Consider the following 46,446-nt stretch of genomic DNA (forward strand, 5'->3'; position numbering starts at 1 on the left):
CATCCAGAAGGCGAACCTGGTACCCCACTTTTAAAGTTAGGATGAGGCAACTAGGATGAATAAAGAAATTCTGGCTGTTGTTGAAGCAGTTTCGAATGAAAAGTCCCTCCCGCGCGAGAAAATTTTTGAAGCGCTGGAAACTGCATTGTCGACAGCAACCAAAAAGAAATACGAGCAGGAAATCGAAGTTCGCGTCACCATCGACCGTAAAACCGGCGACTTTGACACCTTCCGCCGCTGGGTAGCTGTAGATGAAGTGACCCAACCGACCCGTGAAATCACGCTCGAAGCTGCTCAATACGAAGATCCATCCATTGAATTGGGTGGCTACATCGAAGATCAAATCGAATCTGTCACCTTTGACCGTATCACCACGCAAACTGCCAAACAGGTTATCGTACAAAAAGTACGTGAAGCCGAGCGTGCTATGGTGGTCGATGCATTCCGCGAACAGGAAGGCGAGATAGTCACCGGCGTAGTCAAAAAAGTTAACCGTGACAGCATCGCCCTGGATCTAGGTAGTAATGCTGAAGCCGTTATCCTGCGCGAAGACATGCTGCCTCGTGAGAATTTCCGCTCGGGTGACCGTATTCGCGGCGTACTTTACGCTGTGCGTCCTGAGGCTCGCGGTGCTCAACTGTTTGTTAGCCGTTCACGTAACGAGATGCTGGTTGAACTGTTCCGCATCGAAGTACCAGAAATCGGCGAAGAATTAATTGAAATCAAAGCCGCTGCCCGCGATCCGGGTTCACGCGCCAAGATTGCAGTTAAAACCAACGATAAGCGTATCGACCCTGTCGGTGCTTGTGTCGGTATGCGCGGTGCGCGCGTTCAGGCCGTTTCCAGTGAACTGGGCGGTGAACGTATCGATATCATCCTTTGGGATGACAATCCTGCGCAATTCGTTATCAACGCCATGGCGCCGGCAGATGTCGCGTCAATCGTTGTTGATGAAGACAAGTGCACCATGGATATCGCCGTTGAAGCCAGCAACCTGGCACAGGCGATTGGCCGCAACGGCCAAAACGTGCGTTTAGCCTCCCAGCTTTTGAAGCAGCATCGTGGCGATGACAAATGGGAACTGAACGTGATGACGGCAGACGATCTGCAGGCCAAACATCAGGCCGAGGCGCATGCTGCAATCGAAACCTTCACCAAGTATTTGGCAATCGACGAAGATTTCGCGACTGTTCTGGTTGAAGAAGGTTTCTCAACCCTCGAAGAGCTGGCCTATGTGCCGGTGAACGAGTTGCTAGAAATCGATGGTCTGGACGAAGACACGGTAGATGCGCTGCGCGAACGTGCGAAAGAAGCGCTGACCACCCTGGCCCTTGCACAGGAAGAAAGTCTCGGTGACAACAAGCCTGCTGAAGACCTGCTGAATCTTGCAGGACTGGAACGCAGCATGGCGTTTAAACTGGCAGCAATCGGTGTTTGCACGCTGGAAGATCTTGCCGAGCAGGGTGTTGACGATCTGACAGATATTGAAGGTCTTAATGACGAAAAGGCTGGTGAGTTAATCATGGCCGCACGCAATATCTGTTGGTTTGGCGACAATGCGTAATAAACTGTAGCAGGAAGGAACAGCATGACAGATGTAACCGTAAAATCGCTGGCAGCGGAGATTCAAACTCCGGTCGATCGCCTGGTACAGCAATTTGCTGACGCAGGGATAGACAAGTCGGAAGCTGACTCTGTCACCCAGCATGAAAAAGAAACTTTGCTGGCGCATTTGAATGGTGGAAATTCGAATGCGACAAACAAACTGACGTTACAACGCAAAACGCGTAGTACACTTAATGTTCCGAGCACCGGCGGGAAGAGTAAATCGGTGCAAATCGAGGTCCGCAAGAAACGCACTTATGTTAAACGTGATATGACCGAGGCAGAACTTGCCCAGGCCGAAGCGGAAGAGCAGGCAAAGCGTGAAGCGGAAGAACAGGCTCAGCGTGTAGCACAAGAGCAGGCGCAGCAAGCGGCCGCTCAGGAAAAAGCTAAACGTGAAGCCGCTGAGCAAGCCAAACGTGAGGCCGCTGATAAAGCTAAGCGTGACGCAGCGGAAAAAGATAAAGTGACGAATCAACATACCGACGAAGTAACCAAGCCAGCTCAGGCAGAAAAAGCACGCCGTGAAGCTGAAGCCGCAGAGCTTAAGCGCAAAGCGGAACAAGAAGCCCAGCGTAAAATTGAAGAGAACGCTAAACGCGTTGCTGAAGAAGCACGTAAAATGGCTGACTCAGGCGTTTGGACTGAAGCTCCTGCACCAAGCGAAGCCGAAACTGCGGACTATCATGTGACCACTTCACAGCACGCTCGTGCTGCAGAAGATGAGAACGATGCCAAAGTTGAAGGCGAGCGCCGCACCCGTACTCGTGGTGGCAAAGCGACTAAGCAGAAGAAAGGCAATAAACTGTCTGAATCCAAAGCCGATCGCGAAGAAGCCCGTGCAGTTGGTCGTGGTGGTAAAGGTAAGCGTAAGCCAAGCACCCTGCAACAGAGCTTCAACAAGCCTGTAGTAGCTGTTAACCGCGACGTTGTCGTTGGCGAAACCATTACCGTTGCCGAACTGGCAAATAAAATGGCAGTTAAAGGCTCTCAGGTCATCAAAACCATGATGAAACTGGGCGCTATGGCCACCATCAACCAGGTTATCGATCAGGAAACTGCTCAGCTGGTTGCTGAAGAAATGGGCCATAAAGTTATCCTGCGTCGTGAAAACGAGCTGGAAGAAGCGCTGATGAGCGACCGTGATACCGGTGCTTCGGCTGCTGCCGAGCCTCGTGCGCCGGTCGTGACCATCATGGGCCACGTTGACCACGGTAAAACCTCTTTGCTCGACTACATTCGTTCAACGAAAGTAGCGGCTGGCGAAGCAGGTGGTATTACTCAGCACATCGGTGCTTATCATGTTGAAACCGAAAACGGCATGATCACCTTCCTCGATACCCCGGGACACGCCGCGTTTACTTCAATGCGTGCTCGTGGTGCCAAAGCGACTGACATCGTTGTTTTGGTTGTTTCTGCGGACGATGGCGTGATGCCACAGACCGTAGAAGCCGTTCAGCATGCGAAAGCTGCCGGCGTGCCAATCGTGGTTGCAGTGAACAAAATCGACAAGCCAGATGCTGACCCGGATCGCGTTAAAACCGAGCTGTCTCAGTACAACGTTATGCCAGAAGAGTGGGGCGGTGAATCTCCGTTCATCCACGTTTCTGCCAAAGCGGGTACCGGTATCGACGATCTGCTTGAGTCCATCCTGCTGCAGGCTGAAGTTCTCGAACTGAAAGCTGTGCGCACTGGTATGGCAAGCGGTGTAGTTATCGAATCCTTCCTTGATAAAGGTCGTGGCCCAGTGGCTACCGTACTGGTTCAGGAAGGTACGCTGAACAAAGGTGACATTATCCTTTGTGGCTTCGAATACGGCCGTGTTCGTGCGATGCGTGACGAAATGGGTCTCGACATTACCTCTGCGGGTCCTTCTATCCCTGTCGAAGTTCTGGGTCTGTCCAGCGTTCCGGCTGCGGGTGACGAAGTTACCGTTGTACGTGACGAGAAGAAAGCCCGTGAAGTTGCGCTGTATCGTCAAGGCAAATTCCGCGAAGTTAAACTGGCTCGCCAGCAGAAATCTAAACTGGAGAACATGTTCGCGAACATGACCGAAGGTGAAGTTTCTGAACTGAACATCGTGTTGAAATCAGACGTACAGGGTTCTTGCGAAGCGATCTCCGATGCGCTGCAGAATCTGTCAACTGCTGAAGTTAAAGTCAAAATTGTGGGCATGGGCGTAGGTGGTATCACCGAAACCGACGCAACGCTGGCTGCTGCTTCTAACGCTATCATCCTTGGCTTTAACGTTCGTGCCGATGCTTCTGCTCGCCGCGTCGTTGAAAATGAAAGCCTGGATCTGCGTTACTACTCCGTAATCTATAACCTGATTGATGAAGTCAAACAGGCGATGAGCGGTATGTTGGCACCAGAGTACAAACAGCAAATCATTGGCCTGGCTGAAGTTCGTGACGTGTTCAAGTCACCGAAATTTGGCGCAATCGCAGGCTGTATGGTTACTGAAGGTATGATCAAACGTAGTAACCCAATCCGCGTTCTGCGTGACAACGTGGTTATCTATGAAGGCGAGCTGGAATCCCTGCGCCGCTTCAAAGATGACGTTGCCGAAGTTCGTAACGGCATGGAATGTGGTATCGGCGTTAAAAACTACAACGACGTACGTCCTGGCGATGTGATCGAAGTCTTCGAAATCATCGAAATCAAACGTACTATCGCTTAACGTTTCGATCTAACCCGGATCGTCGGGTATACAGTCAGAACCATTGGGGGGCCTTGCGCCCCCTTATTTGTCTGATGCATGGTTGAAGTAAAAAGTTTGGAGTAAGAAATTATGGCTAAAGAATTCAGCCGTACCCAGCGCGTCTCTCAAGAGATGCAAAAAGAAATCGCCATCATCCTGCAGCGTGAAATCAAAGATCCGCGCGTTGGCATGGCGACCGTTTCCGGTGTTGAAGTTTCTCGTGATCTGGCCTATGCCAAGGTTTTCGTGACTTTCCTGGACGTTCTGACCAGCGAGCCACAGGATCCTGACCGCGTTAAAAACGGTATCAAGGCCCTGCAAGATGCACAGGGTTTTATTCGTACCCTCATCGGTAAAGCAATGCGCCTGCGCGTTGTTCCTGAGTTGACCTTCGCCTACGACAACTCCCTGGTAGAAGGCATGCGTATGTCTAACCTGGTGACCAATGTTGTTAAGAACGATGCTGAACGTCGTTCCGCAGCAGGCGACGACGAGGAATCCTAATGAGTCGTCCACGTCGCCGCGGTCGTGACATTCACGGCGTTCTGTTACTGGATAAATCACTGGGTCTGTCGTCCAATGATGCGTTGCAAAAGGTAAAACGCCTTTACAACGCCAATCGCGCGGGTCATACCGGTGCATTGGACCCTCTAGCCACCGGCATGCTGCCGCTGTGCCTCGGGGAAGCGACCAAGTTTTCACGGTTTTTGCTCGACTCCGATAAACGTTACCGCGTGATTGCTCGCATGGGCCAGCGTACTGATACCTCTGATGCCGAAGGCCAGATCATTTCAGAGCGAGCAGTGACTTTTAACGCCGCCGAGCTTGATGCCGCGCTGGAAAGTTTTCGCGGAGAAACGCAGCAAATTCCTTCGATGTACTCCGCATTGAAATATCAGGGCCGTAAACTGTACGAGTACGCGCGTGAAGGAATAGAAGTTCCGCGTGAGTCGCGCAGCATTACCGTCTATGAACTACAGTTCATTCGCTGGGACGGCGAGGAAGTCGAGCTGGAGATCCACTGTTCTAAAGGCACCTATATTCGCACCATCGTTGATGACCTCGGTGAAAAGCTGGGTTGCGGTGCGCATGTGACTTTCCTGCGACGCCTGCAGGTCGCGACTTACCCGTTTGAACGCATGGTGACCATGGATCAGCTTAACGCGTTGATTGCCGAGGCTGAAGAACAAGGTATCGAACCGCGCTTGCTGCTCGATCCGCTGTTATTGCCGATGGATAGTCCGTGTGAAGATTTTCCTGAAGTCAATTTGTTACCCGTTGTCGCTGGCTACGTTAAGCAGGGTCAACCGGTACAGGCTTCTGGCGCACCGCTTTCCGGTCTGGTTCGTATGACCGAAGGCGAAGAGCGTAAGTTCATTGGTGTAGGTGAAATCGATGATCAAGGCCGCGTTGCTCCTAAGCGCCTGGTTGTAGAGTACTCTGAGTAGAACCCGTGTCGGAGATATCCGACTCGTAGTTAACACAGTGTTGCTCATGTTGCGATCGGGCATATCAAAGAGTAGAATAGCGCAGCTTATGCATGGGGTAGCTGAATTAGAGATCGGCGCCCGTTTAATTAATCTATAATATTTTGGAGTTCATTATGTCTCTAAGCGTTGAAGCTAAAGCTCAAATCGTTGCAGACTTCGGTCGTGGTACTAACGACAGCGGTTCTACCGAAGTTCAGGTTGCTCTGTTGACTGCTCAGATTAACCATCTGCAAGGTCACTTCTCCGAGCACAAAAAAGATCACCACAGCCGTCGTGGTCTGCTGCGTATGGTTTCTCAGCGTCGTAAGCTGCTGGATTACCTGAAGCGTAAAGACGTAGCACGTTACACCAGCGTTATCGAACGTCTTGGTCTGCGTCGCTAAGTTAGCGAGTTTCAGTGTAAAGGGGCCAAGTTGGCCCCTTTATTCTAGGAGGCGACGGTAAATTGCAAAGTTGTCATTACTGTTGTTTCTACGCTACTTTTTTATAAATGAAGTTTTATAAACGAAGTGTTATAAATTACGTCTTATAAAAAAGTAGAGTTTTAAAAACAAAGTGTTCGATAGCGAGATCTTCCGTTACAGAGGTTCGCGCGGCTAATGAGAGACTTTAATCCCAATGGGCGGGTTAAGGATTGTCATTAGTCGCGAGGATGTAGTGTGAAGTTCAGAATATAATGACGTGAACTGCTGTCATAACAGCTGCGCGTCACCAGAAAAGGATATTACATTGCTTAAAGCGACAGTTCGTAAGTTCCAATACGGTCAACATACCGTGACCATCGAAACCGGTATGATGGCTCGTCAGGCCACTGCTGCTGTTATGGTTAGCATGGATGACACCGCGGTATTCGTTACCGTGGTTGGCCAGAAAAAAGCTAAACCAGGCCAGAGTTTCTTCCCTCTGACTGTAAACTACCAGGAGCGTACATACGCTGCCGGTAAAATTCCGGGCAGTTTCTTCCGTCGTGAAGCACGCCCAAGCGAAGGCGAGACTCTGACTTCTCGTTTGATCGACCGTCCAATCCGTCCACTGTTCCCAGACAGCTTCCTGAATGAAGTTCAGGTTATTGCCACTGTAGTTTCCCTGAACCCGCAGGTTAACCCAGATATCGTTGCGATGATTGGTGCGTCTGCGGCATTGAGCCTGTCTGGTATTCCATTCAATGGCCCAATCGGTGCTGCACGCGTGGGTTATATCAATAACCAATACGTTCTGAACCCAACCGCTGACGAACTGCTGGAAAGCAAACTGGACCTGGTCGTTGCCGGTACTCAGGGCGCTGTTCTGATGGTTGAGTCCGAAGCTGAAGTGCTGAGCGAAGAGCAAATGCTCGGCGCAGTCGTATTCGGTCACGATCAACAACAAATCGTTATCAATGAAATCAACTCACTGGTTGCAGAAGTTGGCAAACCTAAGTGGGATTGGCAGCCAGAAGTTGTTAATGCCGAGCTGCACGCTCGCATTGCTGCTAAATCTGAAGCGCTGCTGGGCGACGCTTACCGTATCACCGACAAGCAAGAGCGTTACGCTCGCGTTAACGTGATCAAAGACGAAGTGACTGCCTCCCTGCTGTCTGAAGACGAAACGCTGGACGCTGGCGAAATCTCCGATCTGCTGGGCGCAATCGAGAAAAACGTTGTGCGTAGCCGTGTTCTGAGTGGCGCACCGCGTATCGATGGCCGTGAAAAAGACATGATCCGTGGTCTGGACGTTCGTACTGGCGTGTTGCCACGTACTCACGGTTCATCACTGTTCACCCGTGGTGAAACTCAGGCTCTGGTTACTGCAACTCTGGGTACTACCCGTGATGCACAGAACCTTGACGAACTGATGGGTGCCAAAACTGACACCTTCCTGTTCCACTACAACTTCCCTCCATACTCTGTTGGTGAAACCGGCATGGTAGGTTCACCGAAGCGTCGCGAAATCGGTCATGGCCGTTTGGCGAAACGTGGTGTGCTGGCAGTAATGCCTAAATTCGAAGATTTCCCGTACACCGTGCGTGTAGTGTCTGAAATCACCGAATCTAACGGTTCATCTTCAATGGCTTCTGTTTGTGGCGCATCACTGGCCCTGATGGATGCAGGTGTGCCGATTAAAGCCGCCGTTGCGGGTATCGCGATGGGTCTGGTTAAAGAAGGCGAAAACTTTGTTGTTCTGTCTGACATTCTGGGTGACGAAGACCACCTGGGTGATATGGACTTCAAAGTAGCAGGCAGCAGCGAAGGTATCACTGCTCTGCAAATGGATATTAAAATCGAGGGTATCACCCGCGAAATCATGCAGGCTGCCCTGAGCCAGGCCAAAGGTGCACGTTTGCACATTTTGGGCGTGATGAACCAGGCAATCAGCGAATCTCGCGGCGATATCTCTCAGTTTGCTCCACGTATTCACACCATCAAAATCAACGCTGACAAAATCAAAGACGTCATCGGTAAAGGTGGTTCTGTAATCCGTGCGCTGACCGAAGAAACCGGCACTACCATCGAAATCGAAGATGACGGCACCGTGAAAATCTCTGCAACCGATAACGAGAAAGCGAAACACGCTATCCGTCGTATCGAAGAGATCACTGCTGAAATCGAAGTTGGCCGCATCTATCAGGGTAAAGTTACCCGTATCGTTGACTTTGGCGCATTCGTTGCCATCGGTGGCGGTAAAGAAGGTCTGGTTCACATTTCTCAAATCGCTGACAAACGCGTAGAGAAAGTAACTGACTATCTGACCATGGGCCAGGAAGTACCGGTTAAGGTTCTGGAAGTTGATCGTCAGGGCCGTGTGCGCTTGAGTATTAAAGAAGCGACCACGCCATCTGAAGATTCAGCTGAGCCAGCAGCAGAGTAATCTGTAACCTGTAGTTTACAGTCTCCCGGTATTTCTGCCGGGGGCTGTTCGTATCATGAGTGCAGGAAGCACTTATGCTAAGCAAGCGGATAACAGGAAGTTTGTCCAATGTTTGTCTTCGGGAGTTGAAATGAAGCCTTTCTTGCGCTGTTGTTATGTTGCGACAACACTTTTGTTGGCAGGATGCAGCAACCATGACTGGCGCAAAAACGAGGTGCTGGCGATCCCGCTGCAGCCAACTTTGCAGCAGGAAGTTATCCTGGCTCGAATGGAACAAATACTTGCCAGCCGTTCATTAACAGATGATGAGCGCGCACAGCTATTATATGAGCGCGGTGTGCTGTATGATAGTCTTGGGCTAAGAGCACTGGCGCGAAATGATTTTTCACAAGCGCTGTCTATTCGTCCTGATATGCCAGAAGTTTTTAACTACCTGGGGATTTACCTAACGCAGGCCGGCAACTACGATGCCGCCTATGAAGCGTTTGATTCTGTACTAGAGCTTGATCCAACTTACAATTACGCGCGTTTAAATCGCGGTATCGCCCTGTATTACGGTGGCAGATATCCGCTAGCGCAGGATGATTTGCAGGCGTTTTATCGAGACGATCCAAATGATCCCTTCCGTTCGTTATGGCTATATCTTGTGGAAAGAGAAATCAATCCCAAGAATGCCGAAGTAGCGCTCCAGCAGCGTTATGACAAAGCGGACAGAGGGCAATGGGGATGGAATATCGTCGAATTCTACCTTGGCAAAATCAGCGAATCCACGCTGATGGACCGCCTGAAGGCAGAAGCAACGGATAACACTTCGCTCGCTGAGCATCTCAGTGAAACTGACTTCTATTTAGGTAAGCATTACCTAAGTCTGGGGGACAAGGACAGCGCTTCTGCTCTGTTCAAACTGACGGTAGCTAACAATGTCCACAACTTTGTTGAGCACCGCTATGCATTGTTGGAATTGGCGCTATTGGGCCAAGAGCAAGACGACCTATCAGAATCGGACCAGCAATAGCTGACGACACTAATCAGCCTGATTAACCATGGCCTATGCCATTTTTAATCGCCTTAACGGGCGAGGGTTGCTTTGTTCGTTTTATAAACTAATTTGAGCCGGTTCACACTTTTCAATGAAAATGACTGAAAATTTTCTCGACGAGTTATGTAGACTGGCTGCCATTATTAATGAGGCACGTGTACATGACTACTGAGCTTGAAACCTCTTTTGCTGACCTGGGGCTGTCTGCTCCGATCATTTCTGCCCTTACCGATCTGGGTTACGAAAAACCATCACCGATCCAGGCTGAGTGTATTCCTCACCTGTTGAGCGGCCGTGACGTTCTGGGTATGGCTCAGACCGGTAGCGGTAAAACTGCAGCATTCTCGCTGCCACTGTTGCACAACATTGATGCTTCTTTGAAAGCACCACAAATTCTTGTTTTGGCACCAACCCGCGAACTGGCGGTTCAGGTTGCTGAAGCGATGACCGATTTCTCTAAACACATGCACGGCGTGAACGTTGTTGCACTGTACGGCGGCCAACGTTATGACGTGCAGCTGCGCGCTCTGCGTCAGGGTCCACAGGTCGTTGTGGGTACTCCTGGTCGTCTGCTTGACCACCTGAAACGTGGCACTCTGAACCTCTCTAACCTGAGCGGCCTGGTGCTCGACGAAGCCGATGAAATGCTGCGTATGGGCTTCATCGAAGACGTAGAAACTATCATGGCGCAGATCCCGGCTGAACATCAGACCGCGCTGTTCTCTGCAACCATGCCAGAAGCGATTCGTCGTATTACTCGTCGCTTCATGAAAGATCCACAGGAAGTTCGCATCCAGTCGAGCATCACTACTCGCCCTGACATCAGCCAGAGTTACTGGACTGTGCACGGTATGCGTAAGAACGAAGCACTGGTTCGATTCCTGGAAGCAGAAGATTTTGACGCAGCTATCATCTTTGTTCGCACCAAAAACGCAACTCTGGAAGTAGCTGAAGCGCTGGAGCGTAGTGGTTATAGCTCTGCAGCACTGAACGGCGACATGAACCAGGCTCTGCGTGAGCAGACTCTGGAACGTCTGAAAGATGGCCGTCTGGATATTCTGATTGCAACCGACGTGGCAGCACGTGGTCTGGACGTTGAACGTATCAGCCTGGTTGTTAACTACGATATCCCAATGGATTCAGAATCTTACGTTCACCGTATCGGCCGTACCGGTCGTGCAGGCCGTGCTGGTCGCGCTTTGCTGTTCGTAGAGAACCGCGAACGTCGCCTGCTGCGCAACGTAGAACGCACCATGAAGCTGACTATTCCAGAAGTGGAATTGCCAACTGCAGAAGTGCTGGGTCAACGCCGTCTGGCCAAGTTTGCCGCTAAAGTTCAGCAGCAGCTTGAAAGCAGCGATTTGGATCAGTACCGTGCGCTGTTGGCTCAACTGCAACCTGCAGAAGAGTTGGATGTTGAGACTCTGGCCGCAGCACTGCTGAAAATGGCTCAGGGCGAACGTCCTCTGATTGTTGCCGCTGACCCAATCTTCAAAAGCCGTCCACCGCGTCGCGAATTTGAAGATCGTGCTGACCGTGGTGATCGCTCGGCTCGTGGTGACCGTCCTGCTCGCGGCGACCGTCCGGCACGTGATGGCGATCGTCCTGCGCGTGATGGCGCTCCACGTCGTGAACGTCGTGACGCTGGCGAAATGGAACTTTACCGCATTGAAGTTGGCCGTGATGATGGTGTTGAAGTTCGTCACATCGTTGGCGCTATCGCTAACGAAGGCGATATCAGCAGCCGTTACATCGGTAACATCAAGCTGTTCGGTACCCACTCAACTATCGAGCTGCCTAAAGGTATGCCGGGCGAAATTCTGTCTCATTTCACCCGTACCCGTATCCTGAACAAGCCGATGAACATGCAGTTGATGGGCGATGCAGTACCACAGTCCGATCGTCGTGAGCGTCCAGCCGGTGCTGGCGGTGAGCGTCGCGGTAACGGTGCTCCGCGTTCTTTCAGCGGTGATCGTCGTGAAGGTGGAGCAGGTGCTGGCGCAGGCCGTGGCCGTCCATTTAACGGTGAGCGTCGTGAAGGCGGTAACTCGGCAGCGGGCGATCGTCGTCCACCAAGCCGTACCCCACGTCGCACTACCGACGCATAATCTATCTGGCCGCGAGGCGTGTGATAGATGAGCAATAAAAAACCAGCCCTCGGGCTGGTTTTTTTATACGCTGAAAACGGCAACGTTTAATCGATGCGTGCCGGTTTTACTATTTCACCCTGCAGCTGTGAAACAATTTCGAACGAGTGCAAACGCGCTGTGTGATCAAAAATCTGTCCGTTAATCATCAGCTCGTCGGCGTCAGTTTCACGCAGGATTGCCTGCAGGCCCTGACGAATAGTTTCTTTATTACCCACTACCGACAGGCGAAGAGCCTGATCGACGCCAAAACGTTCCTGCGGCGCCCACAGGCTTTCAATATTGTCGACCGGAGCCGGCAGCTTGCCCGGTTTACCACGACGCAGATTGATAAACTGTTGCTGGTTGGAGGTAAACATCCGGCGTGCTTCTTCGTCAGTATCGGCAGCAATGGCGTTGATACATACCATCGCATGCGGTTTTTGCAATTGAGCGGAAGGCTTGAACTTGCTGCGATAAATCGCTAACGCCTGATAGAGCATGTCAGGGGCAAAGTGTGAAGCGAAGGCAAAAGGCAGGCCCAGCGCGGCGGCCAGTTGAGCACTGTAAAGGCTTGAACCCAGTAACCAGATTGGCACGTGAAGCCCCTGACCAGGCACGGCTTGCACCGGTTGTTCGGGCTTAACGTCGTCGAAATAATATTGCAGCTCCTGCACGTCCTGCGGGAAGTTATCAATCTCCCCCGACATATTCCGGCGCAAAGCAATCATTGTGCGTTGATCGGTACCCGGCGCGCGACCCAAACCGAGATCAATACGGTCAGGATAAAGCGTAGCCAGCGTGCCGAACTGCTCGGCGATCACCAGAGGAGAATGGTTTGGCAGCATCACACCGCCTGATCCAATGCGAATACTTTTGGTACCGGCGGCAATAAAGCCAATCAGCACTGAGGTTGCCGCACTGGCAATACCGGTCATGTTATGGTGCTCGGCTAGCCAGTAACGCTGATAGCCCCATTTTTCGGCATGTTGTGCCAGCTCGAGAGAGCACTGGAAAGCGTTTGCCGGGGACTTGCCCTGAGGGACCGGGGCGAGATCGAGCACAGAGAAAGGTACAGCAATGCTATTAGCGTTCGCTTCAGACATATTTTTATTCACCTTGTAATCTCTGACGAAAGTTAAATCTTTGCCAGCTAATGATAAAAATCAGTATTAATCATTTGTTGCCGCCTGAATACGCTATTTGAGCGGTAGATCGTTCTAAATGGGCGAATTCTGTAGTAACCATGCACAATTCAATGCCTTATCGACTACTATATTATGTGCTAAAAATAGACACATTAAATAGGTTAAAAGGTAAGAGAAAGATGAATAAAAGAGTCCTGCTCACGTTACTTTTGGTCGCTGTTTTTATCTCTCTTGCCGTATTGTTTCGCGCCAGTAATCAGTCTTTATTATTGCAGGGTGAGGTCGATGCCCCTGAGGTGATCGTCGCGTCGAAAGCCAAAGGCAGAATTATAGAGCGTCACGTGCAGCGCGGGGATGATGTTAAAACCGGGCAGTTGCTGATTACTCTCGACAGCCCCGAGCTGATGGCCCAGTTGCGATCCCTGCAGGCCTCGCGCGATCAGGCCAAGGCTCAGTTGGATCTCTCGTTGAACGGAACGCGTGAGGAGAGCATTCGTAATCTGAAAGCTACGCTGGCACAGTCGCAGGCGGCGTATGTAAACGCCCGTGATCTGTATAATCGAAATGCGAGTATTGCCGCTAAAGGCTATATTTCAGCTTCTGATCTGGAAGACTCGCGTGAATCTCGCGACAGTGCCTTCCAACAGGTCCAGGTCGCCAAAGCAAATCTTGATGAAGGGCTTAACGGCGACCGTATTGAGCAGCGCGATGTCTATGCCGCCGAGCTGCGCGCCGCTGAAGAAAATCTGCTGGAACTGAAAGCGCAAACCGACGATCTGCAAGTCAAGGCACCGGTTGACGGAGAAGTGGGGCCAATTCCAACCGAAGTCGGCGAACTAGAAAGCGCAGATAGCCCGCTCTTGACTCTGGTGCAGCTGCCGCTTGCCTATTTTGTCTTTAATATGCGTGAAGATATCGTGGCTGGCATCCGTAAGGGGGACAAAATTACCCTGCGAGTGCCGGGTATTGGCAACAAAGAGGTGCAGGCCGAAATCCGCTACATTGCGCCCCTCGGAGACTACGCGACTAAACGGGCAACTCGTGCGACCGGTGATTTCGATTTAAAAACTTTTGAGGTCAGGCTCTATCCATTGCAGCCCGTTGCAGGGTTACGGCAGGGCATGAGTGCGCTGTGGCAGTGGAAAGCGAGCCACTAATGGCCCACGCAACTCATCGAGCCAAAGCCGCATGGCGCTGTTTCAGTCGTTCATTCAACCGTGAGGCTAACCACGCATTTCGACAGCCGGTGATCCACTGGTTGTGCTGGTGTTTCCCGCTGATCCTGTTTGCGCTGATAGCCAGCAACTTCTCCGAAGGTACGCTGCTGGATTTGCCGGTTTCAGTGGTCGATAACGACCACAGTAAACTCTCCAAAGAACTGACCCGTAAGCTGGATGCTGGTTCGCACGCTCACGTTGAAGCCTACGCCGGAGGTTTACCAGAAGCCGAGCATCGCCTGCGCACTGCTCAAGACTACGCGTTGCTCTACATTCCCCCACGTTTCGAGGCCGATGTGCTGGCCGGTCGTCAGCCAAGTGTCGTGCTGTATTACAATGCTTTGTTTTATGGCGCGGGCCTCTATTCGACGCAGGATTTCAGCGGACTGATAACCGAACTGAACACCAGCTATCGCAGCATCATCGCCGCCGAGATTGGTAAAACCGTGCCGTCTATGGCCAGCGTCGATCTCTCATATGGCAGTTTGTTTAACGCCAGCGGTAGCTACATTTACTATCAACAGTTCGCCGCAACCATCCATCTGCTGCAACTTTTTACCGTCACCTGCATGATTTATGTCATGGCTCGCAGCCAGCCGCTAATTGCCGCGCCATCATTTACCTTCGGGCTGCTGGGCAAACTTGCGCCTTATACACTGTGCTTTACGGCATTGTTGATGGTAGAAATTGCCTTACTGGTCGGAGTGTTTGATGCGCGTGTTAGCGGTAATCCGCTGGATATGCTGATCATCGCCTTCTTTTACGTTATCTCCGCACAAAGCCTCGGATTGCTGCTGTTTACTTTTACCAGCACCACCATTACTGCCTACACGATGATGGCTATCTTCGTTGGCCTGGCGCTGACCTTTTCTGGTATGGCGGTGCCTGAACTGTCGATGCCGTTGCCTGCACGAATCATTTCTGAAATCGAGCCATTAACTCATGCCCTCAACGCCATGTTTGACGTTTTTCTGCGCCAGGTTCCCAGCGGCCAGATTTTAAGCGTCTGCGCTATTTTGCTGGTCTACCCGCTAATTACCGGGCTGTTAGTGCATAAAAAGCTCTATATGCGTTTGAAAAAACAGGAGCCAGGGAAATGACGCGTAGCGAAGGATTTTCTATCTACTGGCATACCTTCACACATACTCTGCACGGAATGCTCGAGAAGCCGATGTGGATGATGCTGCTGGTTTCGCTGTGCCTGATGAGCACTGTTTATGCCAATCGCACGGTATGGGATCTCCCGGTCGCGGTGATTGACCAAGATCACAGCAGTGCCAGCCGTTTACTGACCCGCGATCTTGATGCCACCTCAAAGATCACGACTGTAGCTTACGATAGCATTCCCGCAGCGCGCCGTGATTTAGGTGAGCGCAAGCTGTTTGCCGTGGTGATCATGCCTATCGATCTCGAGAAGAAGATTCTGGCGGGCGAAGATATTGTGATACCCGTTTATGGTGACGCCACCAATCGACTGGCTAACGGGCAGATCCAGCAGGACGTTGTGGCCGCCTATCAAAGTCTGCTGTCGCAATATAATACCCAAACGTTGCTGGCCAGCGGATTCAGTACCCGACAGGCCAACGTGCTACTGCAACCCATGGTTGGCCAGACGCTAGACCTGTTTAATCCGGGGATCAGCTTTGCGGCGATCATTTTCCCCGGGCTGTTGGTGATGCTGTTGCAGCACTCGCTGCTGATCGCCAGCGTCAGGGTCAACATCACCATGAAAAGCGCGCCAGAGGGCAAACCGGCACTACCGGCATTTTTCGGAGCTCTGTCGGCATTAGTACCCATTTGGCTATTTCTGTCGATCGTGCTGTTCGTCTTGTGGCCGTGGGTGCTGGGATATCGGCAAACTGCCAGCATCCCAGAAATTATCGCGCTGACTTTTCCATTTGTACTGGCAGTACTCGGGGTAGGCAAGTTTGTGACTGAATGCCTGCGCTCGGTTGAAATGATCTACCTGACGCTGTCATTTATTACCATGCCGGTATTTTATCTTTCCGGCACCATTTGGCCGCTGCAGGCCCAGCCCGGCTGGGTGCGCGTGGTGTCATCATTACTGCCTTCGACATGGGCGACCAAGGCAATAGCGGGGGTCAATCAGATGGGGTTACCGTTTAGCGAAGTTGGTGGCGATGTCATTGTGCTGCTGTTGCTGTGCATTGGATACACGCTGGCGGGGATCGGTCTGGGTATCCTGCGTGACAGCGGTAAATTACATTCGCTACTGCATCGTAAAAAACCGCTGAAAAATGATTAACGTTACACCGGCTTAAAGCGGACAGTCGCATCTACTGCGACAGCGACAGCCCGGCAATGTTTTGCCAATAGCCGTTGCAGTCCAGATCCGAAGTCAGCGGCAAAGGATGTAGACCGTGCTCATTGGCGCGAAAATCAGCCAGTACCTCGAGCGTGTTTAATCCCAACGGTGAAAGCCTGACAATATCCACCAGCCCTTGCATCGTCAGCTGATCGTTGCCGAGGTTATAGCAGGATCCACTCTGCGTCTGGATGCCGTTAAGCACAAACACCGACTGATTTTCTTGAGATAATACCTTTCTGCCCAGCGGATAGTTTATGCAGCAGGTCTTACAGTCATCCTTGGCGCTATTTTCAGCGCGAGCAGTAAAGCAGCGCGCCGAGTAGGCCAGCGGCAAATGGCCGTAAGCCAACACTTCAATTTCAAATTTGTCGCGAATGCCGAGTTCCTGACATTGGCTCAACACCTGAGCCAGCCAGTCTCGGGAAAGCTCTACCGGCATACACCAGCGAGTCATCCCTTGTTTGAGCAAAATGTTTAGAGTAACGGCGTTATAACAGTTGAGCGCGTGGCCTGCGACAAACGGCAGCCTGCGTTCTGCCAGCATATTAACGGTGCCAATATCATTGGCCTCAACCAAAAAATCACCGTTTTCGACATAGCGCTTGAGCTCGGTCAGCTCAGAAGGAGCCTGTAACAGCGCCAGTGTTGAAATGACCACCTGCTTGCCACTGCCGTTCAGCTGTTTAGCCAAATTCAACCAGTCAGCGACCTTCATTTCTCGCCGCTTGCTACAGACGTTCTCGCCAAGATAAATAATATCCGCAGCGCTGTTTATTGCTGCCTGATAAAACGCCTCAACTTCAGTTTTTGACCAGTAATAAAGCAGGGCACCTAATGAGTATTTCATGATTTTACCTTAATTACTGCCATTCTCGATGATAGGCACCGAGCGTGGTCTGCGTGCCTTCGGCCAGCGATCCCAGCTCGTTGACCCAGCTTTTTTCTGTGATAAATTTCTGAGGATCACGCTGGCAGCGGTCAATGGCGGCACGCCAAATGCGTGTCACCTGGCTAACATAGGCAGGACTGCGCTGGCGTCCTTCAATTTTCACCGACACCACGTTGGCGGCAAATAACTCAGGCAATAATTCCAGAGTATTCAGACTAGTAGGCTCTTCCAGTGCGTGATAACGCACGCCATCGACCAGATAACGGCCTTTGCACAAAGTGGGATAACCGGCGTTTTCATTCGGCGCGTAGCGGTCAATCAGCACATCGTTAAGCCGCGACTCCATGCCCGAAGAGGTCTGCTGCCAGCGCACAAATCGAGCCGGTGAACAGGCGCCGGCAGTATTTGGCGATTCACCCGTTAGATAGGAAGACAGGTAACAACGCCCCTCGGCCATGATGCACAAACTGCCGAAGGCAAACACCTCAAGCGGCACGCAAGTGCTGCGGGAAAGCTGGCGTACCTGATGCATCGATAGCACGCGCGGCAACACCACGCGGGCAACATCGAAGTTATTTTTATAGAAAGCGATCGCCTGCTGATTAGTGGCCGATGCCTGTACCGAAACGTGGCGCTCAATGTCCGGGTATCGCGCGGCGGCATATTCCAGCATTGCCAGGTCAGCCAGAATCAACGCGTCTGCGCCTTGTTGAGCTGCCATATCCACCGCACGCTCCCAGCGTTGATAACCCGCAGGATGCGCAAAGGTATTAATGGCAACATGAAGCTTTCTATGGCGGCGGTGTGCGTATTCTGCTGCCTCGTGCAGCTTTTTCTCAGTAAAATTGAGACCGGCAAAGTGTCGGGCATTGGTATCATCTTTCAGGCCGATATAGACCGCATCTGCACCGTTATCTATGGCTGCTTTTAGTGCGGGCAAATTTCCCGCCGGGCAAAGTAGCTCCATGGTCTTCTCCTGCTTCACCCGCGATATGCGGCTAAAATCGACCTTCATTTTAGAGAAGCCTTGGTAGCAATATTTTGATTTAAGGCAGCTTATTATCTTTTGAATGAATGTGTCTTTAGGCAGAGGTTGTGTATGGGGTATTTCTGGTGCACTATTTTTACAGGAGAATATTGATGCAGGCCGCGGTGGATAATTTCCTTTATGGCAAAATAGGCTGTATTTAGTCCAATATGTCCACAAGCCAGTCATCTTAAGGAGAAGTGCCAGTGTTGCAAAAATTACGAGCACAGGTGGTGAGTCAGGGGCCGTCATTGTTAAGTGTACCGCTGAGATTTACCCCTTTCGCCCTGAAACGGCAGCTTTTACAGCAGGTGCTTGGCTGGCAATTTCGACAGGCGCTTGCCGACGGCGATCTCGCCTTTTTAGAGGGGCGCTGGCTAGGCATCGAGATAAGCGATCTTTCGCTGCACTGGCTTATGACCGTTGAGAACGGCAAGTTGCGCGTTTGCGAGCAGGGTGAGGCCGACGTAAGCTTTATTGGCAATGCGAATGACCTGTTACTGGTCGCCGCCCGTAAAGAAGATCCTGACACGCTGTTTTTCAAAAGGCGTTTACGTATTGAAGGAGACACTGAATTGGGCCTGAACGTAAAAAATCTGATGGATTCCATTGAGCCTGAAAACATGCCTGTTTTATTGCGAGAGGGGCTTAATCGCCTTGCAGCCTTTATTTATGCAGCAAATAGTGAAACAGCAAATAGTGCAGCTAGACATTGTAAAGCTGACAGACAAGAGGACGGCGAGTCATTCTCTCCGGCAGCCATATCATGTTAATCAGAGTCGAAATACCTGTTGATGCCGCAGGCATTGATAATTTACTGCGCCAGGCTTTTGGCCGCGATGGCGAGGCGGATTTGGTCCAGCGCCTGCGTGAAGATGGCTTGCTTACTCTTGGCGTGGTGGCTACCGATGATGAAGGCGGTGTCGTGGGTTACGCTGCTTTCACCCCGGTCGATGTGCATGGTGAAGATCGTCAGTGGGTCGGGCTGGGGCCACTGGCGGTAGATGAATCATTGCGCCGGCAAGGAATTGGCGAAAAGCTGATTTACGAAGGTCTGGATTCTCTCAATGAATTTGGCTATGCGGCGGTCGTCGTGTTGGGTGATCCAGAATACTACGGGCGCTTCGGTTTCAAGCGTGCTGCATCACACAATTTACATTGTAAATGGCCGGACACTGAGCAGCATTTTCAACTGTATGTTTTAGCTGATAATGCCTTGGAAGGTGCTAGTGGGCTGGTGGAATATCCTCCACATTTTGACCACATTTAAGTCTTAATATCTTTTCCAATAAGCCGACGTTCTTACGTTGGCTTTTTTTTCGCTTAAAAATGCTAATTCAAATGAATAGCTCAAATTGCTAATTAAGATTGGTTAAATAAAGTGCAAATAAATATCGGTCACTTAAGTGATAATTACGTCTTGCCATGTTGTTTTTGCGTTAACAATTAGTGCTCAGTAGGTGAATTATTATCATTTCAGAATTAATTAAGACATATTTAGCACAAAAAGTTTAAACTGGTGTTATTTAAATCAACACCTGTCAATGTTATGTTACATCTTTAATTATATTGTTTTAAATAATCAAATCTAGGTCACAGAATATTACGTGTTGAAGAATAATATAGTTCTTACTGAAGTTTAAACTGAACTTTAAGAATTATAAGGAATCTAAAGTGGCCAATAAATCTCCTCTCCGTTTTAAAAAGTTGTATCTGGCATGTTCTGTTGGACTGCTTTTTAGCTCAGCCCACGTATTGGCCGCCGATGCAGCAGGACCGTTCTCAGAAGACTCCACTTATATGTTGGGAGACTGGGGCGGCACGCGTAGCTCGTTGAAAGATGAAGGTATCGATTTCCAGCTTAACTACACCTCTGAAACGGGCAGCAATTTCTCCGGTGGTTATGACAAGCACACCACTGCGCGTTATTCAGACCAGTGGCAGGCCGGCACCACCCTTGACCTTGATAAATTACTTAACTGGAAAGACACGATCTTCCAGTTCACCGTCACCAACCGTAACGGTAGAAACATTTCCAACGACGCTGTTGGCGATCCACGTAGCGGCACTCTTTCCTCCTCACAGGAAGTCTGGGGCCGTGGTCAAACCACGCGTTTGACACAGTTCTGGATTAGTCAGGGATATTTCAACGATACTCTGAATATCAAAGCCGGCCGTGTGACCGTGGGTGAAGATTTCGACTCACTGAACAGCAACTTCCAGAACCTGGCATTGGGCAGTGGACAGGCGGGTAACTGGCGTGGCGATCGCTGGTACAACTGGCCTGTATCCCAGTGGGGTGGCCGTATCAAGCTGAACTTCACACCAGAAGTTTATGCTCAGGTTGGTATCTATAACCAGAACCCTAAAAACTACAACACTGGCAATGGCTTCCGTCTGGATACCACAGGTACCGTCGGCAACCTGGTTCCGGTTGAATTTGGCTGGAAACCATCACTTGGACCAGAACAGCTTCCAGGTAAATATGCTGTAGGTGCCTACTACAGCTCGACCAAAGGCAACGTTTACAGCAGCGGCTCGATTCAAAATGGTAGTGAAGTTTACGACCGTGATGCGCACGCTTACGGCGGTTACCTGCTGGTTCAACAACAGCTTACTTCAGTTGCCGGTGACAAAAATCGCGGCCTGACACTGACCGTTCAAGGCGTGATGAACGACAAGAAAACTTCAAAAACCGATAACTATCAAGAAGTCGCGGTGACTTATCGCGGTATCTTCGATTCACGTCCTAAAGATGAGCTTGGCTTTGGCGTAGCGCGTATCCACGTGAATAAAGATGTTACCGAGACCCAGCGTGAGCAGAATGCGGCCAACGGCGTTGATAACTACAACAACCCAACTTATTTGCCGATTCAAAGCGGTGCAGAAGTTAACTACGAACTGTACTACGGTATTCAGGTGGCTAATTGGCTGACTATTCGTCCAAACCTGCAATACGTTTCTTCTCCGGGTGCAGTTAGCCAGGTTAAAGATGCGTTTATCGGCGGTGTGATGGTTAACCTGGCTCTGTAATTAGCAGAACACGGTATTAATAGAATCGGGGCGCATTGAGCGCCCCTTTTTTATTCCTCAAATAAGCTGATACTTATAAAAGCCTAAGCCAACCATTCCAAGATATCTTTAGGATAATCTTTAACCAATTTCTCTTTTTGTTTTTTATTGAGCTGTTTGATTTTATATTCGAGTTTTGAAGCCTGAGAGCGGTCGCCTGCCGGGCAGTGAAAGACCAGCGTTAATTCTCCCTTTCCCCGTAAGGATTTTGCCCCCTTGCCACTTTGATGCTGTTGCTGGCGACGTAACACATCGGTGGTGATCCCGGTATACAGCATGCCAGTCGGGGTACGCAGCATATAGAGATGCCACAGAGTAATAATCGGTTCAGAGGAAGAGCAGGCCACAATATTTGAATGACTCTAAGAATAAGATGTGTGCCACAGATTACCCCTGATGCAGCGGCTGTGTGAAGCAAAAGCGCACCTTACGCACCTCCTCAGGCAATCGCAGACTGTAACTTGCTGGGTATCGCGCTAAAATAAAAAGAATTTTTCTCCAGGAGAAAGGTATGAACGATCCCGATGACATAAAGATTATTAGTCGTTATTTGAATAAAAATCATGTGCTTGCTTTATGCGCTCATGCTGAAGGTGATATCTGGAGCGCCAACTGTTTTTATGTGACCGATGTTGAACGTATGTGTCTGTATTTTATGACCGAACTAAAGACCCGCCACGGCGCATTAATGCAAAAGAATCCTCACATTGTGGGTACGATCGCCACTCAGCCCAAGACTGTCGCCCTGATAAAAGGCATTCAGTATCGAGGCAGCGCCACGATTTTAGAAGGTCAGGAAGACAAGTCGGCCCGCACGCTTTACTGCAAACATTTTCCGGTAGCGATCGCAATGAAAGCGCCTATCTGGCAGCTGCAACTCGACGAAATCAAAATGACCGACAACACGCTCGGCTTCGGTAAAAAACTGCTGTGGCAGCGTGATGCATGAGTAAATTGAAGCCGCCAGGTTATTTCATAGCCGTATATGAACACGGGTGAATCTCGGCGGCTTCAGAAGTGTTGTTCATCGCCCAACCTCCGTTAAGCAAGGCGTTGCATCAGCTTGAGAGGGAGTTAAAGCTTTAAGTCGTAGAAGCGCTGGAAATTTAGCGGATTGTATTCAAATTTAAGGGGCCAGAACGAAGTAAAACTCGGCGTTTGTTATGCTAATCTATAATCAAAAACGCCAAATTTTCCCCACTACTTCTTCTCTACAAAAATCTATTCCTGCGACGCCTGCAAACTTCTGGATTGCTGCGATTACGCTGACTTACCCCTTAATTCCTTGGCATGGCGAGAGGATAACCGTCCAGTGGTATCGCGCAGGTTGCTCGTTCGCCCAAAAAACTCAGCAACTCAGTCAGCGTTTCTTGCAAACAGCCGTCGTTATTAAGGCGATGGCAGTTTGCGGGCAAGCTATGCTGATATTCCGAGGCGCGGCGCAGGCGTTGCTGGATTTCCGACGGTGATTCACGTCCGCGAGCCTCAAGCCGCTCGGCCAGAACCTCAGTGGAGACATGAAGGCAGACGGCGAGCAGGCTGCTACCGTAACGCGCCTCGGCTTGGGCAAGATGAGCACGAGATCCGTTAACCACGACAGTAAACCCTTGCTGCATCCAAAGATCTATCTCGATCCCTAGCGCGTAATGGGTTTGATGAGCCTGCCAGTCGAGGGCAAACAGCTGGCGAGATTTGCGCAGCTGGAATTCGTCGAGGCTAAGTGCGACATGATTTTCCGCGCCAGCCTGGGCCGCGCGGGTAATATAACGATGCGCCACCAACAACCCTTGCGGCAGCTTATTGCGCAGTGCATCAAGCAGGCTGTCTTTGCCCGACCCCGACGCGCCCATAACGTAAACCAGCTTTGCCATCAGAATACCTGTATTCCCTGACGCCAGACATTTTGCACATAGTGATGATGCTCGTGCGCCCGTGCCAACACCAGATCTGCACGCTTGCCCTCCGCAATCTCACCGCGATCCTCTAGTCCCAATGCGGCTGCCGGATTACGTGTGACCAGCGCCACCGCCTGCGACAGGCTGAAGGTGTTGCACTCATCATTGGCAATGCGGAATACGGCATCCAGCAAGCTGGCGGGATAATAGTCAGAAGAGAGAATATCAAGCAGACCCAATGATGCCAGCTGTTTTGCTGCGACATTGCCGGAATGCGAGCCGCCGCGCACGATATTTGGTGCACCCATCAACACTTGCAGGCCTTCTGCGTGCGAGGCCCGTGCCGCTTCTTCGGTGGTCGGGAATTCGGCAATCACGCTGCCTAACTCTTTCGATTCGGCGACGTGCGCCGAGGTTGCGTCATCGTGGCTGGCTAAGGCAATGCCCAACTGGCGGCAGTGTGTGGCAATGGCCAGACGATTGGGCTGAGCCCAGCGCAGTGAGTTGGCGATTTGCGCCGCCTGAAACTCTTCCATTTGCTCATCGTTAAGCTGATATTTACCCTGATAGTATTCGCGATATTTCTGCGGGGTCGAAAACTGGCGCTGGCCCGGGGAATGGTCCATCAGCGAAACCAGCGAAACGCCCGGCTTGTGCATCAATTCTTCAAACAGCGGCAGCGTTGACGAGTGCGGCAGCTCGCAGCGCAGATGCAAGCGATGTTCGGCGCGATTAAGACCGGCTTTTTGGCTATTAATGACCGCGTCGATCATTTTCATCAGGTTTTCCAGACGATGGCCGCCGTCGCGAACGTCACCCACCGCAACAGCGTCCAGCACGGTGGTAATACCGCTCGCCACCATCAGCGCATCGTGGCTGCTCATGGCCGAATGTGCAGGCCAGTCAACCTTGGGACGCGGAGTGAAAAACTTATCCAGATTATCGGTATGCAGCTCGACGAAACCGGGCATGAGCCACGAACCTTCAGCGTTCACCGCCTGCGGCAACTGACTGGAGCTATCAGTGAAAGAAGAAATGAGCCCCTCTTTTATCTCGATAGAACCTTTAACTGTTTCATGCGCCAACACTAGATTGACGTTATTGATAATCATGCCAGATTCTCCGCGTTAGCCAATTCCGGGGTCATCACGTGCAGCCGGTCGGCCACGCGCTCACGAACGTCTTCATCATGGAAAATACCCACCACCGCCGCGCCGCGTGCTTTAGCTTTTTCAATCAGTGTCACCACCGCCGCACGATTGGTGGCGTCCAGCGAGGCGGTGGGTTCATCAAGCAGCAACACCGGATAGTCGACAATAAACCCGCGCGCAATGTTTACTCGCTGCTGTTCACCGCCGGAAAAGGTTGAAGGCGCGAGCTGCCACAGGCGCTGCGGCACGTTCAAATGTTGTAAAAGTTCACCCGCGCGCTGCTCGGCTTCTGGCTTGCCAATACCCAATTCGACCAGCGGCTGCATGACAAGATTCAGCGCGCTGATACGCGGGATAACGCGCAGAAACTGACTTACCCAGCCGACACTGTGTCGGCGCACGTCAAGGATTTCGCGAGCCTGGGCGTTGACCATATCGACCCACTGATCCTGATGTTTGACCCAAATGTGGCCGCTGTCCGGCAGATAATTACCGTAAAGTGACCGCAAAAGGGTAGATTTCCCGCTGCCGGAATGGCCGTGCAGCACCACGCATTCCCCTGCGTTTACTTCAAGACTGGCGTTATGAAACACCGGCAGTTTGATCCCCTGCTGGTTGTGTAAAACAAAGGTTTTACTCAGATTTTCGACCCGGAGTCTGGTTGTCATTGGTTTATCACTCTTCTGGGGTTCTCAGGACAAAACGGAAGAAACGAGCAGCTGGGTATAAGGATGATGCGGATCGTCGAGAACCCGATCGGTCAGCCCACTTTCCACCACTTGACCCTGTTTCATCACCAGCAAACGGTGCGCCAGCAGTCGCGCTACGCCTAAATCATGGGTCACAATTACCACCGCAAGCTGCATTTCCACCACCAGCGTGCGCAGCAGATCCAGCAGGCGCGCCTGCACGGATACGTCCAGCCCACCGGTTGGTTCATCCATAAATACCAAACGAGGATGGGTCACTAAATTGCGGGCGATTTGCAGGCGCTGCTGCATACCGCCGGAAAAGGTGGTCGGCAGATCGTCGAGGCGTGAAACCGGGATCTCGACATCTTCCAGCCACTGACTGGCTTCCTGACGAATGCGCGAGTAATTACGTTCACCGATAGCCATCAGGCGTTCGCCGATATTGCCCCCGGCAGAAACCTGACGACGCAAGCCATCCATCGGATGCTGATGAACCACGCCCCAATCGGTGCGCAGCAGGCGACGGCGATCGCTTTCCGGCATCTGGTATAAAGACTGCGAAGGCTGCACGCCGTTGTTGTAAATCACCTGGCCCTGCTGCGGTGCAAGACGGGCAGAAATCGATTGCAGCAAAGTGGTTTTACCCGAGCCGGATTCACCGACAATGCCCAGCACTTCGCCAGGATAAAGCTGGAAAGACACGTCGCTAAAACCTTTGCCCGGTGCATAAAGATGGGTCAGGTTTTCTACGCTGAGCAGCGGCGTGGCTGAAGAGTTGACCGGATTCATTGATTATTGACCTCGTGTGAAGATGCGGTTGCAACCTGCTCGGCGCAGTAGTCGGTATCGGAACAGACAAACATTCTGTTGCCGAGATCGTCGAGCACCACCTCGTCGAGATAGCTGTCGTGCGATCCGCAGATGGCACACGGCTGATCCCATTTCTGCACCGTGAACGGGTGATCCTCAAAATCCAGGCTTTCGACTTTGGTAAACGGCGGCAGCGCGTAGATGCGCTTTTCACGACCGGCACCAAACAGTTGTAACGCAGGCATCATGTGCATCTTCGGGTTGTCGAATTTAGGGATCGGCGAAGGATCCATCACGTAGCGATCGTTAACCTTTACCGGATAGGCATAGGTGGTGGCGATATGGCCGAAGCGGGCGATGTCTTCGTAAAGCTTCACCTGCATCACGCCGTATTCCTCCAGCGCGTGCATTTTTCGCGTTTCGGTTTCGCGCGGCTCGATAAAGCGCAATGGCTCGGGGATCGGTACCTGGAATATCAGGATCTGATCCTCAGCCAGAGGCGTTTCGGGAATGCGGTGACGGGTCTGGATCAGCGTGGCGTCACGGGTTTTTTCAGTGGTCTCGGCACCGGCGACATTTTTAAAGAAGCGGCGGATCGACACGGCGTTGGTGGTGTCGTCTGCGCCCTGATCGATAACTTTCAACACGTCCTGCTGGCCGATCACGCTGGCGGTAATCTGGATCCCGCCAGTGCCCCAGCCGTAAGGCATTGGCATTTCACGTCCGGCAAACGGGACCTGATAACCGGGGATCGCTACCGCTTTCAATATTGCCCGGCGGATCATGCGCTTGGTTTGTTCATCCAGATAACCTTGGTTGTAGCCAGTCGCCGTGGTGTTATTATTTTTCATTGGCAATGTCCTTGTCCGCGGCGGCACGCTGTTCACGCAAGCGCTGCAACAGCTCAAGCTCGGCCTGGAAATCGACGTAATGGGGAAGTTTCAAGTGTGAGACGAAACCGGCGGCCTCGACGTTGTCGGCATGCGACAAGACAAATTCTTCGTCCTGCGCCGGGCTACGCACCTGTTCGTTGTATTCGGGCGCTTGCAGGGCCCGGTCTACCAGTGACATCGACATCGCCTTGCGCTCGGCACGACCAAACACTAATCCATAGCCGCGAGTGAAGTGCGGCGGCTTGTCTTGCGGAGTGATAAAACCGTTAACCATTTCGCATTCGGTCAACAGAATCTCGCCAATATCGATGGCAAATCCCAGTTCTTCCGGCACGATTTCCACTGTCAGCCAACCGGTACGAATTTCACCGGCAAAGGGGTGATTACGGCCATAACCGCGCTGGGTGGAATAACTCAACGACAGCAGGAAGCCTTCGTCACCGCGCACCAGCTGTTGCAGGCGAGCAGCACGACTGGCGGGGTAAACTGGCGGCGTGCGGGTAATATCATCTGGCTCGCTGCCGTCATCTTCTTCGCGCGCTGCGAGCTGTTGATTCGCCAGCATTTCGAAGACATGACTGCAAGATTCGGGCAGCATTTCGTCTGCTATCGGCGCCTGTGGGTCCAAACCTTCAGCCAGTAGCGCAAAGTCCAGCAGGCGATGGGTATAGTCATAGGTCGGGCCAAGCACCTGTCCGCCGGGCAAATCTTTGTAGATGGCAGAAACGCGGCGCTCAAGACGCATATTGGCGGTGTTCAGCGGCTGACTGACAGCCAGGCGCGGCAGGGTAGTGCGATAGGCACGCAGCAGAAAAATCGCTTCGACCAGATCCCCTGAAGACTGCTTGATAGCCAGCGCGGCCAGTTGTGGATCGTAAATCCCGCCCTCGCTCATCACTCGATCTACCGCCAGACCCAGCTGTTGCTCGATCTGAGCGGCCTGGATCTCAAAAATCTGCGTATCGCCACGGCGTTGGTGCGCCAGCAGTTCATGGGCGGCCTCGATAGCCTTTTCGCCCCCTTTAACGGCAACGTACATTAGCAGGCCTCCACGCGTGTGGTGCGCGGCAAGGCAAGCAGCTGCTCACCGCAGGTAAACATAAAATCCAGCCCCAGCGGGAAGCGGTGCGGGCGGTTGACAAGATAGTGAGAGACACATTCGGGCAGCAGCGGAGAAACGATGTGTTCCTGCTCGATACCGGGCCCGCGCAGGCGCAGAGGCTGACCGCCGTCGAGTGATTCAAGCTGCACAATCACGGTAGTTGCCAGCTCGGGGGACATTTCGTCGCCGCAGGGGAAGGCTAGCAAAGTGGCGCTGTCGAGCGATCCTTCGACCAGCGCAAAACTGACACTGCGCGGATCGTCGGTTAGCACGGCACCGGTGTGAAAACGCAGGTTCTGGCGCAGAACGTCGTCGTTAAGCTGTGGGCCTATCCACAGCGGCGTATCCTGATCGATAAGGGTTAGCAACACACAGGCACTGGCGGAGCCCAGCACGCCAAATCCTGGCATGGTCGGCAGGGTAACTATTGAGCCTGGTTCGCTTAATGCTTTGAGAATACGACGAAAACTGTATTGCGCATCGGCAACCGGACTTTGAAAACTGGCAACAAGTGACATAGTTATTCTCCGCGAACCAGAGTGAAGAAATCGACACGGCTAGAGGCAATCTCACGGGCGCGTTGTTCACGACGAGCCTGCTGGCTGGCGGCCAGAGGCGCAATCACGCGTTTGTGGATTAACTCTTCCATACCAGAGACTTGCAGCAGGGCATCGATCACAGCGCAGAGTTCGGCGTGGGCTTTGTCGCGACCGCGCACGTAGCTGTAGCCGTAGACGCCGGACTCAAGTTGCACCACGGCACGGGTGACGGTCATATCACCCATTACGAAGCGTTTTCCGGTGCCGCCCATCCGGGCCTGGAGCTGGGTCAGACCGGTTTCTGCCGGCCGTAAACATTCAAAAGTCGGACTAAGATTCAACGGCTGCCAGTGTTCAAGCAGCTCCGACGGCTGGCTGTGAGCCAACACCGACATCCAGCGTTGACGAGTTTGTAAGGCGTCCATTAGTGCTCCATGGTGAGTTCAATCATGTCAGCGCGCGTGAGACTGACGGAATATTCCGCCACGCTACCGTTGCTATCACAGGTGTTGAGGGTACGTACGCACAGCAGCGGTGCCTGCGGCACTATTTCCAGCAGCTTGCTTTCTTTGGCCAATGCGCGGCGGGCGCTGATGCGGGTGGTGTGGCGGCTCAACGGCTGATGTATCTCGCTACGGATAAAATCGTGCAGCGAACCGCTGTGGAAATTCTGTAATGTGGGCCACCAGTCGAGATCAGGCAGATAATGGTCGATCACGCAGACCGGCACATTGTTTACCCGACGCAGCGTGCGCAGGTGGATCACCGTGTCACCTTCTTCACGACCAATGGCGCTGGCGACATGTTCGACACACGGGCGCAGCACGCCGAGCAGGCGTTCGCTGGTAGGATGACTGCCCTGATCCAGCAGGTTCTGGCTGAATCGCGCCTGAGAATGCAGCGGGTAATCATATGGGCGCATCAACACCAGCGTACCTACGCCCTGACGACGCTGCAGCCAGCCGCGCTCGACCAGCTCGTCAACCGCGCGACGCAGGGTATGGCGGTTAACCTGAAAACGATCGGCAAGCTGATTTTCCGGTGGCAGATAATCGCCGCAGCGGTAGGTGTTGCGCAGCTCTTGTTCCAGCTGGGCGGCAATCTGTTGATAGCGGGTAGGGTAAGTGGTCGGATGTCTAGATAAGTCCATCATAACGAATGCCTCGCTGCCTGTTGTGCAGATAAAGCACCGTTGGCAAAAGAGCACCTGACATGACGTTTGGCGCGTGGGTGATTCTCGGAGATGGAGCCAAAAGTTTGCATAGTGTCAACCTCAGTTCGACGTTGGCACCATCTTGAACACGATAAATGACAGTTCGGTGAAGCGGGGATTGCAGGAAGATGAATAATATTGGGCGACGTCTCGTAAAATAAAGCGATGCCGCTTTACTCGAAAAGTCAGAAGATTACTATTTGCTTCCACAGCTCGTTGGGATGAAAGAGTGTTTATTAATAGCAATATTCAGTTTATGAAAATGTGGAAGCGGGGGAGCAAAGCCTATCCTTATCCATTTTATTAACGGGTTTTTTAAGATATAAGCTAACGCAAAACGTGAATATCCTGATTACTGCTGCCGCGCCATATAAGCGACGGGTCGCGCAGTTCCTGAATAAACCTTCCATCAATTAATACGCTTATTTCGCCGACAATTTTCCATTGTTCAAGGCTAAGTTCATTCAGGCAGTAACCGGTCCATAGCCAAATATCTTTTCCGGGGCATTCACAATTAATTCTTTGCACCAGCCGCTTAACCGCCGACAGATTTTGCGGATGCAAAGGGTCACCGCCGGAGAGTGATAGCCCCTGTCGCGGAATGGCCGTATCTTGTAAATCGGTAATGATCTGGTTTTCCAGCGCCAGCGTAAAAGGCAGGCCCGAGTCTGGCCGCCAGGTACTCTGGTTATAGCACCCGCGACATTGATGAACGCAGCCAGAAACGAACAACGTGCAGCGCGTACCCGGCCCGTTGACAACGTCGATAGGATGATACTGATGATAATTCATGAGATTACCTCAATTTTCCTACGCTGAGATGTTTAACGCGTCGCTTAACTTCTTCCTGTTTGCCGGCATTAAAAGGCCGTGCATCAGGGCTGCCGAGATAGCCGCATACCCGGCGGGTCACCGAGACTCTCGAGGCGTCGTGATTGCCGCATTTTGGGCAGGTAAACCCTTTGCTGGTACAGGAAAATTCGCCGGTAAATCCGCATTCGTAGCATTCATCGATCGGCGTATTGGTACCGTAGTAGGGCACGCGGGAATAGCTATAGTCCCACACGTCTTCCAAAGCCTGCAGGTTATGCTGCAAGTTGGGATACTCGCCGTAGCAGATGAATCCGCCGTCGCTAACCGGTGGATAGGGCGCTTCAAAATCGAGCTTTTGGTAAGGATTGACCTTCTTCTCGACGTCAAGATGAAAGCTGTTGGTGTAATAACCTTTGTCGGTAACGCCGGGTATTACGCCAAACTCGGCGCTGTCCAGACGGCAGAAACGGTCGCAGAGATTTTCGCTGGGCGTGCTGTATAAGCTAAAGCCGTAGCCGGTTTCACGTTTCCAGCTTTCGGTCGCTGCCTTGAGGCGAGCGACAATCGCCAGGGCCTTATCGCGCAGCGCCGCCGAGTCATACAGGTGGATCTCGTTTCCAAACAGGGCATTAACCGTTTCATGAACGCCAATATAGCCCAGCGAAATCGAGGCACGACCGTGTTTGAAAATCTCGCTGATATCGTCATCTGCCCGCAAACGCACGCCGCAGGCGCCTTCCATATAGAGGATGGGTGCTACGCGAGCTTTTACGCCATCGAGCCGGGCGATACGCGTCATAAGGGCTTTTTTTGCCAGCAGCAGGCGTTGATCGAGCAAGGCCCAGAAGGCGTTTTCGTCCCCTTTTGCCTGCAAGGCAATGCGCGGCAGGTTCAGGCTGATCACCCCGATATTGTTGCGCCCTTCATGGATCTGCTCACCATTTTCCTCATAAACACCGAGAAAACTGCGACATCCCATCGGCGTTTTAAAGGAGCCGGTAACTTTAACCACCTGATCATAATTGAGAATATCGGGGTACATGCGCTTGCTGGCACATTCTAATGCCAGCTGTTTGATATCGTAATTTTCATCTCCAGCCTTGTGATTGAGGCCTTCACGGATGGCAAATACCAGCTTGGGAAATACCGCCGTTTTACTGTTCTTACCGAGACCGGCAATGCGGTTGTGCAGAATTGACTGCTGGATCAGCCGCGACGCCCAGCCGGTTCCCAGCCCAAAACCAAAGGTCACAAAAGGCGTCTGGCCATTGGCAGTGTGCAGGGTGTTGACTTCATATTCCAGCGACTGGAAAGCGTCATAACACTCTTTCTCGGTGAGCTGGCGTGCATAGGACTCAATATCGGCAATCGCCCATTGTCGAGCCGTTTTTTTATGCTTCTCAAAGCTTTGCATCACGAAAGGCGCGAGGATTTCATCAATGCGATTAATGGTGGTGCCGCCGTAAATGTGGCTGGCAACCTGAGCAATGATCTGCGCGGTTACGGCAGTGGCGGTCGAGATTGATTTTGGTGTATCAATTTCAGCGTTACCCATTTTGAATCCCTGATTCAGCATGCCTTTGAGGTCGATCAGCATGCAATTGAACATCGGGAAAAAAGGTGAGTAATCTAAATCGTGATAGTGAATATCGCCGCGCTCATGTGCCTGCACGACATCGTCCGGCAAAATGTGCTCGCGGGCGTAGTGTTTGGCGACGATACCGGCTAGCAAATCCCGCTGAGTGGGAATTACCTTGCTGTCTTTATTGGCATTTTCGTTTAGCAGCGCCGGATTGCTCTGCTCCATCAAGCCGCGAATTTCCTGATAAAGGCGGCCGCCCATCGTGGGTTTGATGGTGATTAAGTCAGAGGTTTCAGGTTTCACAATTCAGGTCCTTTTAAATTAACTCACTACATGTAGCGTTGTTACTTACTATATACGCTACATGTAGATATCTCCTTGAGATTAATGCCGCCAAAATTGATGTAAAACAAAGAAGTCAGTTATTGAATTCTCCCCGTTTAAGCTTGCGTTTATAGACGGCGATAGTCAGTACTAACGGCACCAGTATGGCTATCAGCATTGCAATGCCATACAGGCTCCAGAATTGGGTCTTGATCGATAGGATTGCCGGTAAGCCGCCGACGCCGATACCGTTGGCGGTCACGCCGTTTAAGCCGCAAAGCAGAGCAGCGAGGGCCGATCCGATCATGCCGCACAGCATAGGGAAACGATATTTAAGGTTAATGCCGTACAGCGCCGGTTCAGTAACGCCAAGATAGGCCGAGATGGTGGCGGGCACAGAAATCTCCCGCTCATTGTGTTTGCGGCTGATGATCACCATGCCGAGTACTGCGCTGGCCTGCGCCATATTAGAGAGGGCGATTAGCGGCCAGACTGGCGTACCTCCGGTGCTTTGCACCATCTGCATATCGATAGCCAGCGTGGTTTGATGCACGCCAGTGATCACCAGCGGTGCATACAAGAAGCCAAATATTGTGGCACCGATGGGCGCGAGGCTGCCGGTCATCGCTGTTTTCACCACCCAGGCTACGCCATTACCGACTGTACGACCAAACGGTCCAATCAGCGTATGCGCCAGAAAAACGGCAATTAACAGCGAAACGACAGGTACAATCACGAGTTGCAGATAGCTAGGCACTATTTTCTTTAGACCGTTCTCAATCCACACCAGCGCTATTCCGACCAGCATCGACGGAATAACCTGTGCCTGATAACCCACTTTCTCGACGGTAAACCAGCCAAAATTCCACACTTCAGGCGTTTGCTGCCCTAACTGATAGGCATTCATAAGCTGTGGCGAAACCAGCGTAATACCCAGCACAATCCCCAGAATCTCGGTGCCGCCGAGTTTTTTTACCGTCGACCAACACACAGCCACGGGCAGAAACATAAAAATTGCTTCGCCGAGCAACCACAGGAAATCGTAGACGGTTTTCCATAGCGGATAGATATTGGCCAGCGATTGCCCGTGATCAAACGGAATGTCGCCGATAAGATTGCGAAAGCCGAGAATCAAGCCACCGCTGATTAATGCTGGCAACAGCGGGAAAAATATCTCGGCGATGTGCGAGATCACACGTTCAAAGAGATTCATATTTTGTCGTGCGGCCGCCTTGGTCTCGGCCTTGCTGGCACTTTTTTTCCCGGAAATGGCGATAAGCGCCTGATAATAATCGTCAACTTCTGGACCGATGACGACCTGAAATTGCCCGGCATTGGTGAAACAGCCTTTGACCATGCGCAGATCTTCAATCTGTTTGGGATGGGCCTTGGCGGGATCGTTAAGGGCAAAACGCAGGCGGGTAATACAGTGCGTCACGGAGGCGATATTTTCGCTGCCGCCGACTAATTCGAGCAGGCGCTCAACGTCCTGTTGGTTTATTTTGCTCATATTTTCAGCCTTTTCGATATTTAGGTTAAAAGATAAGCATAACTGGGGAATATAAACCTGCCTGTTTGATACTCATCGTTGTGGTTTAGATTCGGTTAATAATTAATGGCGTACAATACACTTGCTAAATTGATCCAGATCGATTCAGTCATGGCCGAATGCGTCATAATGCATTCCGCCGACCTTCAACTTACCGAGAAATTATTATGGATCCCGACCCCAACGCAGTAGGTCCGTCTTGATCCGGTAAGCACCCGCTTTTTCGCTGCTGCTTGCCGGATAACATTAGGTAAGCAGCAGCGCGCTCTCTCTTTGATTGCCCGCTCTGCCTTTTAAACTTGCCAGCCTGTGGCTGATGCACTCCGTGCTTGACGTTTTTTTTCAGCGTTAATGGCGTTCGTTCGCCTGCGTCTTGAAAAAACGTTTAACGGGGCGATTCGGCGCGTGGGAGCAAGAAGGGTACGAGTATGTTCAAAACTATTACACAAAGGCTGTATAACGTTTTCAGCCGCACTTTGCCACGTCGTCTTATCCGTCGTTCTCCCATGCTGGAAAATTCCCGGCCGACAGCGGGTCATGACGTGCCGCCCTCTATTGTCGAACACTGCCAGGCCTGTGCCCGCGCCAGTGCACAACAGCTTTATGCACAATTTAACAGCCACGATGAAGGGTTAACCCAAGCCGAGGCCGACGCCATCCGTGAACGCGTTGGAGCCAATCAAACCGACGACCAGCAGCCTCAGCCCTGGTGGCAACACCTGTGGATCTGTTATCGCAATCCTTTCAACCTGTTGCTGACCATTCTGGCCGCGGTGTCTTATGCCACCGAAGACATGAAAGCGACGCTGGTGATCGGCAGCATGGTGGTGATTTCTACGCTGATGCGTTTTGTGCAGGAAGCTCGTTCGAATAAAGCGGCAGATGCGCTGAAGGCGATGGTCAGTAATACGGCCACCGTGCTGCGCAGCGACGCGCAAACTGGCCATAGCGCAAGCATTGAGTTGCCGATTAATCAACTGGTGCCGGGTGATTTGGTCAAGCTGTCTGCGGGTGACATGATCCCGGCGGACCTGCGCATTTTGTCTGCCAAAGACTTGTTTATCAGTCAGGCGGCGCTGACCGGCGAATCGCTGCCGGTAGAGAAACAGGCTAACAGCCGGATGCCGTTGGATTGCGATCCCCTTGAGCAGGATACGCTGTGCTTTATGGGCACCAATGTTATTAGCGGGACGGCGATTGCGATAGTGATTTCCACCGGCGCTCAGACTTGGTTCGGCCAGCTTGCCGAGCGGGTGATCCGCCAGGATGAACAGCCAAACGCCTTCCAGCGCGGGATCAGCAAAGTCAGTTGGTTGTTGATCCGTTTTATGATGGTGATGACGCCAATTGTGTTGCTGATAAACGGCTATACCAAAGATGATTGGTGGGAAGCGGCGCTGTTCTCACTGTCTGTTGCGGTAGGCCTGACACCAGAAATGCTGCCGATGATTGTGACTTCGACACTGGCAAAAGGGGCGGTGAAACTGTCGCGTCAGAAAGTTATCGTCAAACATCTGGATGCGATTCAAAACTTTGGTGCCATGGATATTTTGTGTACCGATAAAACCGGCACGCTGACTCAGGATAAAATCATTCTTGAGCGCCATACCGACGTTTTGGGCACGACCAGCGACCGCGTTTTGCATCTGGCGTGGCTGAACAGTCATTATCAGACTGGCCTGAAAAACCTGCTCGACGTCGCCGTGCTCGAAGGCGCCGAGGCGGCGCAGAACCAGCAAACCATGCACTGCTACAGCAAGGTCGATGAGATCCCGTTTGATTTTGATCGCCGTCGTATGTCGGTAGTGGTTTGCGAATCTACCGATTATCATCGTCTGATCTGCAAAGGCGCGCTGGAAGAGATCCTGTCAATCTGTTCACAGGTGCAACTTGATGATGTAGCCGTGCCATTGACCGAAGAACTGCTGCAAAGAATTCGCGGTATCACTGACGACCTGAACCAGCAGGGGCTTCGCGTAGTCGCTGTCGCGCATAAAGCGATGCCGGCCCGAACCCGCGATTACGCGGTGGCCGACGAGTCTGACCTGATTCTGGCCGGATATATCGCCTTCCTCGATCCACCAAAAGAGAGCACGGCTCCCGCGCTGAAAGCCTTGCAGGCCAAAGGGGTGACCGTGAAGATCCTCACTGGAGACAATCCGCTGGTGGCAAGAAAAGTCTGTCGGGATGTCGGTCTGGCAGTGGACAAGATCCTGATTGGCAGTGAAGTAGAATTATTGAGCGATGCCGAGTTGGCCGAGGTGGCCAAAACGACCAGCGTGTTCGCCAAACTGGCACCGCTGCATAAAGAACGCATTGTGCGCGTGCTGCGCGAGCAGGGTCACGTGGTGGGCTTTATGGGCGACGGCATCAACGATGCACCTGCGCTGCGAGCCGCGGATATTGGTATTTCCGTGGATTCGGCGGTGGATATTGCCAAAGAAGCGGCCGATATCATTCTGCTGGAAAAAAGCCTGATGGTGCTGGAGCAGGGCGTGACCGAGGGGCGTCGTACCTTTGCCAACATGCTGAAATATATCAAGATGACCGCCAGCTCCAACTTCGGTAACGTGTTCAGCGTATTGGTAGCCAGCGCCTTTCTGCCATTCCTGCCAATGCTGCCTTTGCACTTGCTGGTGCAGAATCTGATTTACGATGTCTCGCAGGTAGCGATCCCGTTTGATAACGTCGATGAAGAGCAGTTGGCGAAGCCACAGCGTTGGAACGCCGGTGATATTGGTCGCTTTATGGTGTTTTTTGGCCCGATCAGTTCGGTGTTCGATATTTTGACTTTTTCGCTGATGTGGTGGGTGTTCAAGGCTAATACGCCTGAAATGCAGACTTTGTTCCAGTCCGGCTGGTTTATCGAAGGACTGCTGTCGCAGACGCTGATTGTTCATATGATCCGCACCCGTAAAGTGCCGTTCATTCAGAGCCGCGCCTCCTGGCCGCTGTGTGTAATGACGCTGTTAGTGGTGGTAGTCGGTATTGGCCTGATTTTCACTCCTGCGGCTGGATTCCTGCAATTGCAGGCGCTGCCGCTGAGCTACTTCCCGTGGCTCATCCTGATCCTGTCGGCGTATATGGTGCTGACTCAAGGGGTGAAAGGCTACTTCGTTCGCCGCTACGGCTGGCAGTAATTCATTGATTTAGCATTAATACAAAGCCCTCTGGCGACTCTGCGCGGGAGGGCTTTTTTAATTAACAACTTAGAATTCACGACGGCAGCAGCGAAAGGCGTTCTGCCAACAGCGCCAGCAGTGCAGGGTTATCTACGTCAGTCATTACCTCGATATTAGTTGCAAGGTCTTGTAGATGGCGCGATTTAACCGCAACCAACGTTTGGCCGCGATGGATATCATCCTGATAGCTGACGCTTACTCTGCCCGCTACGCCGGTAAACAGGTTAGGGTTAATCAGCCAGGCAATAACGCACGGATCGTGAAGGCAAGGATCGCTGGCACCGTAGCTGCGCATCATTGCACACGCTGTTTCCAGCAGCGGGCTAACCTGTTGCAATTCTTCAAGATAAGGCGCGTTTATCTTGGCTTGTAAAGTCACGTCGAGACCAAACATTACTTGCGGGATCCCGGCGCTTAACACCACCTGCGCCGCCCACGGATCGACGTAAATATTAAATTCAGCTACCGGAGAAACGTTGCCCTGGCAAAAAGCTGCGCCGCCCATAAACACCAGCTGCTTGATTTTCGGGACAATACTGGGATCTTTAATGATAGCCAGGGCGATATTGGTCATCGGACCGATGGGGCATAAAGTGACCTGCCCCGGCTCGGCGTGAACAGTGTGAATGATGTAGTCGACGGCGTGCTGTGTTTGCAGACCAAAGCCCGGTTCCGGCAGAGAGACATTACCCAGCCCGTCATTGCCATGAACCTTGGATTCCCAGCCTTTTGCCTCAAGCATGGGGCGGCTGCATCCAGCATAAACCGGAATATCTTCCCGCCCCGCGAGAGTTAAAATACGTCGCGCATTATAGGCGGTTCTCTCCAGCGGCACATTGCCTGCAACCGTGGTAATTCCCAGTAATTCAATCTCTTGTGGCGAAGCTAGCGCCAGCAAAATGGCGATGGCGTCGTCTACGCCCGGATCGCAGTCGAGAATGATTTTGTGTAATGCCATAGGCCACCTTGCTTGAGATTGAACCGCGTGAATGCTGATTGTCTGGGTTATCAAACTAGCCGCCTTAATTGACTTCGGCAACTCGTTTTATGCGAGGAGGATGCGATAGAAAATAGCGTTAACTTAAGTTGCACCTTAATCGGGCAATTTATCGGGCTGATGGGTTTTCAGGAAAATCAGGATAGGTATTATTGCGAAAAATCTTGCCCTAAATAATATAAATGTGATTTTTATCAATTAGTTGAGAAATAAAGAAAGTGAAGTGTGAGTTGGTACAAAGCTTGCTTAAACCTTGCAAGATAGGTTTTTCCTCGTCTTACCACTTCGGTTCATCTTTTTTTTAGAGGCATCATCATCATGGCTCACTATACGCTGCGTCAGCTTAAATACTTCGTCACTGTCGTGGAATGCAGCAGTATTGCCGAAGCTTCGCGGCAGCTGCATATCGCGCAACCCTCTATTTCTCAAGCTATTAAAGGATTGGAAGAGAGTTTCGGCGTGCAGCTGTTTATCCGCCATCACGCGCAGGGTGTATCGCTGACCTCCAGTGGCCGCCGTTTCTACACCAAGGCGCAGGAACTGCTGCGGATGTCCTATAACTTCGAGCAGAATGCGTTGGCCGACAACGACGTGGTCTGCGGGCAGATTTCCATTGGCTGTTTCGAAACCGCTGCGCCGCTATATTTGCCACGCCTGCTGACCGGCTTTCGCCGCCATTATCCGGGAGTCGAGATCCACATTTATGACGGTGAACAAAACGAGTTGGTACAGGGCCTGAGCAATGGGCGTTTCGACGTAGCGATTATGTATCATCACGATCTCGACGACAGCATTATCACCCATCCATTAAACGCACCGCAGAAGCCTTATGTGTTGCTGCCTGCCGACCATCCGCTGGCTAAAAAATCCCACGTCACGTTGCGCGAACTGAGCCAGGAACCGATGATTTTGCTCGACGTGCTGCCGAGTAAACACTATTTCGTCAGCCTGTTTACTGAACAGGGACTGTCTCCGCAAATTGCCTTTGCCTCGCCGTCGATTGAAATGGTGCGCGGCATGGTCGGGCAAGGGCTGGGTTTCTCTATTCTCGTTACCCGCCCGCATTCTCATTACACCTATGATGGACAGCGCGTGGCAATGGTTGAGCTTGCAGAAGAGGTAAGCCCTTCTGCGCTGGTGATTGCCCAGTTGAGAAGCGCGCAGGCCACCAAGCCAGCACAACTGTTTGTGGATTACTGCATCCAACAGATTCTCACGCCGATCGCCGCCGTTGCCTGATGTTTACAGAGTAATCTGCTGCTATTTCAGGGAGTTGTAAATAGAAAAATAGGCAGCGGATTCTTCGGTAACGTAATGAAAAACAATATTATTTTACTTTATTGAGCCGGACAAAACCTCTGAAGGTCCTACCGAATTAACCTCTGATTAGGTTTTTTAACTTCACTAGCCATTAATTAACTAATTTCGCCTATACAGGTTCCCGCTCAGGATAAGGGTCATACGTTCGCGCCCCCTTTGGGCAGGACCTAAACGGATCCTCAGGAGTCAACAGCATGAGTAATAAAGAGATCCTCGAACAGGACGCAGTGTCGATGAGTGAAACAATGACCGCTCAGGAACAGGCATCGCTGTTAAGCGGACATCGCATGTGGAAAACCGAGAAAATTGATCGTCTGGGCGTTCCACACATTGTAATGACCGACGGCACCTATGGCGTGCGTTATTCAATCCAGCAAATTGAGCAAGACGAGAAGGGCGGTCAGGATTTTGCTGCGTTTCTGAACGTGGTAAATCAGCGCGCTAAAGACGTTGAAATTGCCTGGGGAACGATGAAACCGGCGACCTGTTTTCCTAACGGCTCCAGCTTTGCCTGTTCGTGGGATGTGGAGCTGGCGCTAACACTCGGAACCGCTCTGGGGCAGGAATGCCAGAATCTGGGCGTTCATTTGCTTTTAGGGCCGGGCATCAACATTCGCCGCACGCCGCTGGGCGGTCGCAGCTACGAATACTATTCTGAAGATCCGGTGATTTCCGGCGATATCGCTGCGGGGGTGATTAACGGCCTGCAACAGCAGGGTGTCGGCGCATCGCTTAAACACTTTGCCTGCAACAACTCTGAGGTCGAGCGCACGACGATGGACTCGATTGTCGACGAGCGCGCGCTGCGTGAAATCTATCTTCGCGGCTTCGAACGTGCAGTTCGCCAGAGTCAGCCATGGACCGTCATGAGTTCCTACAACCGCCTGAACGGCGTGCATACCGCCGAAAATCGTTGGTTGCTGACTGATGTTCTGCGCAATGACTGGGGATTCACTGGCGTGGTAGTCGCTGACTGGCACGGGATTAAAGAACGCCCAGAGTCGCTGTTGGCAGGCAATGATCTCGATATGCCGGAAAGTGAAAGCCGTAAAGCGCAGTTGCTGGCCGCGCTGGAAGATGGCCGCATCGATAGAAAAATTGCCGAGCAGTCCTGTCGCCGAATTCTTTCGCTGGTGCAGAAAGCCAAGGCCGCCGAACGCCGCGATACGCAGGTTGATTATAATCAGCATCATCAGCTAGCCCGCAGTATGGTTGCTGAATCTATCGTGTTGCTCAAAAACGATCGCAAACTATTGCCGCTGGAGGCTGAAAGCTGTTCACGCCTGCTGGTGATTGGCGAAGGCGCTACAGTGCCGGTGATCCAGGGTTCTGGCTGTGCGACGACTGTGCCGACAGAGGTTGATATTCCGCTCGACGAGATGAACAAACTGGCTGCAGACCAGATGAACGTGCGGTGGATTCAAGGCACCTCAGAGCTTGAGTCTCTGCGTGATGCGCTGATCGAGGAGGCCTGTGCCGCTGCCGCAGAGGCCGACAAAATTGTTATTTTCGCCAGCACTGAAAACGGCTACGACGGCGAAGGTTCAGACCGTACCACCTTGGCGCTGGCGCCAGGCCACGATCGGCTGATTTCTGCTGTCGCGGCTGTTAATCCAAACGTGATCGTGGTGCTGGCTAATCCTGACGCGGTAGTCATGCCGTGGCTGGATGAAGTTGGCGCAGTGGTCGAGACTTTCTTTGCCGGTCAGGCAATGGGTGGCGGCCTGGCTGACGTGCTGTTTGGTAAAGCCAATCCAAGTGGCAAGCTGACCGTGACTTTCCCTAAACGTTTGCAAGATACCCCGACTTGGCTCTCTTATCCGGGTGAGAACGGCAAACATTATTACAGCGAAGGCATTTTTGTCGGTTACCGCTGGTACGACAGCCGCGAAATCGAGCCGCTGTTCCCATTCGGTTTCGGCCTGAGCTACAGCGAATTTACCTACAGCGATATCGAACTGGACAAACAAACGTTGCGCGCGGGCGAAACGGTAGCTGTCAGTTTTACCCTGACCAACAGCGGCACTTGCAGCGGCAAAGAAGTTTGCCAGCTTTACAGCCGTTATCATCAGCCGCGTTTGGCTCGCCCTCATCAAGAGTTGAAGGGTTTCTGCAAGGTTGAGCTGGCTGCCGGTGAAAGCCGTCGCATTACGCTGCAGCTTCCTGCCGATGATTTGCGTTATTACGATACCGGTCGCGGCGAATGGATTCTAGACCACGACCTGATCACTCTGTGTGTTGGCACGCACTCCCGTTCCCTGCCGCTTCAGGCCACGCTGGAATGTCAGTCGGCAGTCGCTCGTTATCGCCTGATTCAGCATGACACTCAGCCGGTATTCGTGCTCGAAAATCCTATTGCCCGCGGCATGTTCAACCAGTTCCTGCAACGCGAGTTAAGCATCAATGAACAGGATGCCGAGCGCATTCTGCAACACTGTGCCAATTCATTCTTCGGAATTTTCACCACTTTTGATCGCCGTTTACGCCAGAGTTTCGATCGTAAAATCTGCGAGCAGCTGATCAAAGAAATCAATCAGGCGATTAAACAGCAAGAAATAGATGCCTGAAACTTTTGTTTAAATTAACCACCAGCCAATAGCCAGCACATACAGGGGACAGGGGAATGAAAAAGATTGGTCATTTATCACGACGCGATGCGATCAAAGCCGGTGTAGGCACGGCCATTACCATGCTGACAGCACCGTCAATTTTGTCGCGCAGTGCTCAGGCGGCCGAGCAGCAGACACTAACGGTTGCCGACGTTGGCGGCCCTTATGGCTTAGGTTTCGGCAAGGCGTTCTATCAGCCTTTCGAAAAAGCTACCGGCATTAAAATTATTAATACCGTTTTAGGGCCTGACCCTGTTCCCCAGTTCCAGATGGCGGTGGACACCAAAACTTACCTGTTCGACGTCGCGCTGCTTAATCCAGAACATCTGGTACGCATGAACAAGCAGCCGAAGAGCTATCTGGAAACGCTGGACATCAAAGTTGCCGACCCGGAGAACTATGTAAAAGGGTCGATTACCCCACAGTTTGCCGGAGTGAGTATTTATGCGCTGGCGCTGGCTTATCGCACCGATACTTTTAATAAAGATAAAGCGCCTAAAAACTGGATCGATTTCTGGAACGCAGACAAATTCCAGGGGCGTCGCGGTTTGTGGCGCAGTCCGGTGTGTACGCTGGAATTGGCCCTGATGGCCGACGGCGTATCGCCTGACAAACTTTACCCGCTGGACGTAGACCGCGCCTTCGCCAGCCTGGACAAGATCCGCAAACATATCGACGTTTGGTGGACCAGCGGCGCGCAGGCTACGCAAATGCTGCAAAGCGGCGAGCTGGATATGATGAGTATCTGGAGCACCCGCGCGCAAACCGCTATCGACGGCGGAGCGCCAGCATCCATCGCCTGGGATCAGGGCCTGTACAACATTGACGGTTGGACCATTCCTAAAGGAAATCCAAAGGCAGCGCTGGCTAATCAGTTTATTCAGTTCTGCATGAACGCCCAGCGTCAGTCGATGTATACCAACGATTTGGCCTGTGGACCGACCAACGTGAAGGCTTATCAGTTTATCGATGCCAAAAAGGCCGCACTGCTGCCAACCGCGCCCGATCACATCAGTGGGCTGCGTGAAATGGATGCCAACTACTGGGGCGATAATCAGGTTGCTCTCACAGAACGTTTTGAAAAGTGGATTATCGGATAAATCATGCGGCGGGGGGCTAACGCGCTCCGCTAATCCTGATCCCCGAGGAGGGCGAATTGAGCTTGCTAGAAACAACCGTGCTTAAACAACCGCAACGCCGTAAAACGCGTCGCCTGCACCCCGCCTGGTTTACGCTGCCGGGCCTGATTTTTTTACTGATCTTCTTGGCCTATCCGACGTTAAAATTGATGATGCTGAGCTTTAACGACGATCAGGGACATTTCTCGCTGGCCATCTGGCAGCAAATGTTTGGCGCGGGCGTGTACGTTAAGGTCATGGTGAATACCTTTGTTATTGCCGCGCAAACCACGCTTGCCTGCTTGCTTTTTGGCTACCCGGTGGCTTACTGGCTTTCGCAGCAGGGCGAAACTATGCGCCGTCGTTTGATGTGGCTGGTATTGCTGCCGTTCTGGACCAGCGCGCTGCTAAAAAACTTTGCCTGGATGGTGCTGCTGTCGCGACGGGGTATTTTGTCTGAAATTCTGATGTCGATGGGCGCCGCGCATCCAATCGACGTGCTTTATACCCGTGGGCTGGTGGTGTTTGCTATCGCCCACAGCATGCTGCCGCTGGCGATTATCACCATGTTGCCGAGCATGACAAGCATCGATGGTGGCCTAATCCGTGCCGGTAAAACCTTGGGTGGATCGGCAAGCCACACCTTCTGGCGGATTTTCTTCCCGCTGTCGATGCCGGGCACTATTGCGGCCTGCCTGCTGGTGTTTATCGGCTCACTGGGTTTCTTTATTACTCCCGCGCTGCTCGGCAGCCCGCAGGATTCTGTGATTGGCCAGTTGCTGATCACCCAGGTGCAACAATTGCTTAACTGGCGTCTTGCTGGTGCAATTGCCATGCTGCTGCTGTTGGCGACGCTGGTGGTTTGTTTCCTCTATGACCGTATTTTCGGCATGTCGGCCATTTCCGGCGGTGAAACACATATCGATACCCATGCTTTAACCCGCCGGGTTGGACACGCGCTATTAAGCTATTTCGCCTACTTCAGTCATTTAGTCACTGAAGGGCTGGCGAGCCTCTTGCGCGGCCATCGTTTTGGCTGGTTATTACCACTATTTAGCTGGCTGGTCATTGCCGTGCTGATCCTGCCGGTAGTTTCTTTCATACCGATGGCATTCAGTAGCTCATCGTTCCTGCAATTCCCGCCGCCGGGCTACTCGCTGCGCTGGATGGAAACTTACCTGAACTCACCAATCTGGACCGGCGCGACGCTGCGTTCGTTTGGCATTGCTCTGGTCTCCGGGGCGCTGGCGACACTGCTGGCCGGGATTGCCGCGTTTGGCGTGGCGCGTAACAGCGGCAAAGGCGGCAGCCTGATTATGATGACCTTCCTGATGCCGATGATCATCCCGAATATCGTCACCGCCGTGGCACTGTTTTATCTGTTCGCCACTATCGGACTGGTGGGAACTGATGTTGGAATTATGCTCGGTCACACTGTGATGGCAATTCCGGTAGTGTTTATTATCATCCTGACCACCTTCAAAAACTACGACTGGCGCTTGGATCAGGCGGCTGGAACTCTAGGGGCAAGCCGTTGGAGGGTGATCCGCGAGGTCACGTTGCCGCTTATCAAAGGCAGTCTGGTGGCGGCATTTATCTTTGGTTTCCTCAACTCTTTTGAAGAGCTGACGGTGGCGATGTTTGTTGGCGGGGGCGTCAAGCAGACACTGCCGAAACAAATGTGGGATGACGTGCTGCTATCGGTTACCCCTACGCTTGCCGCCGCTTCGGTGATTATTCTGGCCATTGTAACCCTATTGTTCATCCTGGCCGAAAGGGCCCGCCGCGATACTGATCCCGCCTGAGGCGGATGCACAAGAATGAGAAAACGATGATGACAACGACCTCCTCTTTTAAACATGAAAAAGTAAAGCTGCAGGCGCAGAAAATTGCCAAAAGCTACGGCCAGACGCAGGTATTGGCCGATCTTGATCTCGACGTTCACAGTGGTGAGCTGCTGACTCTGCTTGGCCCTTCGGGGTCTGGTAAAACCACGCTGCTGCAAATAGTCTGCGGTCTGGTGGAACCGACCTCAGGCTGCCTGATGATTGATGGCAAAGACGAAACCTGGACGCCGGTTCACCAGCGAGATATTGGCGTAGTGTTTCAGAACTACGCGCTGTTCCCACATTTGACCGTTGAAGAGAACATTGCTTTTCCGCTGCGTATGCGCCATCTGCCCAGTGCTGAAATCAATCGAAAGGTGAAGCAGGTGCTGGAGATGGTTGAGCTGGGTCACGTAGCGACTCGCCTGCCTCGCGCACTTTCCGGTGGGCAACAGCAGCGTATCGCGCTGGCCCGCTGTCTGGTTTACCAACCGAGCGTGATACTGATGGATGAGCCGCTGGGCGCGCTGGACCGCCAGCTACGTGAAACCATGCAGATGGAGATAAAACGTATTCATCGCGAGTCCGGCGCGACAATTATTTTCGTGACCCACGATCAGGAGGAGGCGCTGGCGTTGTCTGACCGTATCTGCCTGATGAACGAAGGCAAAATTGCGCAGATTGGCACGCCACAGGAAATCTACGAACGCCCGCAAACCACCTTTGTTGCCGAGTTTATCGGTTTGTCGAATATCCTCGACGGTCAGATTCGCGGCGATGGCCTGCATACTCGCCACGGTGTGTTTCCATTGAACTCAGGGTTGCGTGAAGGTGACAATGCTGCACTGGTGATCCGCCCTGAACATATGCGCATAGCCGAGCAGGGCAGCGGCGTGCTTGAGGGGCTGGTAAGTGAAAGCGTTTATGCGGGATCCGAAACCCGTGTCGTTGTCACACTCGCCGATGGTGAGAAATTTATTGTTCGCAGTTCTGCGCAAACGCCGGTGAGAATTGGCGATCGCGTTTCTCTGAACTGGGACGTACAGAATTCTCGTCTGCTGGCCGTATAATATGCCTTAGGCCCCTGAAGTTATGCTTCTAGGGGCCAAATAAAGAGCTGTTGAAGCACTCAAAAGCAGTGTTTACATTTTAAACCAACACCAACTTGGGTACTCGTTCGCTTTAGGCGAAACTCCTTTCTTGAGGGAAAATCTTATTTATTTTAGCGTAAATCCCTTCCTCCCTCTGAATATCATCATAAGCGGGTGGCTCGCTATCACCATAAATAGAATTTTCATGCATGTCAGTTGGTTGATAGTTTTCGTCACCAAGAACGATTTT

At 52.1% G+C, this 46,446-nt stretch carries 40 protein-coding genes (1 of these 40 cut by a window edge); 23 read left to right on the plus strand and 17 right to left on the minus strand.

Going from position 1 to position 46,446, the window contains the following annotated elements; genetic code table 11:
- The 10 genes from rimP to SPM24T3_RS10835 all read left to right on the plus strand — a co-directional run.
- A protein-coding gene (rimP, locus tag SPM24T3_RS10795) for a ribosome maturation factor RimP (protein ID WP_009636785.1) crosses the window boundary here: on the plus strand, positions 1–34 show its final stretch. The gene continues 419 nt to the left of window position 1, outside the view; only the last 34 of its 453 coding nucleotides appear in the window; the start codon falls outside the window, past its left edge; its stop codon occupies positions 32–34.
- A 21-nt stretch (positions 35–55) separates the two neighbouring features.
- Positions 56–1,564: a transcription termination factor NusA gene (gene nusA / locus SPM24T3_RS10800; protein ID WP_009636786.1), complete on the plus strand. Its 1,509-nt coding sequence runs from the start codon at positions 56–58 to the stop codon at positions 1,562–1,564.
- A 24-nt stretch (positions 1,565–1,588) separates the two neighbouring features.
- Entirely contained in the window at positions 1,589–4,285 is a 2,697-nt protein-coding gene (gene infB / locus SPM24T3_RS10805) for a translation initiation factor IF-2 (RefSeq protein ID WP_009636787.1), read from the plus strand.
- Positions 4,286–4,396: 111 nt separating this feature from the next.
- Complete coding sequence (gene rbfA / locus SPM24T3_RS10810; RefSeq protein WP_009636788.1) at positions 4,397–4,810, plus strand: 30S ribosome-binding factor RbfA; 414 nt, start codon at positions 4,397–4,399, stop codon at positions 4,808–4,810.
- Positions 4,810–5,754 carry a tRNA pseudouridine(55) synthase TruB gene (gene truB / locus SPM24T3_RS10815; protein WP_009636789.1) on the plus strand — a complete coding sequence of 315 codons (945 nt, stop codon included), beginning with the start codon at positions 4,810–4,812 and terminating at the stop codon, positions 5,752–5,754. Before rbfA ends, truB begins: the two co-directional genes overlap by 1 nt.
- 155 nt (positions 5,755–5,909) lie before the next feature.
- A complete protein-coding gene (gene rpsO / locus SPM24T3_RS10820) occupies positions 5,910–6,179 on the plus strand; it encodes a 30S ribosomal protein S15 (RefSeq protein ID WP_009636790.1) in 270 nt (89 codons plus the stop codon).
- Positions 6,180–6,525: 346 nt separating this feature from the next.
- Positions 6,526–8,643 (plus strand): polyribonucleotide nucleotidyltransferase, encoded by a 2,118-nt coding sequence (gene pnp / locus SPM24T3_RS10825; protein ID WP_009636791.1) that lies wholly within the window; start codon positions 6,526–6,528, stop codon positions 8,641–8,643.
- 130 nt (positions 8,644–8,773) lie between these two features.
- Positions 8,774–9,658 carry a lipoprotein NlpI gene (gene nlpI, locus SPM24T3_RS10830; RefSeq protein WP_009636792.1) on the plus strand — a complete coding sequence of 295 codons (885 nt, stop codon included), beginning with the start codon at positions 8,774–8,776 and terminating at the stop codon, positions 9,656–9,658.
- A gap of 121 nt (positions 9,659–9,779) precedes the next feature.
- Positions 9,780–9,854, plus strand: a complete 75-nt coding sequence (gene yrbN / locus SPM24T3_RS26145) for a protein YrbN (protein WP_223499600.1) — start codon at positions 9,780–9,782, stop codon at positions 9,852–9,854.
- Positions 9,844–11,790 (plus strand): DEAD/DEAH family ATP-dependent RNA helicase, encoded by a 1,947-nt coding sequence (locus SPM24T3_RS10835; RefSeq protein ID WP_009636793.1) that lies wholly within the window; start codon positions 9,844–9,846, stop codon positions 11,788–11,790. The genes yrbN and SPM24T3_RS10835 overlap by 11 nt, the downstream gene beginning before the upstream one ends.
- An 86-nt stretch (positions 11,791–11,876) precedes the next feature.
- Here SPM24T3_RS10835 and SPM24T3_RS10840 read toward each other — a convergent pair whose 3' ends face one another.
- Complete coding sequence (locus SPM24T3_RS10840; protein WP_009636794.1) at positions 11,877–12,914, minus strand: luciferase-like monooxygenase; 1,038 nt, start codon at positions 12,912–12,914, stop codon at positions 11,877–11,879.
- A 221-nt stretch (positions 12,915–13,135) separates the two neighbouring features.
- Between SPM24T3_RS10840 and SPM24T3_RS10845 the strand changes: the two genes are divergently transcribed.
- Genes SPM24T3_RS10845 through SPM24T3_RS10855 form a run of 3 tightly spaced genes read left to right on the plus strand, consistent with a single transcriptional unit; the run spans position 13,136 to position 16,439 of the window.
- Entirely contained in the window at positions 13,136–14,113 is a 978-nt protein-coding gene (locus SPM24T3_RS10845; RefSeq protein ID WP_009636795.1) for an HlyD family secretion protein, read from the plus strand.
- Entirely contained in the window at positions 14,113–15,273 is a 1,161-nt protein-coding gene (locus SPM24T3_RS10850) for an ABC transporter permease (RefSeq protein ID WP_009636796.1), read from the plus strand. Before SPM24T3_RS10845 ends, SPM24T3_RS10850 begins: the two co-directional genes overlap by 1 nt.
- The gene (locus SPM24T3_RS10855; protein ID WP_009636797.1) at positions 15,270–16,439 is read left to right on the plus strand and encodes an ABC transporter permease; all 1,170 of its coding nucleotides are present in this window, start codon (positions 15,270–15,272) and stop codon (positions 16,437–16,439) included. Before SPM24T3_RS10850 ends, SPM24T3_RS10855 begins: the two co-directional genes overlap by 4 nt.
- 31 nt (positions 16,440–16,470) lie before the next feature.
- Here SPM24T3_RS10855 and SPM24T3_RS10860 read toward each other — a convergent pair whose 3' ends face one another.
- Together SPM24T3_RS10860 and SPM24T3_RS10865 are read right to left on the minus strand one after the other, a co-directional pair.
- Positions 16,471–17,349, minus strand: coding sequence for a U32 family peptidase (locus SPM24T3_RS10860; protein WP_009636798.1), 879 nt, complete (start codon positions 17,347–17,349; stop codon positions 16,471–16,473).
- Between the two features lie 13 nt (positions 17,350–17,362).
- Positions 17,363–18,358, minus strand: coding sequence for a peptidase U32 family protein (locus tag SPM24T3_RS10865; protein ID WP_009636799.1), 996 nt, complete (start codon positions 18,356–18,358; stop codon positions 17,363–17,365).
- A gap of 266 nt (positions 18,359–18,624) precedes the next feature.
- Between SPM24T3_RS10865 and SPM24T3_RS10870 the strand changes: the two genes are divergently transcribed.
- The 3 genes from SPM24T3_RS10870 to SPM24T3_RS10880 all read left to right on the plus strand — a co-directional run bounded on the left by SPM24T3_RS10870 (position 18,625) and on the right by SPM24T3_RS10880 (position 21,451).
- Complete coding sequence (locus tag SPM24T3_RS10870; protein ID WP_009636800.1) at positions 18,625–19,191, plus strand: SCP2 domain-containing protein; 567 nt, start codon at positions 18,625–18,627, stop codon at positions 19,189–19,191.
- A complete protein-coding gene (locus SPM24T3_RS10875) occupies positions 19,185–19,688 on the plus strand; it encodes a GNAT family N-acetyltransferase (protein WP_009636801.1) in 504 nt (167 codons plus the stop codon). Before SPM24T3_RS10870 ends, SPM24T3_RS10875 begins: the two co-directional genes overlap by 7 nt.
- A gap of 404 nt (positions 19,689–20,092) precedes the next feature.
- Positions 20,093–21,451, plus strand: coding sequence for a carbohydrate porin (locus SPM24T3_RS10880; RefSeq protein ID WP_009636802.1), 1,359 nt, complete (start codon positions 20,093–20,095; stop codon positions 21,449–21,451).
- Positions 21,452–21,534: 83 nt separating this feature from the next.
- On the opposite strand, the gene SPM24T3_RS10885 is transcribed toward SPM24T3_RS10880, so the two are convergent.
- Positions 21,535–21,789, minus strand: a complete 255-nt coding sequence (locus SPM24T3_RS10885; protein WP_009636803.1) for a GIY-YIG nuclease family protein — start codon at positions 21,787–21,789, stop codon at positions 21,535–21,537.
- Between the two features lie 212 nt (positions 21,790–22,001).
- On the opposite strand from SPM24T3_RS10885, the gene SPM24T3_RS10890 reads away from it, so the two are divergent.
- Positions 22,002–22,439, plus strand: coding sequence for a YhbP family protein (locus SPM24T3_RS10890; protein WP_009636804.1), 438 nt, complete (start codon positions 22,002–22,004; stop codon positions 22,437–22,439).
- A 328-nt stretch (positions 22,440–22,767) separates the two neighbouring features.
- Here the strand turns inward: SPM24T3_RS10890 and phnN are convergent, their stop codons facing one another.
- The 12 genes from phnN to treB all read right to left on the minus strand — a co-directional run bounded on the left by phnN (position 22,768) and on the right by treB (position 34,014).
- Positions 22,768–23,361, minus strand: coding sequence for a ribose 1,5-bisphosphokinase (gene phnN / locus SPM24T3_RS10895; protein ID WP_009636805.1), 594 nt, complete (start codon positions 23,359–23,361; stop codon positions 22,768–22,770).
- Positions 23,361–24,497 (minus strand): alpha-D-ribose 1-methylphosphonate 5-triphosphate diphosphatase, encoded by a 1,137-nt coding sequence (gene phnM / locus SPM24T3_RS10900; protein ID WP_009636806.1) that lies wholly within the window; start codon positions 24,495–24,497, stop codon positions 23,361–23,363. Before phnM ends, phnN begins: the two co-directional genes overlap by 1 nt.
- Positions 24,494–25,204, minus strand: a complete 711-nt coding sequence (phnL, locus tag SPM24T3_RS10905; RefSeq protein WP_009636807.1) for a phosphonate C-P lyase system protein PhnL — start codon at positions 25,202–25,204, stop codon at positions 24,494–24,496. Before phnL ends, phnM begins: the two co-directional genes overlap by 4 nt.
- 24 nt (positions 25,205–25,228) lie before the next feature.
- A complete protein-coding gene (gene phnK / locus SPM24T3_RS10910) occupies positions 25,229–26,017 on the minus strand; it encodes a phosphonate C-P lyase system protein PhnK (protein WP_009636808.1) in 789 nt (262 codons plus the stop codon).
- Positions 26,014–26,889, minus strand: a complete 876-nt coding sequence (locus SPM24T3_RS10915; RefSeq protein WP_009636809.1) for an alpha-D-ribose 1-methylphosphonate 5-phosphate C-P-lyase PhnJ — start codon at positions 26,887–26,889, stop codon at positions 26,014–26,016. The genes phnK and SPM24T3_RS10915 overlap by 4 nt, the downstream gene beginning before the upstream one ends.
- The gene (locus SPM24T3_RS10920) at positions 26,879–27,970 is read right to left on the minus strand and encodes a carbon-phosphorus lyase complex subunit PhnI (protein WP_009636810.1); all 1,092 of its coding nucleotides are present in this window, start codon (positions 27,968–27,970) and stop codon (positions 26,879–26,881) included. The genes SPM24T3_RS10915 and SPM24T3_RS10920 overlap by 11 nt, the downstream gene beginning before the upstream one ends.
- Positions 27,970–28,551: a phosphonate C-P lyase system protein PhnH gene (gene phnH / locus SPM24T3_RS10925; protein ID WP_009636812.1), complete on the minus strand. Its 582-nt coding sequence runs from the start codon at positions 28,549–28,551 to the stop codon at positions 27,970–27,972. The genes SPM24T3_RS10920 and phnH overlap by 1 nt, the downstream gene beginning before the upstream one ends.
- 2 nt (positions 28,552–28,553) lie before the next feature.
- A complete protein-coding gene (phnG, locus tag SPM24T3_RS10930; protein ID WP_009636813.1) occupies positions 28,554–28,997 on the minus strand; it encodes a phosphonate C-P lyase system protein PhnG in 444 nt (147 codons plus the stop codon).
- Positions 28,997–29,725, minus strand: a complete 729-nt coding sequence (gene phnF, locus SPM24T3_RS10935) for a phosphonate metabolism transcriptional regulator PhnF (RefSeq protein WP_192807946.1) — start codon at positions 29,723–29,725, stop codon at positions 28,997–28,999. Before phnF ends, phnG begins: the two co-directional genes overlap by 1 nt.
- 387 nt (positions 29,726–30,112) lie before the next feature.
- Complete coding sequence (nrdG, locus tag SPM24T3_RS10940; RefSeq protein ID WP_009636815.1) at positions 30,113–30,577, minus strand: anaerobic ribonucleoside-triphosphate reductase-activating protein; 465 nt, start codon at positions 30,575–30,577, stop codon at positions 30,113–30,115.
- A 4-nt stretch (positions 30,578–30,581) separates the two neighbouring features.
- Positions 30,582–32,441: an anaerobic ribonucleoside-triphosphate reductase gene (gene nrdD, locus SPM24T3_RS10945; RefSeq protein ID WP_086013224.1), complete on the minus strand. Its 1,860-nt coding sequence runs from the start codon at positions 32,439–32,441 to the stop codon at positions 30,582–30,584.
- A 157-nt stretch (positions 32,442–32,598) separates the two neighbouring features.
- Positions 32,599–34,014 carry a PTS trehalose transporter subunit IIBC gene (gene treB, locus SPM24T3_RS10950; protein WP_009636817.1) on the minus strand — a complete coding sequence of 472 codons (1,416 nt, stop codon included), beginning with the start codon at positions 34,012–34,014 and terminating at the stop codon, positions 32,599–32,601.
- A 467-nt stretch (positions 34,015–34,481) separates the two neighbouring features.
- On the opposite strand from treB, the gene mgtA reads away from it, so the two are divergent.
- Positions 34,482–37,193 carry a magnesium-translocating P-type ATPase gene (gene mgtA / locus SPM24T3_RS10955; protein WP_009636818.1) on the plus strand — a complete coding sequence of 904 codons (2,712 nt, stop codon included), beginning with the start codon at positions 34,482–34,484 and terminating at the stop codon, positions 37,191–37,193.
- A 76-nt stretch (positions 37,194–37,269) separates the two neighbouring features.
- Here the strand turns inward: mgtA and SPM24T3_RS10960 are convergent, their stop codons facing one another.
- Positions 37,270–38,193 (minus strand): nucleoside hydrolase, encoded by a 924-nt coding sequence (locus tag SPM24T3_RS10960; protein WP_009636819.1) that lies wholly within the window; start codon positions 38,191–38,193, stop codon positions 37,270–37,272.
- A 357-nt stretch (positions 38,194–38,550) separates the two neighbouring features.
- Between SPM24T3_RS10960 and SPM24T3_RS10965 the strand changes: the two genes are divergently transcribed.
- The 5 genes from SPM24T3_RS10965 to SPM24T3_RS10985 all read left to right on the plus strand — a co-directional run bounded on the left by SPM24T3_RS10965 (position 38,551) and on the right by SPM24T3_RS10985 (position 46,175).
- A complete protein-coding gene (locus tag SPM24T3_RS10965; RefSeq protein ID WP_009636820.1) occupies positions 38,551–39,471 on the plus strand; it encodes a LysR family transcriptional regulator in 921 nt (306 codons plus the stop codon).
- Positions 39,472–39,746: 275 nt separating this feature from the next.
- The gene (locus SPM24T3_RS10970) at positions 39,747–42,119 is read left to right on the plus strand and encodes a glycoside hydrolase family 3 C-terminal domain-containing protein (RefSeq protein ID WP_009636821.1); all 2,373 of its coding nucleotides are present in this window, start codon (positions 39,747–39,749) and stop codon (positions 42,117–42,119) included.
- Between the two features lie 56 nt (positions 42,120–42,175).
- Positions 42,176–43,261, plus strand: coding sequence for an ABC transporter substrate-binding protein (locus SPM24T3_RS10975; protein ID WP_009636822.1), 1,086 nt, complete (start codon positions 42,176–42,178; stop codon positions 43,259–43,261).
- Positions 43,262–43,317: 56 nt separating this feature from the next.
- A complete protein-coding gene (locus tag SPM24T3_RS10980) occupies positions 43,318–45,084 on the plus strand; it encodes an ABC transporter permease subunit (RefSeq protein WP_009636823.1) in 1,767 nt (588 codons plus the stop codon).
- A gap of 26 nt (positions 45,085–45,110) precedes the next feature.
- Positions 45,111–46,175: an ABC transporter ATP-binding protein gene (locus tag SPM24T3_RS10985; RefSeq protein ID WP_009636824.1), complete on the plus strand. Its 1,065-nt coding sequence runs from the start codon at positions 45,111–45,113 to the stop codon at positions 46,173–46,175.
- Positions 46,176–46,446 lie beyond the last annotated feature (271 nt).

This window comes from Serratia sp. M24T3, assembly GCF_000257645.1.
Classification (GTDB): domain Bacteria; phylum Pseudomonadota; class Gammaproteobacteria; order Enterobacterales; family Enterobacteriaceae; genus Rouxiella.

Coding starts and splice junctions, on each gene's coding strand:
- phnL (WP_009636807.1), bottom strand. CDS start 25,204: ATGACAACCAGACTCCGGGTCGAAAATCTGAGTAAAACCTTTGTTTTA.
- nrdD (WP_086013224.1), bottom strand. CDS start 32,441: ATGGGCGGCCGCCTTTATCAGGAAATTCGCGGCTTGATGGAGCAGAGC.
- mgtA (WP_009636818.1), top strand. CDS start 34,482: ATGTTCAAAACTATTACACAAAGGCTGTATAACGTTTTCAGCCGCACT.
- SPM24T3_RS10850 (WP_009636796.1), top strand. CDS start 14,113: ATGGCCCACGCAACTCATCGAGCCAAAGCCGCATGGCGCTGTTTCAGT.
- SPM24T3_RS10920 (WP_009636810.1), bottom strand. CDS start 27,970: ATGTACGTTGCCGTTAAAGGGGGCGAAAAGGCTATCGAGGCCGCCCAT.
- SPM24T3_RS10960 (WP_009636819.1), bottom strand. CDS start 38,193: ATGGCATTACACAAAATCATTCTCGACTGCGATCCGGGCGTAGACGAC.
- truB (WP_009636789.1), top strand. CDS start 4,810: ATGAGTCGTCCACGTCGCCGCGGTCGTGACATTCACGGCGTTCTGTTA.
- SPM24T3_RS10885 (WP_009636803.1), bottom strand. CDS start 21,789: ATGCTGCGTACCCCGACTGGCATGCTGTATACCGGGATCACCACCGAT.
- SPM24T3_RS10860 (WP_009636798.1), bottom strand. CDS start 17,349: ATGAAATACTCATTAGGTGCCCTGCTTTATTACTGGTCAAAAACTGAA.
- SPM24T3_RS10865 (WP_009636799.1), bottom strand. CDS start 18,358: ATGGAGCTACTTTGCCCGGCGGGAAATTTGCCCGCACTAAAAGCAGCC.
- SPM24T3_RS10970 (WP_009636821.1), top strand. CDS start 39,747: ATGAGTAATAAAGAGATCCTCGAACAGGACGCAGTGTCGATGAGTGAA.
- SPM24T3_RS10965 (WP_009636820.1), top strand. CDS start 38,551: ATGGCTCACTATACGCTGCGTCAGCTTAAATACTTCGTCACTGTCGTG.
- SPM24T3_RS10845 (WP_009636795.1), top strand. CDS start 13,136: ATGAATAAAAGAGTCCTGCTCACGTTACTTTTGGTCGCTGTTTTTATC.
- SPM24T3_RS10875 (WP_009636801.1), top strand. CDS start 19,185: ATGTTAATCAGAGTCGAAATACCTGTTGATGCCGCAGGCATTGATAAT.
- phnF (WP_192807946.1), bottom strand. CDS start 29,725: ATGATGGACTTATCTAGACATCCGACCACTTACCCTACCCGCTATCAA.
- SPM24T3_RS10985 (WP_009636824.1), top strand. CDS start 45,111: ATGATGACAACGACCTCCTCTTTTAAACATGAAAAAGTAAAGCTGCAG.
- SPM24T3_RS10840 (WP_009636794.1), bottom strand. CDS start 12,914: ATGTCTGAAGCGAACGCTAATAGCATTGCTGTACCTTTCTCTGTGCTC.
- SPM24T3_RS10890 (WP_009636804.1), top strand. CDS start 22,002: ATGAACGATCCCGATGACATAAAGATTATTAGTCGTTATTTGAATAAA.
- treB (WP_009636817.1), bottom strand. CDS start 34,014: ATGAGCAAAATAAACCAACAGGACGTTGAGCGCCTGCTCGAATTAGTC.
- phnG (WP_009636813.1), bottom strand. CDS start 28,997: ATGGACGCCTTACAAACTCGTCAACGCTGGATGTCGGTGTTGGCTCAC.
- SPM24T3_RS10855 (WP_009636797.1), top strand. CDS start 15,270: ATGACGCGTAGCGAAGGATTTTCTATCTACTGGCATACCTTCACACAT.
- rpsO (WP_009636790.1), top strand. CDS start 5,910: ATGTCTCTAAGCGTTGAAGCTAAAGCTCAAATCGTTGCAGACTTCGGT.
- SPM24T3_RS10835 (WP_009636793.1), top strand. CDS start 9,844: ATGACTACTGAGCTTGAAACCTCTTTTGCTGACCTGGGGCTGTCTGCT.
- phnM (WP_009636806.1), bottom strand. CDS start 24,497: ATGATTATCAATAACGTCAATCTAGTGTTGGCGCATGAAACAGTTAAA.
- nlpI (WP_009636792.1), top strand. CDS start 8,774: ATGAAGCCTTTCTTGCGCTGTTGTTATGTTGCGACAACACTTTTGTTG.
- nusA (WP_009636786.1), top strand. CDS start 56: ATGAATAAAGAAATTCTGGCTGTTGTTGAAGCAGTTTCGAATGAAAAG.
- SPM24T3_RS10915 (WP_009636809.1), bottom strand. CDS start 26,889: ATGAAAAATAATAACACCACGGCGACTGGCTACAACCAAGGTTATCTG.
- SPM24T3_RS10975 (WP_009636822.1), top strand. CDS start 42,176: ATGAAAAAGATTGGTCATTTATCACGACGCGATGCGATCAAAGCCGGT.
- phnN (WP_009636805.1), bottom strand. CDS start 23,361: ATGGCAAAGCTGGTTTACGTTATGGGCGCGTCGGGGTCGGGCAAAGAC.
- infB (WP_009636787.1), top strand. CDS start 1,589: ATGACAGATGTAACCGTAAAATCGCTGGCAGCGGAGATTCAAACTCCG.
- phnH (WP_009636812.1), bottom strand. CDS start 28,551: ATGTCACTTGTTGCCAGTTTTCAAAGTCCGGTTGCCGATGCGCAATAC.
- rbfA (WP_009636788.1), top strand. CDS start 4,397: ATGGCTAAAGAATTCAGCCGTACCCAGCGCGTCTCTCAAGAGATGCAA.
- phnK (WP_009636808.1), bottom strand. CDS start 26,017: ATGAATCCGGTCAACTCTTCAGCCACGCCGCTGCTCAGCGTAGAAAAC.
- nrdG (WP_009636815.1), bottom strand. CDS start 30,577: ATGAATTATCATCAGTATCATCCTATCGACGTTGTCAACGGGCCGGGT.